Source organism: Photobacterium arenosum (genome assembly GCF_014841115.1).
GTDB lineage: Bacteria > Pseudomonadota > Gammaproteobacteria > Enterobacterales > Vibrionaceae > Photobacterium > Photobacterium arenosum.
Genome location: NZ_JACYTP010000001.1, coordinates 573530 through 631200 on the forward strand (window position 1 = coordinate 573530; position 57671 = coordinate 631200).

The 57671-nt window shown below is 48.3% G+C and carries 52 protein-coding genes and 1 tRNA gene (2 of these 53 running past the window's edge); 28 read left to right on the forward strand and 25 right to left on the reverse strand.

All coding sequences use genetic code 11. The features are described from left to right. Both IFO68_RS02695 and IFO68_RS02700 read right to left on the reverse strand, forming a co-directional pair. Positions 1-643: the 5' portion of an SDR family oxidoreductase gene (locus tag IFO68_RS02695; RefSeq protein WP_192014411.1), read on the reverse strand. Its footprint begins 110 nt before the window's first position; the window shows 643 of its 753 coding nt (coding positions 1-643); it begins with the start codon at positions 641-643; the stop codon falls past the left edge of the window. A gap of 24 nt (positions 644-667) precedes the next feature. Beyond that, positions 668-1660: a D-2-hydroxyacid dehydrogenase family protein gene (locus IFO68_RS02700; protein ID WP_192014413.1), complete on the reverse strand. Its 993-nt coding sequence runs from the start codon at positions 1658-1660 to the stop codon at positions 668-670. 242 nt (positions 1661-1902) lie between these two features. Here IFO68_RS02700 and IFO68_RS02705 point away from each other — a divergent pair, with 242 nt between their 5' ends. From IFO68_RS02705 to arsJ, 9 genes are all read left to right on the forward strand, one after another. Further along, entirely contained in the window at positions 1903-2301 is a 399-nt protein-coding gene (locus tag IFO68_RS02705; protein ID WP_192014415.1) for a hypothetical protein, read from the forward strand. Between the two features lie 35 nt (positions 2302-2336). Then, positions 2337-2828: a copper chaperone PCu(A)C gene (locus tag IFO68_RS02710; protein WP_192014417.1), complete on the forward strand. Its 492-nt coding sequence runs from the start codon at positions 2337-2339 to the stop codon at positions 2826-2828. 335 nt (positions 2829-3163) lie between these two features. Further along, the gene (locus tag IFO68_RS02715) at positions 3164-4204 is read left to right on the forward strand and encodes an OmpA family protein (RefSeq protein ID WP_192014419.1); all 1041 of its coding nucleotides are present in this window, start codon (positions 3164-3166) and stop codon (positions 4202-4204) included. Next, positions 4201-6534, forward strand: a complete 2334-nt coding sequence (locus IFO68_RS02720) for an Ig-like domain-containing protein (protein ID WP_192014421.1) — start codon at positions 4201-4203, stop codon at positions 6532-6534. The genes IFO68_RS02715 and IFO68_RS02720 overlap by 4 nt, the downstream gene beginning before the upstream one ends. Positions 6535-7157: 623 nt before the next feature. Further along, positions 7158-9497 (forward strand): Ig-like domain-containing protein, encoded by a 2340-nt coding sequence (locus IFO68_RS02725; RefSeq protein ID WP_192014423.1) that lies wholly within the window; start codon positions 7158-7160, stop codon positions 9495-9497. Between the two features lie 193 nt (positions 9498-9690). Then, complete coding sequence (locus IFO68_RS02730; protein ID WP_192014425.1) at positions 9691-10032, forward strand: ArsR/SmtB family transcription factor; 342 nt, start codon at positions 9691-9693, stop codon at positions 10030-10032. A gap of 17 nt (positions 10033-10049) precedes the next feature. After that, a complete protein-coding gene (locus IFO68_RS02735; protein ID WP_192014427.1) occupies positions 10050-11051 on the forward strand; it encodes an ArsJ-associated glyceraldehyde-3-phosphate dehydrogenase in 1002 nt (333 codons plus the stop codon). A 13-nt stretch (positions 11052-11064) separates the two neighbouring features. Continuing rightward, a complete protein-coding gene (locus tag IFO68_RS02740) occupies positions 11065-11562 on the forward strand; it encodes a cyclin-dependent kinase inhibitor 3 family protein (RefSeq protein ID WP_192014429.1) in 498 nt (165 codons plus the stop codon). 81 nt (positions 11563-11643) lie between these two features. After that, positions 11644-12879 carry an organoarsenical effux MFS transporter ArsJ gene (arsJ, locus tag IFO68_RS02745; protein WP_192014431.1) on the forward strand — a complete coding sequence of 412 codons (1236 nt, stop codon included), beginning with the start codon at positions 11644-11646 and terminating at the stop codon, positions 12877-12879. 29 nt (positions 12880-12908) lie between these two features. Here arsJ and IFO68_RS02750 read toward each other — a convergent pair whose 3' ends face one another. Together IFO68_RS02750 and IFO68_RS02755 are read right to left on the reverse strand one after the other, a co-directional pair. Next, complete coding sequence (locus tag IFO68_RS02750) at positions 12909-13736, reverse strand: sulfurtransferase (protein ID WP_192014433.1); 828 nt, start codon at positions 13734-13736, stop codon at positions 12909-12911. Between the two features lie 123 nt (positions 13737-13859). Then, complete coding sequence (locus tag IFO68_RS02755) at positions 13860-14735, reverse strand: patatin-like phospholipase family protein (RefSeq protein WP_192014435.1); 876 nt, start codon at positions 14733-14735, stop codon at positions 13860-13862. A gap of 245 nt (positions 14736-14980) precedes the next feature. On the opposite strand from IFO68_RS02755, the gene IFO68_RS02760 reads away from it, so the two are divergent. The 8 genes from IFO68_RS02760 (at position 14981) to IFO68_RS02795 (ending at position 19090) form a co-directional block, all read left to right on the forward strand. Further along, positions 14981-15289 (forward strand): DUF1330 domain-containing protein, encoded by a 309-nt coding sequence (locus IFO68_RS02760; RefSeq protein WP_192014437.1) that lies wholly within the window; start codon positions 14981-14983, stop codon positions 15287-15289. A gap of 103 nt (positions 15290-15392) precedes the next feature. After that, on the forward strand, positions 15393-15734 hold the full coding sequence (locus IFO68_RS02765; protein WP_192014439.1) for a Fis family transcriptional regulator: 342 nt from the start codon (positions 15393-15395) through the stop codon (positions 15732-15734). A gap of 206 nt (positions 15735-15940) precedes the next feature. Then, positions 15941-16276: a hypothetical protein gene (locus IFO68_RS02770; protein WP_192014441.1), complete on the forward strand. Its 336-nt coding sequence runs from the start codon at positions 15941-15943 to the stop codon at positions 16274-16276. Positions 16277-16323: 47 nt separating this feature from the next. Then, positions 16324-16731, forward strand: coding sequence for a GFA family protein (locus tag IFO68_RS02775; RefSeq protein WP_192014443.1), 408 nt, complete (start codon positions 16324-16326; stop codon positions 16729-16731). 56 nt (positions 16732-16787) lie between these two features. Next, a complete protein-coding gene (locus IFO68_RS02780; protein ID WP_192014445.1) occupies positions 16788-17174 on the forward strand; it encodes a hypothetical protein in 387 nt (128 codons plus the stop codon). A 162-nt stretch (positions 17175-17336) separates the two neighbouring features. Then, entirely contained in the window at positions 17337-17921 is a 585-nt protein-coding gene (locus IFO68_RS02785; RefSeq protein ID WP_192014447.1) for a nucleoside deaminase, read from the forward strand. Positions 17922-17968: 47 nt separating this feature from the next. After that, on the forward strand, positions 17969-18430 hold the full coding sequence (locus IFO68_RS02790) for a GNAT family N-acetyltransferase (RefSeq protein ID WP_192014449.1): 462 nt from the start codon (positions 17969-17971) through the stop codon (positions 18428-18430). A 135-nt stretch (positions 18431-18565) separates the two neighbouring features. Continuing rightward, positions 18566-19090, forward strand: coding sequence for a DUF2937 family protein (locus IFO68_RS02795; RefSeq protein ID WP_192014451.1), 525 nt, complete (start codon positions 18566-18568; stop codon positions 19088-19090). A 125-nt stretch (positions 19091-19215) separates the two neighbouring features. Here IFO68_RS02795 and icmH read toward each other — a convergent pair whose 3' ends face one another. The 5 genes from icmH to IFO68_RS02820 are packed head-to-tail and all read right to left on the reverse strand — an operon-like array spanning position 19216 to position 23780. Then, the gene (gene icmH / locus IFO68_RS02800; protein WP_192014453.1) at positions 19216-19998 is read right to left on the reverse strand and encodes a type IVB secretion system protein IcmH/DotU; all 783 of its coding nucleotides are present in this window, start codon (positions 19996-19998) and stop codon (positions 19216-19218) included. Next, positions 19995-21320, reverse strand: a complete 1326-nt coding sequence (tssK, locus tag IFO68_RS02805) for a type VI secretion system baseplate subunit TssK (RefSeq protein WP_192014458.1) — start codon at positions 21318-21320, stop codon at positions 19995-19997. Before tssK ends, icmH begins: the two co-directional genes overlap by 4 nt. Positions 21321-21329: 9 nt before the next feature. After that, complete coding sequence (gene tssJ / locus IFO68_RS02810; protein WP_192014460.1) at positions 21330-21833, reverse strand: type VI secretion system lipoprotein TssJ; 504 nt, start codon at positions 21831-21833, stop codon at positions 21330-21332. Beyond that, positions 21826-23175: a type VI secretion system-associated FHA domain protein gene (locus IFO68_RS02815; protein WP_192014462.1), complete on the reverse strand. Its 1350-nt coding sequence runs from the start codon at positions 23173-23175 to the stop codon at positions 21826-21828. Before IFO68_RS02815 ends, tssJ begins: the two co-directional genes overlap by 8 nt. Before the next feature lie 8 nt (positions 23176-23183). Continuing rightward, entirely contained in the window at positions 23184-23780 is a 597-nt protein-coding gene (locus IFO68_RS02820) for a hypothetical protein (RefSeq protein WP_192014464.1), read from the reverse strand. Between the two features lie 593 nt (positions 23781-24373). Between IFO68_RS02820 and IFO68_RS02825 the strand changes: the two genes are divergently transcribed. The 3 genes from IFO68_RS02825 to IFO68_RS02835 are packed head-to-tail and all read left to right on the forward strand — an operon-like array spanning position 24374 to position 29712. Then, positions 24374-25804: a type VI secretion system ImpA family N-terminal domain-containing protein gene (locus IFO68_RS02825; RefSeq protein WP_192014466.1), complete on the forward strand. Its 1431-nt coding sequence runs from the start codon at positions 24374-24376 to the stop codon at positions 25802-25804. A gap of 23 nt (positions 25805-25827) precedes the next feature. Beyond that, positions 25828-29223: a type VI secretion system membrane subunit TssM gene (gene tssM, locus IFO68_RS02830; RefSeq protein WP_192014469.1), complete on the forward strand. Its 3396-nt coding sequence runs from the start codon at positions 25828-25830 to the stop codon at positions 29221-29223. A 36-nt stretch (positions 29224-29259) separates the two neighbouring features. Beyond that, positions 29260-29712: an Lrp/AsnC family transcriptional regulator gene (locus tag IFO68_RS02835; protein ID WP_370630713.1), complete on the forward strand. Its 453-nt coding sequence runs from the start codon at positions 29260-29262 to the stop codon at positions 29710-29712. Between the two features lie 97 nt (positions 29713-29809). On the opposite strand, the gene tssG is transcribed toward IFO68_RS02835, so the two are convergent. The 9 genes from tssG to IFO68_RS02880 form a co-directional block, all read right to left on the reverse strand. Beyond that, positions 29810-30808: a type VI secretion system baseplate subunit TssG gene (tssG, locus tag IFO68_RS02840; protein WP_192014472.1), complete on the reverse strand. Its 999-nt coding sequence runs from the start codon at positions 30806-30808 to the stop codon at positions 29810-29812. Continuing rightward, positions 30805-32553 carry a type VI secretion system baseplate subunit TssF gene (tssF, locus tag IFO68_RS02845; RefSeq protein ID WP_192014473.1) on the reverse strand — a complete coding sequence of 583 codons (1749 nt, stop codon included), beginning with the start codon at positions 32551-32553 and terminating at the stop codon, positions 30805-30807. Before tssF ends, tssG begins: the two co-directional genes overlap by 4 nt. Positions 32554-32564: 11 nt before the next feature. Continuing rightward, positions 32565-32975, reverse strand: a complete 411-nt coding sequence (tssE, locus tag IFO68_RS02850; protein ID WP_192014474.1) for a type VI secretion system baseplate subunit TssE — start codon at positions 32973-32975, stop codon at positions 32565-32567. A gap of 68 nt (positions 32976-33043) precedes the next feature. Next, positions 33044-34522: a type VI secretion system contractile sheath large subunit gene (tssC, locus tag IFO68_RS02855; protein WP_192014475.1), complete on the reverse strand. Its 1479-nt coding sequence runs from the start codon at positions 34520-34522 to the stop codon at positions 33044-33046. A gap of 11 nt (positions 34523-34533) precedes the next feature. Then, positions 34534-35031 carry a type VI secretion system contractile sheath small subunit gene (gene tssB / locus IFO68_RS02860; RefSeq protein ID WP_192014476.1) on the reverse strand — a complete coding sequence of 166 codons (498 nt, stop codon included), beginning with the start codon at positions 35029-35031 and terminating at the stop codon, positions 34534-34536. A gap of 26 nt (positions 35032-35057) precedes the next feature. After that, on the reverse strand, positions 35058-36602 hold the full coding sequence (gene tssA, locus IFO68_RS02865) for a type VI secretion system protein TssA (protein WP_192014477.1): 1545 nt from the start codon (positions 36600-36602) through the stop codon (positions 35058-35060). Continuing rightward, entirely contained in the window at positions 36599-38551 is a 1953-nt protein-coding gene (locus IFO68_RS02870) for a serine/threonine protein kinase (RefSeq protein WP_192014478.1), read from the reverse strand. The genes tssA and IFO68_RS02870 overlap by 4 nt, the downstream gene beginning before the upstream one ends. Before the next feature lie 548 nt (positions 38552-39099). Continuing rightward, a complete protein-coding gene (locus IFO68_RS02875) occupies positions 39100-39522 on the reverse strand; it encodes an organic hydroperoxide resistance protein (protein WP_192014479.1) in 423 nt (140 codons plus the stop codon). A 305-nt stretch (positions 39523-39827) separates the two neighbouring features. After that, entirely contained in the window at positions 39828-40040 is a 213-nt protein-coding gene (locus IFO68_RS02880; RefSeq protein ID WP_192014480.1) for a nucleoside deaminase, read from the reverse strand. 272 nt (positions 40041-40312) lie between these two features. Between IFO68_RS02880 and IFO68_RS02885 the strand changes: the two genes are divergently transcribed. Beyond that, on the forward strand, positions 40313-40759 hold the full coding sequence (locus IFO68_RS02885) for a DUF3429 domain-containing protein (protein ID WP_225445007.1): 447 nt from the start codon (positions 40313-40315) through the stop codon (positions 40757-40759). A 95-nt stretch (positions 40760-40854) separates the two neighbouring features. Here IFO68_RS02885 and IFO68_RS02890 read toward each other — a convergent pair whose 3' ends face one another. The 3 genes from IFO68_RS02890 to IFO68_RS02900 all read right to left on the reverse strand — a co-directional run bounded on the left by IFO68_RS02890 (position 40855) and on the right by IFO68_RS02900 (position 43399). Then, entirely contained in the window at positions 40855-42240 is a 1386-nt protein-coding gene (locus tag IFO68_RS02890; RefSeq protein WP_192014481.1) for an FAD-binding oxidoreductase, read from the reverse strand. 473 nt (positions 42241-42713) lie between these two features. Continuing rightward, positions 42714-42804 (reverse strand) — tRNA-Ser (locus tag IFO68_RS02895). Between the two features lie 127 nt (positions 42805-42931). After that, a complete protein-coding gene (locus tag IFO68_RS02900; RefSeq protein WP_192014482.1) occupies positions 42932-43399 on the reverse strand; it encodes an NUDIX domain-containing protein in 468 nt (155 codons plus the stop codon). A gap of 105 nt (positions 43400-43504) precedes the next feature. Between IFO68_RS02900 and IFO68_RS02905 the strand changes: the two genes are divergently transcribed. From IFO68_RS02905 to IFO68_RS02920, 4 genes are all read left to right on the forward strand, one after another. Next, positions 43505-44632, forward strand: coding sequence for a M14 family metallopeptidase (locus IFO68_RS02905; protein WP_192014483.1), 1128 nt, complete (start codon positions 43505-43507; stop codon positions 44630-44632). A 270-nt stretch (positions 44633-44902) separates the two neighbouring features. Further along, on the forward strand, positions 44903-45106 hold the full coding sequence (locus IFO68_RS02910; protein ID WP_192014484.1) for a hypothetical protein: 204 nt from the start codon (positions 44903-44905) through the stop codon (positions 45104-45106). Between the two features lie 177 nt (positions 45107-45283). Then, on the forward strand, positions 45284-45718 hold the full coding sequence (gene trxC, locus IFO68_RS02915; protein ID WP_192014485.1) for a thioredoxin TrxC: 435 nt from the start codon (positions 45284-45286) through the stop codon (positions 45716-45718). A 154-nt stretch (positions 45719-45872) separates the two neighbouring features. After that, complete coding sequence (locus tag IFO68_RS02920; RefSeq protein WP_192014486.1) at positions 45873-46724, forward strand: hypothetical protein; 852 nt, start codon at positions 45873-45875, stop codon at positions 46722-46724. Between the two features lie 118 nt (positions 46725-46842). Here the strand turns inward: IFO68_RS02920 and IFO68_RS02925 are convergent, their stop codons facing one another. After that, a complete protein-coding gene (locus tag IFO68_RS02925) occupies positions 46843-48837 on the reverse strand; it encodes a methyl-accepting chemotaxis protein (protein WP_192014487.1) in 1995 nt (664 codons plus the stop codon). A gap of 386 nt (positions 48838-49223) precedes the next feature. Here IFO68_RS02925 and IFO68_RS02930 point away from each other — a divergent pair, with 386 nt between their 5' ends. The 3 genes from IFO68_RS02930 to IFO68_RS02940 all read left to right on the forward strand — a co-directional run bounded on the left by IFO68_RS02930 (position 49224) and on the right by IFO68_RS02940 (position 53205). Next, positions 49224-51359, forward strand: a complete 2136-nt coding sequence (locus IFO68_RS02930) for a TonB-dependent siderophore receptor (RefSeq protein WP_192014488.1) — start codon at positions 49224-49226, stop codon at positions 51357-51359. Positions 51360-51490: 131 nt separating this feature from the next. Continuing rightward, positions 51491-52399, forward strand: coding sequence for an SMP-30/gluconolactonase/LRE family protein (locus IFO68_RS02935; protein ID WP_192014489.1), 909 nt, complete (start codon positions 51491-51493; stop codon positions 52397-52399). 47 nt (positions 52400-52446) lie between these two features. Continuing rightward, complete coding sequence (locus tag IFO68_RS02940; RefSeq protein ID WP_192014490.1) at positions 52447-53205, forward strand: IclR family transcriptional regulator; 759 nt, start codon at positions 52447-52449, stop codon at positions 53203-53205. Between the two features lie 29 nt (positions 53206-53234). On the opposite strand, the gene IFO68_RS02945 is transcribed toward IFO68_RS02940, so the two are convergent. The 3 genes from IFO68_RS02945 to IFO68_RS02955 form a co-directional block, all read right to left on the reverse strand. Then, a complete protein-coding gene (locus IFO68_RS02945) occupies positions 53235-54008 on the reverse strand; it encodes an IclR family transcriptional regulator (RefSeq protein WP_225445008.1) in 774 nt (257 codons plus the stop codon). 1214 nt (positions 54009-55222) lie between these two features. Beyond that, a complete protein-coding gene (locus IFO68_RS02950) occupies positions 55223-56980 on the reverse strand; it encodes a UvrD-helicase domain-containing protein (protein ID WP_192014491.1) in 1758 nt (585 codons plus the stop codon). Next, positions 56980-57671, reverse strand: the end of a protein-coding gene (locus IFO68_RS02955; RefSeq protein WP_192014492.1) for an ATP-dependent nuclease. The gene runs 1255 nt beyond the window's last position; 692 of the gene's 1947 nt are visible here — the last part of the coding sequence; its start codon lies off the right edge, out of view; the stop codon is at positions 56980-56982. Before IFO68_RS02955 ends, IFO68_RS02950 begins: the two co-directional genes overlap by 1 nt.

Below are 57671 nucleotides of genomic sequence, written 5' to 3' on the forward strand. Positions count from 1 at the left end.
TAGGTATCGCTGATTTCAGCCGTTCAATCCGATTCGGTTCACCACCTGAGGCGTGCATGTCGGTATAAATGAAGCCGGGACGAACGCCGTTGACACGAATGCCTTCACTGGCCACTTCCAGTGACAGGCCGCGGGTCATGGTATCCATTGCCCCTTTCGAGGCTGCATAATCGACATATTCAAAGGGCGCGCCGGTGCGGGAAGCCGCCGAAGAGACATTGACAATCGAGCCGCCCTGGCCGCCTTGCGAATAAGCCATGCGCCGGATCGCTTCCCGGCAGCATAAAAAGCAACTGGTGACATTGGTGTGCATCACGGCATTGATTCGCTCTGCTGTCATGTGTAACACCGGCATCTGTTGCATCAAAATACCGGCGTTATTCACCAGTCCGGTTATCGGCCCCAGTTCATTATCCAGTGTGGCAAACAGCCGCAGCACCTCCTGTTCCTGAGACACATCCGCCTGTATAGCAATGGCGTTCACGCCATATTTACGCGCCCGATGCACAATCTGCTCTGCCGCTTCGTGCTCAGAACGATAATTCACGCAGACACTCACTCCCTGAGAGGCCAGCTGAATCGCTGTAGCCGCGCCAATTCCCCGGCTGGATCCGGTAATCAATACTACCCGCTCTTTTGGCATCTCCGATTCCTTTTCATTCCATAGTTATTGATGAGGTTCAGTGCTCAAGACCGCGGCATTCGCAAGACCGGCTGGCTGGCCTTTGCCGTAACTCACCACATTGGCCAGAGCCGTTTCAAAATACAGTGTGTAACTGTCCTGTTCGACAAACCCCAGGTGTGGCGAACATAACACGTTCGGCATGGTTAGCAGTGGCTCGTCAGCGGGTAAAGCAGGCTCTGTCTCGTAAACATCCACTGCCGCATAGCCAGGTTTCCCCCGCTCAAGGGCTGCCACCAGCGCGCCGGATTCCACCAGTTCAGCACGACTGATATTCACAAACAGTGCATCGGCTTTCATCAGTGCCAGATCGTCGGCCGTTACGCATCCGCGGGTGTGCACGTTGAGCCGTAAATGCAGCGACACAATGTCAGACTGAGCGAAAAACGCCGCTTTCGACGGCGCGGCCTGATACCCTTGCGTGACAGCCAGATCGCGGGAATGTTCACTGCCCCAGACCAGCACCTTCATATCAAACACGTCTGCGATCCGGGCAATACGCTGGCCGATTTTACCAAAGCCCCAGATCCCCAATGTTCTGCCACTCAGGCTACGGCCCAGCTGTGGCAATCCGGACTGCTGCCACTCTCCCACCTGCAGATGCTGGCAATAAGGCAGCAGTTGCCGGCTGGCCGCCATGATCAGCGCCCAGCATAATTCCGTAGGCGCGACAGGTGAGCCGACACCTTCCGCCACAGCAACCTGATGGCGAGTACAGGCGTCAAGATCCAAATGATTGCTGATCTTACCGGTCTGGCTGATCAGTTTAAGGCGGGGAAGATGGGCAAGTAAGGCGTCGTCAATGACAGTGCGTTCACGGATCAGCACCAGTACGTCTTTGTCTTTCAGTCTGTCGATAAGCTGAGACTGATCAGCAGGCGGCGATGTGTACACAGTCACATCGTATTCATTCAGAAGAGAGTAACAGGGCAAGGTACGGACAACATCCTGATAATCGTCCAGAATAGCAACCTTCATTCCTTTGCCTCCGGTGGGTAAGTGCCGATATTCAAGCACTCTTCTCATGAAAAAACAACCTGATACTCAAGACGCTGGCGGCCGGGTAATCACACAGAAAACCTGTGTTCAGTCTGATTTTTTCAAGCACTTACCGGTAATCTGTTACCGAATGTTATTCTCATCTGCTATGATTTCAGCTTCTCAGAATCAGACAAAACACCATGACCACAACTTTTACTTCAACCCGCAATCGCGCTGGAATGATAACTATCGTTCTGGCGTCATTGCTATGGCTGAATGTGTTGTCGGCTGTTGTGGTGATCAATCCGGCTTTTCATCAGGGTACTCCGAGCGGCTTGACCGGGGATAAAATCCTGATCTGTACAGTGCATGGCCTGCAATGGGTATCAGTCGCCGATCTGGTTAATCAGCATGACGGGTCGTCGCATGCACAATGGCAAAATCACTGCCCACTGCTCACGCCATTACAGCCCATCCATTACGACACCAGTTATATTCAACCGCTTATTCTGGCATCCGTTGCGATTTTTTCCGGCCTGCGCCGTATGTTCTGGCTCAGTGCTAACAACAAACTGTATGAACTGTTTGGGCCAAAACACTCTCCTCCGCCGATAAGCACATCATCACATCCCGTTTAACATTTTTGATTGCTTAATACCCATTGGAGAACACAATGAAACCATTACACGCTTTGCTGCTGGCCGCTTCTGTCTTCACCTCCGGCCTGGCAACGGCCCACGAATTCAAGTCTGGCGAGCTGCACATTGATCATCCCTGGTCTAAAGAAGTCCCGCCTATGTCTTCGGTTGCCGCCGCTTTTTTCTCAATTGATAACCACGGTGATCAGGCGGATGTCCTGTTGCGGGCGGAATCGCCCATTGCTGATAAAGTCGAACTTCATGAACATGCGCACGAAAACGGCATGATGAAGATGCGCAAAGTAGACGACATTCAGATCCCTGCCCATGACACTCAAATGCTAAAGCCCGGTGGCTACCACATTATGATGTTTAACCTGACATCAGTACCTAAGCTGGGGGATAGTTTCCCGCTGACACTTTATTTTCAGAACGCCGGTAAAGTGGAAGTGAAAGTGAAGGTAGAAAAAGCCGACTACATGATGAACACCGGACAAAACATGGATCACGGCAACATGGACCACTAAAGTTTGAACCACGACAGCATGCATTGATCTGTCATCAAACAACAAGACCGTCTACACCTCGCTGGTTTATCTGGCGGGGTGTTTTTGTTTCTGCGCCCGGACACGTTTCGGCACACACGCATAAATCATTCCAGAAGCCCGATTTGTCTCCTCTCCCAGCCAAAGTGAACAACTAAGACTAAAAAACCATCTCATCAAATAGAGTTAACTGTGCAACTTATTTCGCAAACCTGTGATCTTTGTACTAATTTGACTTTAAGCATACCTGGATGACAAGAAGTTCCTAAGCTGGGTAGCTCTTTATAGCGTTTTCAAGGATTGAGGATGGATCGGTAATGAATCAAAGCACAACGTTTTCCCTTTCATGTCTTGTACTAAGCACTTTATGTATCTCTCTCGCCAATGCCTCTGAGCACCGCGTCGGACTCCGCGCCAATTACACTTTTGCTGATGATGCCTGCGAAAGCCATAACATCAGCTGTGATGACGACGCGCCAGGCGCGGGAATTTTCTATAACTACGCCTGGACTCCGCGCTGGGAGCTGGAAGTTGCCTACGACTATTACGGCCAGTTTGATGCCACTTATCCGGCTCTGGATGACCCTTCCGTTGGCGCCGATTATGAAGGTGATGTGTTAGGGCTGTCAGCCTCTCTGGGCTATCGTTATCCGGTATCGGATGTGGTGTCTGTGGTGGGTAAAGCCGGCGTGATGGCCTGGCATGTTTCCAGCGATGGTAAAGAAATTGCCGGTACTGTATCTAACGACGAAGATGGATTCTCCCCCATAGTCGGTGTCGGCGTTGACTGGGACTTTACACCGCGCTGGCGAACCGGACTCAGCTATCAGTTTGCCAATGATGTCGGCGACGATGGTACGGCTGGTGCCGATCTCCATACCCTGATGCTGGGTATCAGCTACCGGTTTTCAGGTAATGACCCGCAACCTGTCGCAGTTGTTGAACCTGAGCCAGAACCCGCTCCGCCGCCTGCCACTCAGGAAGCCTTTACACTCCAGGTGGATGGTGCTCAGTCCAATGCGATCTTCGAATTCAATTCTGCCAAGCTTCGTCCTGATATGACTTCCGCGTTCCAACCGATGCTGAATCACCTGAATCAGTATCCGGAAGCCATGTTGCGCGTTGAAACCCATACCGACGATGTTGGCTCGGAAGACTACAACATGAAGTTGTCTGAACGCAGGGCGCAAAGTGTTGTGCAGTATTTTGAACAACAGGGTATTACCCCTGACCGTATCAGCTACGAAGCGTTTGGCGAAACCAAGCCGCTGGTCAGTAATGACACCCCGGCTAACCGTGCTATGAACCGACGCGTAGTGCTGACTTCTCCTCAGTTTACAAGGAAGGCAACCCAATGAAGAACAACATTAGCCGGTACTTAACACTATGGCTGGGTATTTTGCTCATGACGCTGACTCTGGCAGGTTGCGGCGGAGAAAGTAGCGGTCTGCCCAGCCAGAAAGACAACGACGGCAGCGCCGTAGATAAGGGCGGTAAAACCGTTCGTAATCTCGAAATCATCCCCAGCGCGAACACAGCAGAAGCTGGCAGTTCCCTTAGCTTTACCGTGAATGCCATTTACGCGAACAAAGATAAAAAAGATGTCACTCAGTACGCGCAATGTACCAGCAGCGATGAATCAGTTGCCACCGTCAGTGACAAAGGCGTGATCCAGGCCATTGCGGCAGGCGAAGCCACCATTTCCTGCAGCTATGCCGGTGTGAGTGGCGGCGGAGTTGTGATTACGGTAACAGGCGGCCATACGGTCAGCCAGTTGCAAATCACTCCCGGACAGGTGACAGCAGCCGCAGGAACACAGGTACAGTTTACCGCGCTGGCATACTATCACGATGGCAGCCGTGAAGATGTCACCAGCCAGACAATCTGGAATACGACAGATGCCAGTACCGTTGAGCTAAGCACCGACGGTATAGCCTCCGCCAAGGCACAAGGAACCGCCACTGTTACCGGGCAATTTGAAGGCGTCAGCAGTAATCAGGCGACGATAACAGTGACAGATGAGACATTGAGTTCAATTCATCTCTCACCCGCCACGGCGTCATTGGTCACTGGCACACAACAGCAGTTTACTGCCACTGGCCAGTTCTCCGATGGTTCGACACAAGACTTAACCCCTCAGGTCACCTGGGACAGCGACAATACCGCGGCGGCGACCATCTCAGCATCAGGGCTGGCGGAAGCCATTGCTGCAGGAACGGCCAACATTACCGCCAGTTTCAATGGCACAACCAGCGCTCCTGTAAATCTCACCGTTACGGATACGACAGTTAATTCAGTGCAAGTCACACCTGCTAACCTGAGTCTGGCCAAGGGCACCAGCCATGCCTATACGGCCATAGCGCATTTTAATAACAGCACCTCGCAGGATGTCAGTGCGCAAGCGACATGGAGCAGTACCGATACCGCTGTGGCGACCGTTTCCACTACGGGTGTGGTCAGTGCTCTCGCGACGGGGTCTGCCGCTATCTCTGCCAACTTTGGCGGAACAGACAGCAATAACGCGAGTCTGGAAGTGACGGCAGCAACCGTGTCGTCTATCTCAGTTGAACCAGAGACGGCCAGTATTGCTAAAGGCACCACCCAGCAATTTACCGCCACCGCCAAGTTCTCTGATGGCAGCACCCTGGATGTGACCGATCAGGTGAACTGGAAAAGCGGCGATACCAGTGTTGCGACCCTGTCTGCAACGGGTTTAGCCCACGGTCTGGGTGAAGGCAATACAGTCGTTACCGCCCATTATCAGGGGGTCAACAGTGCCGACATTCCACTCTCAGTCACGCCAGCGACCGTCAGCGCCATTGCTGTGACTCCCAACGCTCCAAGCATAGCCAATGGTACAACGCAGCAGTTCACTGCCACGGCAACCTTTTCCGATACCAGCACGCAGGATGTCACCCATCTGGTCAGTTGGGTCAGCTCGGACACGGGTGTCGCCAGCATCAATACCTCAGGTCTGGCGCAATCGCTGGCAATGGGGACGACAGAGATTACTGCTAGCTATCAGGGGCAAACCAGTCCGGGCGTGACCCTGAATGTCACCGCAGCAACGGTAACTTCACTCGCAATCACCCCGCTCAATGCGACTATCGCCAACGGCCTGACCCAGGAATTTACTGCTATTGCGAGCTTTACTAGTGGTCCAGATCAGGATGTCACTGATCTGGTGAGCTGGCAAAGTAGTGATACCAGTGTCGCGACTATCACAACAGGCGGTCTGGCACAGGGCGTATCCGTTGGGTCAGCAACCATTACTGCAAATTATGGGGGCAGTTCAGCGGACACAACCCTGACGATTGGTCCTGCTGTGCTGTCGCGGGTTCGGATAGAGTCGGATCACTCAGGCAGTCTGGCCGTTGAGTTGCTTGGTTCAGACATTTTCAATGTCTCAACCCACGCCTACTATTCTGACGGCTCCAAGGTACTGGTTGATAATAGCAGCGTGACCTATCACGTCTCCGCAGCGTCATTGCTGGCGGTCAGCACAGAGGGTGCCGTCAGATTACTGGCAGGCGTATTGTCTGATGTACTGATTACTTCCACCGCCGATATATCAGGCACCGATGTTGATAGTGAAAATGCCATCAATATCAGTTGCCTGGCAACCATACCCGGAGTGCTGTCTGTTTGCACCATCAACTCTGTCGAGAAAAGCGATTTAGAAATGTAACACCACTGCAACCATTAGCCCGCTGGCCACAGCGGGCTTTTTCTTCAACTGCACCTTCTCATCTGAATCATCAAGAGCAGCAACGGCTGCCCCACTTTTGACACTCAGGGTTTCCTGCTAATTCGTCACTTCCCGCGAAAAGCAGCCAGACCAGTGTAAATTACCACCGATAGAATTCCCCATGAGAATACATGCCCCCCTAAAGAAGCAAAAAATATATGCAACTAATTTAGCAAGATTATCATCCTTGTACTAATTTGGCTTTAAACAGCTTTGAATAAAAAAATCACCCATAAAAGTAATTATCTCAAGGATTGATGAAGTTGATTGTTCACTGATTGTCGTGAGCAGCCAGGCAAAAACAATGCTGCCAGAATCCGGAATTCTTGCTCTGCGGTGACAGTTGTATCGCGATGTCGGAGCGGATACATGCAACAGACAGCTCTCATGACATAGAGCCAAAAGTGTTGTGCAACACATTGAAAAATAGGGAAACCCCCTGAAAAAGTCAGCTACAAAGCGATTGGGGAAGCGATGTCTCTGGCCGGAAATCGTCCAGGGCGCGTGCTATGAACCCTCGTGTAGTAACTGACACTACCCACAATTACAAGGAAGGCAATCTAATGCGAAACGACATTTGCCAATACGTCAAAAAATGGCTGGGATATTTACTCATGGCACTGGTACTCGCCTTAGCCGGCTGTGGCGGTGATGAAAGCGGTACATCCGGTCAGGAAAGCAGAACGGCCAAACACAGTGTTGAAAACGGAAAAAATGATTTCAGCACATTAGCTATTATCCCCAGCGCTGATTCAGTAGAAGTAGGCCACTCACTGAGTTTTATGGTCAAAGCGACTAACAGTTCTGGTGTGGCACACGATGTCACGACTCAGGCAACCTGCGTCAGTAGCCAAACTGCAGTAGCGACAATTAGCACCAGCGGTGTTATCCAGGCAGTTGCAACGGGAGAAACATCGATATCCTGTGATGTCGGCGAGTTAAGTGCAGGAGGCATCGTAATTCGTGTGTCCGGTAAACACTCTGTCAGCCAGCTCCAAATTACACCAGGGGTGACATCGGTAGCGAAAGGGACTCACGTTCAATACACCGCATTAGCTTTCTATCATGACGGGACCCGAAAGGATGTCACTGATCAGGTCGTATGGAGCAGTAGTGCATCAGGTACCGCCAGTGTTGACAGCAACGGACTGGTTATCGCGCAAGCTGCAGGGAATACGGTAATTACCGGTGTATTTGATGGTATCACCAGCAACAGCGCTGATCTGACAGTCACCGATGCATCTTTGGTCTCCCTCGACATCACAACTTCTGGCCTTTCTCTGGCAATCGGTACAGAGCAGCAACTGACCGTTATTGGTCACTACACGGACGGAACAACGCAAAACCTGACGGCTCAGGTGGCTTGGAATAGTGATGACCTGCTTCTGGCGACAGTCTCAGATACCGGTCTGCTCATTACCCTGTTAAACGGTACAGTGACGATTTCAGCGAGCCTGGGTGACGTAACCAGTGACGGCATACTGGTTACCATTAAACCTGCAGTTATGAACGGTTTGCAAATCACCCCGGGAAACATCAACCTGCCGGAAGGCACATCACATCCTCTGACTGCCATTGCTTCTTTCTCTGATGGTACAACACAGAATGTGACGAATCTGGTGAACTGGGCCAGCAGTGATACCGCCGTCGCCAGTGTTATGCTTACTGGCTCAGTCCATGCTTTGGCAGAAGGTACTGCCGTTATTTCTGCCAACCTGCAAGGTATAGAGAGTAACCACGCCAGCGTTACTGTTTCTGCGGCAAGCGTATTATCGATCTCGGTTGATCCGCTGCTGACCACGATTGCAAACGGAACCACTCAACAGTTAAAAGCCACGGCGTTATTCTCAGATGGCAGTCTGGTCGACATCACCGCGCAGGCCAACTGGCTCAGTGGTGACACGAGCATAGCAACTGTTTCTACCGACGGTCTTGTTCAGGGGATCGCTGAAGGAAGTACTGTGATTTCAGCACACCTGCAAGGTACAGTAAGCAACGAGCACTCATTAACTGTCACTTCAGCACTCCTTACTGAGCTGAGCATTACACCAGTGACAACGAGCATTGCCAAAGGTACAGCTCAGTTATTCAATGCCATTGCGACCTTCTCTGACGGTACAACACAAGATGTCACGAACCTGGTCAGCTGGGCCAGTAGCAATACTCAGGTCGCTATCATTGATGCCAAAGGCCGTGCTCAAGCACTGTCTCAAGGGGCAACCAACATAGTGGCTCAATACCTGGCAACCCAAAGCCTCTCGGTTACTCTGACAGTAACAGCAGAAACCATGACTTCCCTGAACATCACGCCTGCGATACTCAATCTGGCAAACGGTTTGGATCAACAGTTACAAGCTGTCGCTACCTTTACTGATGGATCCACCCAGGATGTGACAGATTTGGTCAGTTGGCTCAGTAGCAACACTGCTGTTGCAACTGTCAATTCAGGCATGGTGCAAGGTATTTCTGAAGGTGCTGCGACAGTTTCAGGACGATATGAAGGCTTCGAAGGCACCGCAGATCTCAATGTAACCGCGGCTGCACTGGATCGCGTTCGGGTGGAATCTGATCACATGGGTGAGCTGGCCATTCAATTACTCGGTTCGAGTATCTTTAATGTGACTACCAACGCTTACTATACCGACGGTACCCGTATAGTTATTGATAACAGCCTGGTGACTTATCACTCAACTGAAACATCATTGCTTACGGTTAACACTGAAGGTCTAGTGACATTGAAAGCTGGTGTGCTTACCAATGAGCGCATTTCCTCAGTGGTGAATTTCTCCGGTACAATGGTCAACAGTGAAAATACTATCAATGTGAACTGTCTGGCAGCATTGCCACCTCTGGCATCGATTTGTACGATTGGCTCAATCGAGCAGCCTGCTTCAGGTCACTAAGCCTGCATGCGGCCCATTGATACTGGGCCGCATTCTTTCCCTTCATCTCCTGCCTTCAGGGCATTGCAAACTCAATTCAGAACGGCAACTGCGTTTTCTTCCAATATGAAAATTTTATGACAATGACGTCACAGGGATTGACCAAACACTTCAGCAGACTAATATATATGGAAATTCGAATATGGTTATAAGCATGCTACCACATCAATTTTTTAAACTGCTGGCAGATGAAACCCGTGTGCGTTGCTTACGGTTAATCGTGAAAGAGCAATGTCTGTGTGTGGCCGAGCTGACCGAAGCACTGCAGGTCAGCCAGCCGAAAATGTCTCGCCATCTGGCTGTGATGCGCGCCAGCGGGCTATTGGTTGATGTCCGGCAGGGGCAATGGGTGTTCTACCGGTTAACCGAAGAACTGCCCGGCTGGATGCGTAAGCAAATTTACGGACTGGTGGATTCGAACTGCTTAGAGCAGGAATACCAACAGGACAGTGAACGACTCATGGTAATGAAACAACGACCCGTTTGTTGCCAATAATGTAGGAAGAGTTAACTATGACAATCAAAGTAGGTATCAATGGTTTTGGCCGCATTGGCCGTCTGGCACTGCGCGCAGCGTTTGACTGGCCAGAACTGGAGTTTGTGCAGATTAACGATGTTGCCGGTGATGCCGCAACGCTGGCTCACCTGCTGGAATTCGATTCCGTGCAGGGACGCTGGCACCATGAAGTGAAAGCGGAAGGCAGCCACATTGTCATCAATGGCAAAGCCATTCTTACCACACAAGAAAAAGACATTAATGCCGTTGACTGGTCAGGTTGTGACGTGGTGATTGAAGCCACAGGCAAACATCGCAAAACCGAGTTCCTGAATCAATATCTGGCGCAGGGTGTGCAGCGTGTTGTCGTGTCAGCACCGGTGAAAGAAGAAGGCATCGCCAATATCGTGGTGGGCGTTAACGATTATATCTTTAATCCTGAGCAGCACCGTATTGTCACGGCAGCGTCCTGCACCACCAACTGTATTGCGCCTGTGGTCAAAGTGATCCATGAAAAACTGGGTATTGAGCAGTCTGCATTTACCACCATTCATGATTTAACCAATACGCAAACCATTCTGGATGCACCGCATAAAGATCTTCGCCGCGCCCGTGCCTGCGGTATGAGCCTTATCCCTACCACCACAGGTTCAGCCTCGGCTATCGTGGAGATCTTCCCGGAACTGAAAGGCAAAATTAACGGCCATGCAGTGCGTGTCCCGCTGGCAAACGCGTCTTTAACTGACATCATTTTCGACGTCAAACGTGACACCACAGCCGAAGAAGTCAACCAACTGCTGAAAGAGGCTTCACAGGGTGAACTGCAAGGCATTTTGGGTTACGAAGATCGCCCGCTGGTTTCTATCGACTATAAAGGCGATCAGCGCTCAACCATAGTGGATGCTTTATCAACCATGGTAGTGGGTAAGCGCATGGTGAAAATCTATGCCTGGTATGACAACGAAATGGGTTATGCCACCCGCACTGCTGAACTGGTGCGTAAAGTGGGACAGGCTTAAGGGAGCAATGACAATGACACATCCAACCTGGACTTTACCCGTAACCGATACCAGCGCACTGGTACTGACTCCCTGCCCCGGCACCAAAGGCGTTGCTCTGTCAGACAGCCTGACCCAGCTGAAAGCACAAGGGGTACGCGCTGTCGTCACCGCCATCAATAAACAGGAAATGGCTGACAAAGAGGTTGCTGACTTGGGCCAGTTAGTTGAACAAGCTGGCATGCTGTGGGCATATACCCCGATCGAAGACGATGCCGCGCCTGATAGCGAATTTGCGGCACAATGGCAGGCAGTCAGCCCGCAATTGCATAAAATTATTGCAGAAGGCGGCAACATTGCTTTGCACTGTATGGGTGGCTCAGGCCGCACCGGTTTACTCGCCGCGCACCTGCTGCTGGAAATGGGCTGGCCGTTGTCACGCATTATTGAAGACGTCCAGGCGTTACGCCCGGGAGCCTTTACCAAATCGGTACAGGTCGATTACATCCGTCAGGTAGCGTCACAACCATAAACAGTGTTTCGCCGTTTCGCGCCTGTCTGTTTTGCATCGCAGCCAGCAGCCGAAACGGCGAACAATACGAGTGTCGTGTCTATGTTTGCTAAATATTTCTCACAATTCAGCCAGCCGGTTCGCCAGTATATGCTGGTGACCTTTAACTACTGGAATTTCACTGTCACTGACGGCGCGTTGCGCATGTTAGTCGTACTCTACTTTTACGAGCTGGGTTACTCCACCCTCGCCATCGCCTCCCTCTTTCTGTTCTATGAATTTTTCGGCGTAGTCACCAACCTGGTCGGGGGCTGGCTGGGTGCCAGACTGGGTCTGAACCGAACCATGAACATTGGCCTTGGCATGCAAATTGTTGCCCTGCTGATGCTGGCTGTACCCAATCCCATGCTGACGATTCCCTGGGTAATGGCCGCACAGGCAATGTCCGGGATCGCCAAAGATCTCAACAAAATGAGTGCCAAGAGCGCGATCAAAACCCTGGTGCCTGACAACAAACAAAGTGCTCTGTACCAGTGGGTTGCGCTGATGACGGGGTCAAAAAACACCCTGAAGGGCGCTGGCTTCTTCCTCGGCGGTCTGCTACTCAGCGTAATAGGGTTCCAGAATGCGGTGCTGACAATGGCGGGTGTGCTGACGCTGGTATTCGTCAGCAGTATCCTGACGCTGAAAGCCGACATGGGCAAAGCGAAAAATAAGCCCAAATTTGCCGAGATGTTCTCCAAATCCGAAAGCGTCAATATCCTTTCTGCTGCGCGTATGTTCCTGTTCGGGGCGCGAGACGTCTGGTTTGTGGTTGCGCTGCCTGTGTATCTCGGTTCCGTCTTTGGCTGGAATCACAGTGCTGTCGGTGGCTTCATGGCGGCCTGGGTAATGGCTTATGGCTTTGTGCAGGGCTTTGCACCAAAACTGACAGGAAAAGCACAAGGTAAAGTGCCAGACGGGCAAGCCGCCACACGCTGGGCACTGCTGCTGGCCATCATTACCGCAGGTATCGCTTACGGGGTGCAGATTCAATGGCAGCCGGAACTGGTGATCGTCGGTGGACTGATGCTCTTTGGCGCCATCTTTGCAATTAACTCGTCGCTGCACTCGTATCTGATTGTCAGCTATGCCAAAGACGATGGCGTATCACTGGATGTCGGCTTCTACTACATGGCCAATGCTATGGGTAGACTGATAGGCACAGTGCTGTCAGGCTGGATCTTCCAGATTGCAGGGCTGTCCGCCTGCCTGTGGGTCTCTTTCATCTTTTTGGTCCTCACCACCCTGATCTCCCTGAAACTGCCTAAGATTCAGGCTTACCAGATAGTGCCATAACCACCATAATCAGCAGCGAGCCGGCGACTTCAAACTACGGGTAAGTCGGCTCGCTGTCCCCACTCCGCCCAGGAGCCATCATAAACCGACAAGTTTCTGTACCCGCACTGATAAGCCGCCAGTAATCCAATGCAGGCGGTTACGCCTGAGCCGCAGCTGAAATACAGTTTTTCGTCGCCGAACACCTGCTGTTGTGCGAACAACGCCTGCAGTTTGTCTGGGTCTTTATACTGGCCGTCTTCAATAAAAGAGGCGAAGGGAAGGTTTATCGCATGGGGAATATGCCCGCTTCTCAGCTCTGGTCGTGGTTCTGGCTGTTGACCAGAAAACCGCCCAGCGGCACGTACATCAATAATATGATGTTTCGGCAGACCCGCTTTTTCTGCCAGTTCTCGCCAGTCAGAAATCCACCCTGTGCGATACTCACCCTGCCACCCGTTGCCGCTCTCAGGAATGACGGGAGAAGCAACGACAGCCCGGCCTTCTGCGATCCATTTGGGCAAACCGCCATCCAGCACATAAACCTGTTCGTGCCCCATCAGTTTAAACAGCCACCAGACGCGCGGCGCTGAGTAGATACCTTTTGCATCGTAAATGACAATCACAGAATCCGTCTCAATGCCCAGTCTGGAGACTTCTCGCTGAAATGCTTCATATTCCGGTGCGGTGTGAGGCAACGAAGAAGAAGCAGAAAACTGCCGCTCAAGATCAAACACAAGAGCACCGGGGATATACTGCCGTGTGTCTAGGTCGGAATTATCGCCAGTCACACTTTGCATGGTGGCATCGAAGATAACCACTTCCGGCGATCTGCTCTTCCTTTCCAGCCAATATGTTGAAACTAACGCGTTCATCATTCTCCCTCAGGTAAACCCTGCATTGAGTAATTTGCACTCAATTTGAAATCATCAAGCTGAAAAAGGCGATAAATATATAACAGTTACACTAATTTTTAGCCCTTGTTGTGAGGAAACAGTTTCTCACAGACAAAACTGGCAGTTTTCATCATGGGAGCCATTCAGAGACTTTCGGCGATGTATATGCAGCATGCCTTCTTTCAGGCCCATCTTGTAACCTTCATCCAGAGTAGATTTTCGCATTGTTAAACGCTTCACGCTGAAGCTCTCTGGCGGGGCGATGACCCGGATTATGGCATCTTGCGGCGGTTGACGGATGAACTCCAGCGACGCGTTATAGTTATCAGCACGTTTGATCATAGCACTGGCGATCTGGGGTTGACGGACGAAGACTTTTTTCATCATCCAGGGATATTTTGCCGGTTTCATCTGATAGCTCAGTGGATGTGACAAAATCACTGTGATGTCTCTAGCTCCGCGACGGTAGGCTTCCCGCACCGGAATCGAGTCGGCCACGCCGCCATCGGTATAACAGCCACCAGCAAAACAGGGTGTCGCTTTATAAGCAATCGGGAGCGCACTGGTCGCTTCCATGACATCGCTGACATTTAATGGGCTCACGTTGTAATAATCAGCGGTGCCAGTATTAACATTGGTTGCTGCGGCAATCAGTGCGGTTTTCCCGAACAGTTTATGCTGATCCAGCGGATAGAGCCGCAATGATTCATCAATCAGCCACTTCACATCAACCAGGTTGCCTCCTTTCAGGAAGCGAGCGGGATTGTAAAATCGTTTATCCGTCGCTAACTGCGTGATAACGCGATAACTCCGTTTAGGCTGATTCGCCAGATACCCCAATAAGTTGGATGCGCCTGCTGAAACGCCGATGGCCAAATCAAAAGGGTTATAGCTATCGTCCATAAAAGCATCCAGTACCCCGCTGGCAAAAATACCGCGCATCGCACCGCCTTCCACCACTAATGCTGCTTTCTTATTCATAATTTGCTAACCAACTGATTTAAATTAAATAAAGAGTACCTAAAGTTACTCAGGCTGGGTAATTGAAATCACGGATTGTTCAGATAGGAGCAAGCTATGGAAGCACAGCAAGGGCTTGGCCTGATAACATTCTGGATAAATATTAACGTATCCCTTGAGCAAACTCTGAATCTTCACTCAACAGGCTAGGTTTTCCCGAAGGATTACTCTACGATTTCAGACAAACACAGAATAGGGAAGTAACTATGTCTTTTGAAATGCTGGTCGCGCTTGATGTCGCGGACGATGAAATATACGCACAGTACAGACGCGAAATGACCCCCATTTTATCCCGCTATAACGGCAGCTATGGGTATGATTTCAAAGTCTCTGAGGTGTTAATTTCACAGGTGTCTGCACCCATCAACCGTGTGTTCTCTATTTGCTTTCCCAGTGAAGAAATGAAAAATCAATTCTTTAACGACAAAGAGTATATGGCGATAAAGCAGCATTATTTTACGCCATCAGTTCGGGCCACAACCCTCATCGCCAGCTACGAGAAACCAGACAACTGAAACAGGCACTTTTATTGTGCTGTCCAAAACGTTACCGTATCGCCCTTCCGGCAAACAGTGCGGTAAGCAAAACATCAAGCTTGCCGCTCTCAACGAGACAAACATGCGTAAGACCGATAAAAAAACGGACAATCAAATCAGAATATTACTGACAGAAGTGTGTAACCATGCGCTGGAGGCTTACCCCGGCTTTCAGTGGCTGACCCACCTGGTCGATTACTCACACTTTCCTGACAGCCTGAAAGTGGTTTGTGTGTTCGATACCAATGTGAATCTGTCACACTTTTATGATGCTGCGGGAAAGCCTGTACTTGAAGCCTTGATAGTCAAAAAACTGGCAGCAGTTGATATCCGCCTGAACAGGCCGTCTGCCCATATCGCGTATGACACAGAAGAAAATTGCGAACGAGAGAACCAGGGCAAATGGGCGCACCGTTTGGGGTAAGTTGAAAGTCGTTTCTCTATTCGAGCACTGATATCAGGGCTGTGGCATGCAGGGAAGAGCGCCGACCTGAATTGGCAACATGTTGCGTAAGCGCACAAAACTGAAACCACACAGCACGAAATACATGAAAAGTTGCAGTAAATCAGGATAATACGGCCAAATTATTGGTTCTTTATTCGAGTTGACATCCATTGCACGGGAAACAGATGTTTATTAAACAAGCCTGGAACGGTCAGATTGCTGTCTGGAAAGCCGTCGTTTTGGTCAGTTTAGGCGGGCTTGTCTTAACACTTCTGGTCAGTATCGGGGTAAGCCTGGTGCTGCTTTTTCTGGTTAAGTCGGGTGTGATGCATTTCAATCATGTTGCCATCCACACGGTCTTCTTTTCTTTTATTCTTTCCGCATTTGGCGTATTTGCCGTACGTTCACTATGGCTATGTGCAGCAAACCCGAAAGGGAAGATCAGCCATGCACTCGTCAGACTCTGGGCCATCATACTGAGTGCTTACATTATTGCGGTCCTCGCGCACGTTAATACCTAAATTCGTGCGGATGCTGTAAGTGCCATAACTACTACCAGGAGTGCTTCATGTATACAGGCAGTTGTTTATGCGGCGGCGTACAGCTGGCCATTACTGGCAAAATCAGTGATATCATTCACTGTCATTGCTCTTTATGCCGAAAATCGACAGGCTCTGCTTTTGCCACAAACGGGTTTGTAAATACATCAGATTTTACTGTTACCCAGGGGCAGGAATTACTGAATCACTTTGCATTACGGTCTGGCAGACAACGCCATTTCTGCCGTATCTGCGCGTCGCCGGTATACAGTTCCAATACGGCAGATCCCGCCCGCATTCGAATCAGGCTCGGCATTATTGACTCAGAGATCGCCGAAAAACCCATATCGCATAACTTTGTCACGTCGAAAGCCAGCTGGGATAGCCTGGATATCAATCTGCCCCAGTATGAAGCACACGAACCAGGCAGAAAATAACCGGACTCTTCAATGTCCATAAAGAAAGCACCATACAGGCAGGAAAAGTAACGACTATGGCCTCCGCCCAAGATTTTTCAATCAGTCGCCAGTATTTCATCTACAAAGCCGATGAATACACATTATCAAGAATTAAAAATGCGAGAGTAAAAGTAAATACGCTGAAAGATCATCTGTTCAGAGTGATTATTATCGGCATGATCGTTTCCAGCGTCATAGGGCTCATGGAGCCTGCAGGAATCGCTTGGATATTCATGCCGTTCGGGTTTATCACTGGCGCGCTGAGCGCTTTAGCCACTGCACGTAAATATGAACTGCAGATTGAGTTCGAGCATACTGACGAAACCGGGCTTCAGTGGATTAGCGTTGTAAAAGGTCATAAACAAACCGACATGGCGATCTTTTCAGAGCAGGCAGATCAACTCAAGCAACAGATTGCCTGATGGGTAATCGATAAAGCTGGCAGAGGGCTTTTTCTTCACCATTTGCATTGTTTTCGGGCAAGAATGTGAGCCATGACAGATGGCAATCTGCTGAAGTAAAATGATCAACAAAATCAGGCGTTATACTTCTGTTACTGATTTCCCGGGAACAGAGAGAACCTTATGACGCCCCTGCTGGATACACATTCAGACATCAATGAAGCCGCCCTTCGCGCTATTGCCCATATGCCAACGACCAGCTTGCCGGTATTGATGGGCCATGACTTCACAAGCAAATTATCCGATGCTGATTACATGCACATTGCTGCTCTGCTGGCGCAAAAAAGTTACGACGAAGGCGGTTGTCCGATTGGTGCGGTGATCATCAATAACCAAACCGGACAAATAGTTGGCAAAGGCCACAATACGCTGGTTCAGGAAGATCACCCGTACAACCACGGTGAGACCTCTGCCATTCGCGATGCAGGCAGGATAGATTTCAGCCAGACCACCTTGTTTACCAGCCTGAGTCCTTGCGATGTCTGCGCGACGCTCCTGTACATGCGCGGATTCAAGCGGGTTGTCGTCGGCGATATTACCAATGCCTCAGGAAACGAAGATTTGCTGCGGGAAAAAGGGATTCAGGTCGATATTCTGGAAGATAAACAAGGCATTGCACTTTACGCACAATTCCGAAAAGAAAAACCAGAGCAAGATCTTGAAGACTGGAAAGGACTGTGTGCGGTGCATTCGCATTGTGCCTCCTAGCTGACAGATAACCTCATCAATCATCTTTCTGACACAGGAGAACTTCAGTGGACATCATCCGGTGCTGCCAGGCCAGCGATTTAGCAGGTGTATGCGAACTCTACGCAGAACTGCGCCCTCATGACCCCGTATTATCGGAGCCACAGGCCATGAAATGCTGGCAGGATTTACTCAACAGCCCGCACACAAAAATCATTGTTGCTGATATTGATGGCGTGCTGGCATCCACCTGCCAGCTTGGCCTGGTGCCTACCATGACAAACGGGGGTCAGCCTTTTGCCATCATCGAGCATGTCATTACTTCGGCCCAATACAGGCGGCAAGGACTGAGCCAGAAAGTCATCGAGAAAGCCCTCTCACTCGCCTGGGACATGGGATGCTATAAAGTCATGCTGCTATCAGGGGAAAACCGGCCAGAGGCGCATCACCTTTATGAGAAAGTCGGATTTCAGTCAGGTATTGAGCGCGGGTTTGTGATTAAAAATCCTCACATACCTACCCCAGATTGACCTGTGACGATGAGCACAGCGCACGCTTTACTTTCAACAATCCCGCCTGGTTATCAGCTATAACATACGAGGCTGAAACAGGTTACGTTATCTGGATGTCGCTTTGCGCTATTTTAACCGAAAAAGGAAAGTCTCTTGGTAGGAAGAATTGTTGATAAATTGCTGTTTGGCGTCATGCTCATCGCGGCGCTTCAGGTTCCGTTACTGGCCGCTCACTATCAGCAATATCTGGCAGGATTATTTGAAGCCACACAATGGCAAGTCAAGGGCTACGAAAACACCGCCAGACAATACGGTTACCCTGATGTACATGCGATGATTGAGCAACACCTGAACAATCAGGAAGCCAGTGTCAGGGCGGACGCCTTACAGAAACAAGCGACCCTGAGCCACTATCAGGACCTGAAATCCGGCATTGTCGTTTTTGAACAAGGGTCACTGATTGAGAAATCAGTGTACATGTTCACACCTGCACGCTTTGACTCGTTAGAAAAAACCATCACCCATTTCAAACCCGGCATTCCACTCTCGCTCAACGGTCTGATGTTTGGTGCCATCCTGGGATTAGCAGCCAATATCCTGCTTACCCTGCCTTTTAGCTTATTGTTCAGGCGTAAACGTCGGGCAAAGTTCGCCGCCAGACGGTCAGTGATATCGTGATTACATGTGGCAGAAAACGCCAGTTTAGAGTGTCTCAGCACCGAAAAAATGGACAGATAGAGATCAAAAAAGCGCGAGTTCATCGCGCTAGAATCATTTAATGAGAACAAAATGAACTTAACGACTCAACCAATCAGTTGATTAAACTTAAAGTCTATAACCCAATAAGTCGCTGAATACATGGCTGCCAGTAGTGCGGCTGTAAAGCCAATGATCAGTTTTGGCGAAATCACACGCCTCAATGGCCGGCTAATAACAGCAGCCTTCAAATTCACTAACTGTAGCTTCTCCTGATCCTGCAGCCTGTCTTCTTTTATCAGCTGGTAAATGGTCTCTGCAATGTCAGCGATTTTTTCGTTACCACGCTCGACACGACCGAATTTCCCCTTAAAACCAACCTGCAACAGAAAGTATAAAAATTCAATAAGTTGCCTGTAACGTTTGGGATCTTGTCTGAGCCTGTCCAGAATTGTATAGAATTTATCACCACCTGACGTTTCATTATGAAACTCAGCAAGCAGGCTGTGTGTACTCCAATTACTTTTCTCTCCCCACTCCTGGCTGTAAACCGCTTCGTCAACAGCGGCACAGACACAATAACGCATCACCAGCAGCGATGCTCTGTCTGTGTTTGCGAGTAGCAGCCGCTTCTCGGCGTCTTGAATCTCCCTGCTGATTTTCTCACGCAGCAAGGTAGGATCATCTAACCAGGGAATAGATGGAATACAAGTCAGACAGGCCAGTACCCAGGTAAACTCATCAACCAACTGGTTAATACCCAGTTTTTTGATTTCCAACTGTTTTACCGCAATATTGCGTGGTACTTCCGGAGCCGGCATAACCTCCATTGGTTGGCCGGGCTCAGGCTGAAACAGAACGACTGTTATGTCATCATCGAACTGACTCATAATCTGACAGCCCACATTTGCAATTCAATATTCGGGAAATCGCCGGACACATGCATGGCAATGCCGGATGAAGAAGACAATGCCTTCCACTCATCAGACGCCTTATCCAGCTCAAAATACGTAAAGCCGGCATGGTAAGGCAGCTGACGAGGCACCACTGGCATTGCTTTAATGGCGATACCTGGTAACTGGAAGTTTACCAGATCACGAATATTTTCCAGGCTACCCACTTTGACCTGAGAGACAAAGCGAGTATGAAGTACATCCAGTGTAACATCAGCTTTCACGGCAAGGATAAAGGTCGTGGTCTGGATAATCTCACGATCAGCAATATTGGCAACACGCACACCATAGCCTTGCTCTTTCAACACCAGCGGGATTGCCCGCTGCTCTGACATTACAGTCAGGCTGTTGCGGTTCCGGCTGATCAAAGACCACATACAGTCGGTTAGATCTCCATGATTATAAGGCGAGAAAGTCTCAGGACGGCGGGATGAGGTACATAATGTCGCCAGTTCCCCTTCGGCCTGCAGCAACACACGGTACAGCGCTTCAGGATGAACACCTTCCAAACCCGCTAGATGCCAGAAAACCGGCTCCAGCTTGTTCACCACCTGCAGTAGCATAAAATCTGCCACCGAGGATACGCCTTGCTGATCAACCACACCCAGCCGGCTGACTATCGATTCAGCGCGATGTTTTAGCAGAGAAGCAAATTCGGTAACAAACTTTGTCAGTACAGCGGAGGCTTTAATATCAAGGCAAGTGGGAATGAACTTGTCATCAAGTAATACAGTGCCATCACTTTTGACTTCCGAAATTTTCAGAATAGGGATCGACGTGAAAGCCGAACGGTCTTCCGTCTCTAGCATCAAACGGAAATTCAGGCTGCCAACATGAATGGTTGTGGTATCTTCACTGTCGTATAAACAGTCGACCACTTGCTGCTCCTGAAGGCGATAGCGCGCTCCGTCGCCCGCATTGGTATACAGCTCACCCTGCTCAGACGGTAAAGGACAACATAAATACACCACCTTATCTACCGTCGATGTGTCCACTTCCAACATTGCCGGCGCCAAGGCTTCAGAAGGAAAAGCAAACGGTGTACGGTCCTGCAATATCCCTTCCGCAACCGTGACGCCAATTTTGCCCATTTTCAGCAGTTCAGCATTAATTTCTAATCGGCTAATCCCCCAATTTAATGGCGAGCTGAAAGCTGTATACAGACTCACTTGCTGAGAGTGAAAACGGTCCAACTGCTGAAAATGCTGTGGTTTCATGAACATGCCGTCTTGCCAGACAACCGGGTTATGCAATGACATAATGCTTCCTTAGAAATAAATCTGTTCTACGCCTTGTGTACGCTCGACAGACAACACATTATTCACCAGATTCACGTCCAGATAATAACTCTCCCGTTCTTCAATGGTGTGTATAGTCCGCCAACTTGTCCCGTTAATATCCCGGAAAGCGACTGCAAATCCGACGGCACGTGTTTCAGGCTGAAGTTTCAAAAATTCCGTGAGTTCCTGGTCTGGCTCAAGCTGGTACTCATACCGCTTAATATATTCATCACCTAGTGCCGCTTTGTCGTTTTCAAATAATGAAAAGAAATCCAAGCTGCGAAACAGCACAGGTGAAGACAGCTCATAGATGCGTAGAATGGCCGGTGATGATGACCCGTTAGGACGTAAGTTCAGGCTCTTATCGGTCATAATATGCACTTCTACTTCTGCGGTTTCAGGGATAAGCCCGGTGGTGTCCTTAAACTGCTCCCATACTGCGCACCCTGACAGTGACAGTGCGGCAATCAATCCCAAAAAGTAATTACGCATTTTGCTCCTGTAACAATTCTCTGTACTTTGATTCTAAGCTTGCATCAAAGTTATGTTGTTCCTCAGTCCGCCAATTTGACTGTTGTTCCGAAAAGTACGCCTGATACGCTTTCCAGTTCCTTTGGCTTTTCAGCCATCCCCCGCCGGTTATTTGCCTGGCTTCAAATGACGACGGTGACAAAGCTTCCAACTGTTGCTGGAAAATGCTTTCACGCGCCTGAAGTAATCGGGAGCGGTGTGCATCCAGCTCTTCCTGGATATGTTCTATCAACTCATAAGGCTCAAGTATCGACTGCTGGTAAAGCGACATCATACTGTCCAGTAAATGCGGTTTTTCTGCCTCGGATTCACCAGCCATCACCAAAGAACGGTGCAGCTCTGCGTTCAGTGAATCAAGGCACCCTTTTAAACTCAGACCCATTTGACGAAACCAGTTCTCATCACACAGATGTTGCAACTCCGGCGGGATACCTAAACCTTGCAAAAACGCCTGTTCCGGTTGTATATCTGATGTTTCAGATCGCTTTGCGATGGCACCCGCTGATTTGGATTGAGTGGGTTCTTCTGTTACTGAAGGCTGGGTGTATGATGTTAAACGCCCGGCAGGCACAGCTTGTGGGGTAAATTTATCCCCTGGTGATGAAAAGGTCTTCGCTTTTTCTGAAGCCGGAAAACTGCCATCTTCAACATTCCAGTTTTCCGGAATCAGGCTGGGAACATCCATTTCAGAGTGAATGCTCTCACTGTCGTCAAGAATTTGTCGTTGTGTTGCGCTGTAATCAACAAACTGTTTGGGTTCGTCATCTTCAATCAGAGACTCAGCTTCTTCATTCACTTCCTGAAGATAAGAAAGCGGTTCGGTAGAATCCGCTTTATCATCTTGGGGCAGGAACAGCTCTTCTATCGTTCCCTCTCCTAACATTTCAGATTCAGGAGGGAGGATCAGATTTAGACTGTCGACAGGATCATTGCTTTTCATGTCCGGCATAATATCTTCTGCCAGATTAATGTGATGCACCTCATTCTCAAATCCGGCACTGAATTCATAGCGTCCCATCGAAATAGAATCGCCTTCCTGCAGGACTGTCGGCTGACTTTTCAGCGCACGCTTACCATTGATAAAAGTACCATTAGTGCTGATATCATTGAGATAATATTCACCGTTATAACAGGTGATCAGGGCATGAGTCGCCGATAGATATTTATTATGATCATCAAGATGGAAAACACTCTGAGCACTACGGCCGATTGTTCCGCCCTGACTGTCAAATTCCATTTGCTTTGCCCCGACATATTCTTCCGGGGCACTGTTCACTTTGAGAATGAGGGTTTTGTGCGTCATAAACGATCTTAGAATAGAAACGATAAGGAAAATTCTACGCCGCCAAGACCATCATTGACCGGCACGATCAGCGTCGCCTGAGGAGCAATCTGCAAATGCGCATCAGGGTTACTGCCCATTTTTATCACCATTCCGGCATTAAGCAGTAAGCTGGCTTCGAACGCATTATTATCAGGTAGCTGAGTACCGTACTTGAATTCATCAGCATCGACATGCCAACGTTCACTGTACTCGCTATAGGCCAGTGATATACCCGCGCCAAGGTAAGGCGTCAGCCAGCTCGCCAAGGGAATAGCGTACTGAGGCAGTACACGAAACTCATAATTGGTGACTTCCTGATAAACACCATTCTGGGGTGCAGGAATACTGTCCGCGAAATAATTCAGGCCAAACCACCAGCGCCAGCGGGCACTGTTATCATCGATAGGCCGTGTATGTACCAGTCCCCAGCGAAGACTTTGGTTCTCACCCGACTCACCTTCCTCGGCAGTCGACGTAAAATCATAGTATGCGCCAGTGACACCAAAGCGTTCACCTTTGGCAGAGGCGAAGGAAGTATGAATTAAACAATAAGCTATACAGGCTACTGTAAGAAGACGAGGCATAATGTTCGCTTTCTCTAATTTAAAAACACCTGAAAGATAAACGCATAAAAATATGAATTCAAGGCTTGATTGACGCTATCTTTAAATAAGTCATTTTTCCTATTAGATCTGTCATTTTCACTGTATGAGATTGCGAATTGACAGAAAAATACAGACGTGACCGGTCTGCAAAGGCCTCTCACTAAAACGCCAAACAAATCAATAAAAATTGTGAGATACTCCTCCAAAAAAATACAAACAGAAGAAAATTAAGCACAACTCTAATATATTGAATGGAAGTCACAAAAAAGAAGATGAATGATAAATAAACCTCCCCACACTCATGTTAATAAGACTCAATAACTCATCACTTAACTATAAAAGATATTAAAAAACATAATCTTATCCATAAAAATGAACACAAATTCGTGAGCAGATATTTATCTGTGATCTTTATCCAGCAAAGTCGGCATTCATTTAGTTTAGTATAATTCTTCCGATTACAATGCATTGCACATGAATGTCATAACCGTGTTAAACACACCTAATTTGTGGCAACTAACTGCAGGAAACGACACATTACCTGGCGCCTGACTACATCATGGCGAAAGCACATGAAGGAGTTAATAAAGCTTAAAATTAGTCCGCCTTATTTTTTAGCATCTACTAATAAACTAAACATTAAGTTAGCGAGCAAGAATGCACTTCATGCCGCAGTAACTCCTTTACTCATAATTACAAGTTTCGAAGTTGGCTATAAAACAATGAAATTCACTGATATTGCACTCAGACCAATATCGGCACAATTGCCTGTTGGTCATGACCCGAAAGAGCTCGATCTCTTTTCTGACTTAAAAAGAAACGTAAATCGATTAAGCAGTTTTGTCTCTCCAGCACCATGGAAAGAGATTTATACCGCTTCCGAATTGCTTCTGACCCAGCACAGCAAGGACTTTCGCTGTGCCAGTTACTACTGCGTCTCTGCCTGCCGTATTGACGGATTAATGGGAGCGGTTAATGGACTCAATGTTCTCAATGATCTGTCCATCGTCTACTGGCACACTGCTTTTCCTGCAGTCAATAAACCGAATGCACGCATCCAGTCTTTTGACTGGGTGGCAGAGCAAATGCCATTGGCACTGAGCAAAATTAAAGTATCACTGAAGGATCTCCCCTTAGTGGAAGCCGGCCACCACCTTGCTCTGAATATTGAGCAGGAACTTCAGCGTCAATTGGGGAAACAAGCCCCATCGCTGGGTCCGGTTCGCAGACAGTTTACTGAATGGAAAGATCAACTTGATGAACAGGCCGAAAAAGAATTAGCCAAACAAAAACAGCGTCAATTGCCAACGCCAGCCCCAGCACCAGAAGTGACAAGTCAACCAGCTGCTGAGCAGCCACCTGTCAAAAAACAGGCGGCAATACGCACTCTGCCGGCCTGGTGTTACTGGTTGGCCACAGTGTTTACACTGGGTTGCCTGGTATTTTCTATTGTCGCAGTCCGGCAATACCTGTACCAGCGTGATATTAAAACTGCAACTGCAGAGCAACTGGAAAGTATTACATCAAGGCTTATCCAGGCGGAGCCCTATTTCAAGCACAGGCTCAAAGAAGAGGTTCTGACCAGAACCCATGATCTGCTGATGGACTGGACAGCTTTTCCTGGACGTGTCTATGAGCACCAGACACTGGAAGAGCTGGCAAATAACGTCAATACACTCTATCCAGACTCCATTGCAGCCAAAGAGTCTGTGAGCCAGTATCGGGCAGGTAAAGCGGCGCTGGCTCAGGATTATTTGCTCATCAACGACCAGTTCAAACGAGCCAGAACTATCATAGCTAACGCAGCACTAGTCGATGACAGTGAGAATATTTCAGCGGCCTACCGATTTAGTAATACCCTTTTTCCATTCCTTGGTCGCCTTGATTATTTGGAGAAAGGTCACATAAACCATGACGATATTTTAAAAGCACAAAAAACCTTGAGTGCCTATCAATATCGCCTTATGGAACTCACACATAATTTCGAAAATAAAAACCAATAAAAATTATTCAGGCAGGTTATATCTTGATTAGTAAACTCAAAACGCCAAGAGTATTTATCATACTCTCAGCAGTGCTGCTTTCGGTGATGTATGGCTTATTCTCATATTTCATTATGGCTTTTCCTGTCAGTCATTACCTGACATGGGGGCCAGTGGTCTTCATCTTTAGTGTAGCAATCTTGCTTCTGATCGGTTACGAAGTAAAAAAACGCAAATCACGCTCTACCAGTGATATAGAAACAGAAGAAGAAACCTTGAAGGGGCTATTATCTTCTTTGCTGAAGAGTTCCAGTCATAAGCCTATTTACTTACTGTTGGGCAACAAAAAGTCAGGAAAGACATCGCTCCTGACCAGTTCTCATGCCATTAAACCCATAGATCAGAAAAATACGCTGCAAACTGATTACTTTGTCTGGCATGAGTCAGAAAAGGCGATATACATCAAACCGGCTCCACGTCTGATTTATCAAGATACATCGAATACAGATCAAACTCTCTGGAAAGCGTTTCTGGAGAAAATTGTCAGTGTTAAGCCCCGCAAACCATTTGCAGGAAGCCTGTATGTGGTGGATCTTGAATTTTTGATCACTCAAGAAGAGTCTCAGCGCGAGTATATCCTGGATATTATCAATACCCGCCTCAGCGACATCACAGGGATGACCCATACAGCCTTACCTGTGTATGTTTTCCTGTCGAAAATCGACAAACTGAAAGGCTTCAAAGAATTTGTTTCTCTCAGTCCGCTGAAAATGCAGCTTGAGCACCTTTCAATATCACTGAAAGATGCCAAAGGTACACTCAATGACGCCTTTGACAGCGGCTTTTACGCTATTCTGAGCAAGATGGAACAAAGCACGCTTGACTGTGCCGCGATGGAGCGCTCACTGGTCAACAACAGTGCACTGGTGACCTTTCCGAAACAGTTCGAGCTTTGTCATAGAATCATCAGGGATACCCTGAACAAAGTGCGGCTGGAAAAGGACGGATTTCACCTTGTTGACCTGCGGGGTCTTTACTTCACATCCAGCCATCAAGGTGGCCGAAAATACAACCTGCTCGCCAAAGGATGCAGTAATTATTTCAATGTTCCAATGATTGCGTCCGAACACGACCAGTTATCAGAGTCACCTCTGTTCACCCGCTTCATTATTGATGAGCAGGTGCTGCCAGAGGCAAACTTTGCCGGTGAAAACAAACGCCACCTGAGGCAACTCATACGCAGAAGCCATATGACGATGGCCGCTTGTGTCACTTTACTCAGTGTAAGTGGTTACTATTTCTTTACGACCACGCAAAGCAATATTTCCATTATCAACCAGCTTCTGGAAGTCGCTGATAATAAAAGTGATGATCACGAGTTCGCCAACCTGAAAAACCAGTTTGCCGTAACATCGAACGGTATTTTGCCTCTTTATCAGGCCTGGACCAACGCCAGTTATCTTCTGGACAAAAAGCTGATCGATATAAATGTCGATAAACTGGATCAGACGACACAGATTGCCTACCGGCATTTACTTGACAGCATTCACCTGCAGCTGTTGCCGCTGGTAGAAAAGCATATCCAACGGAAACTGGCCAACAGCAACCTTTCACATCAAGACAAGCTCCATTTACTGAAAATGTATCTGATGCTGAATGAAGCGGACAAACGCGATTACAGTTTCCTTCTGAAATCAATTTCGCGTCTGCTCACGGATGATTTCGGCTCAGAGGGTGCATACGCCAACATACCTCAATATCTGGCGGTGTACTTCAAAACCAACTTCCCGCCTATTGAGATCAACTGGGATCTGGTTCGTACTACACGGCGAGATCTGCTGTCCCAATCCAAAGTGGATATTGCCTACAGCCAGATTCTCAACAGTGGCAGAGATGCCGATCTCGGCCAGCTCAGCATTCCAAGAGCAATAGGTTTCAATTTTGGTGAAATTTTTGATAATGAAAAAAGCAATCTTAATGAACTGAACATCAACAAAATTTATACCGCAACCGGCTTTACCACTTTCTATCGCCCTTTATCGGAGTCTTTATCGCACGATTTGATTGCCGACAACTGGGTGCTGGGTTTGTCAAATAACACTCTGCCGTCGGACGAAGAGCTTAAAGCCTTTCAGGCCAAGGTGCGCCGCAAATATACTGACGACTATATCAATGTCTGGCGTACAGCCATTAGCGATTTACGCTTTAAGCAGTATGACAACATAGTTGAAATAACCAATGCGATTGACACTCTGTCAGGCCCGACATCGCCGTTAAGCACCATACTGAATCTGTTGTATACCAACACCAAATATTCGCCAGAAGCTGGTGCACTGGCTCAGATGACATTGAAGGATGAACGCCTCAACCAAGCGGTAGATCTGTTAAAAGACTCGGCAGAGAAAGTGATCGAGCCTGACTATGAGTTGATGAAAAGGGTCGAAAAAGCTTTTGCCGTTATCAATACCCTGCAAACCAGTGAAACAGAAAACTCACAAGCTCCGTGGGATCAGGTAATCAGTTCGCTCAGCAATCTGCGAGCCTATCTGAAACAGATCACCGATGCGCCAAATGTACAGCAAGCAGCCTTAATAGCCGCCAAAGCCAGAATGCGTGAAACCGCGGCGGATCCCATTGTTCGCTTGAAGCAGGTCGCTCAAAAAGCGCCCGAACCTGTAAAAAGCTGGCTGAATGAAATCGCCCATCAGGCGTGGGCTGTCTTGCTGGCTGAATCACAATTGGGTATTCAGGAGTTATGGACCAGTAATGTCTACAGTAAATTTGAACTTGTTGGTCAGAACAAATATCCGTTCACCAAACATGCTGAAACTGAGATTTCGCTGACCGATTTCGAAGAGTTTTTTGCTGCGCAAGGCACCCTGGACAGCTTCATTGATGACACGCTTTCGCCTTTCTATGACACAAATTTGTGGCAGGCCAAACGTGTTGATGGCGAAACATTGCAGCTATCGCAAGAAATGATCACCCAGATGAAGAACTACACCATGATCAAGAATGTGCTTTTCGATCCCACGTCGAACAAGTTCAACATCGATTTCAGTTCACGCTTTATCGATCTGGATTCCAGCGCAATACGGGCCAGCCTGAACTTCGGTGGTGAAAGTCTGGATTATTACCATGGCCCGGCAAAGAGTAAGCAGTTTGTGTGGCCACCGGAAAGTAACGAGTTTTTCGTGAACGTCAACATTCAGGACATCACGTCCAGCGGCGAGCAACACAGAAAAGCAAAGGAAGGGTTTTGGTCCATTTTCCGACTGTTAAATGAGTCGCAGCTCGAGCCTACATCGGATGGTGGATTCAACGCGGACATTCTTGTTTCAGGGCGACACATGACGGTAAAAATCAAACCGTCTAACTCTAATAATCCGTTCCTTTTACAAGAACTGTATAACTTCTCTGTTCCAAGAGATATCCAATAAGTTGGTAGCTTAGGTTAATCAAAGTCGAGAATAATGATAATGAATACTTTACACAGCAACAGCATTGACCGAATTGATAGGAAGATATTGTCAAACCTGCTGATTAACGGACGTGAATCGATCGCAAATATGGCCCGCAATGTGGGCCTTTCCAGAACCGCCGTCGCCGAGCGGATTACGCGAATGGAAAAGTCCGGCGTTATCGAAGGTTACACTGCCAAAATCGGGACCCAAAAAAGCGCAACTATGACCAGCTGTTACCTGCTGATCAAATGCGAAAATGGCTGGAAGAAAAAAGTGTGTGACAGCCTGAGAGAAATTCCGGAGATTAAATCCATCAGTGTCGTCGGTGGTGGGTTTGACATCATCACTTTACTGGAGGCTGCTTCATTACACCTGATGAATGAACTGTGTGATGAAGCAGAAAACATTGTCGGCATTAAGGAGCTGCATACCACAGTCGTATTCCACAGCCCTATTTGCCGCTAGGCGCCCGAATCACGCTTAGCCGCTTCATTACGGCATTACCCACCTGGCACTCTACCATGCAGTCAATACTGCAGGCAGCAGAGTGCCAGGTACTCATCTAGACAGCACCGATGATCACCACTGTCTGTTTATCACCTTGCACTTTACCCAACCAACTGACCTGTCCAAGCCGGTTCGCTTCCTTCGAACCCAAAATGCTGGCAGGTAATCCATCCGTTTTCACTTCCAGTTTCAGATCCCAGGCCATAGGGTCGCGCAATACAAAACGCATCAGCTCTTTGAGTAACCCGTAACCCTGTTCACCCGGCAAAAAATGACAGTATTGCTCATAATCCAATTCATGGAAGACCAGATTAAATTTACCCGTGATATCGGTAAGGTGATCACCCAAGTGATAATCCTGGCCCAGCACACAGTTAACATGCCCTAAGCGGTTAAGCTGTGAAGGGGCAATTTTCACCCTGCGGGGTACCCACTGTTCAATACTGACTTTTGCCAGATTAAAGCAGTGAGCCACAATACCTGACACCAGATTTGGAGAGCGCGTTCTTGAAGATAACTGGCCAATATAAGAGAGCAGTTTTGCCCTGTCGAAGTTAAAATCACTGTCTTCGCTGAGATCAGAAGAAATACCAACCAGGTTAAACAGATTACGGGACAGCGGGTCGACCGCCCCGGATTCGTACCGGACATGGTATCTGTATTTTTTCCATATCCGGTACAAGTGTGAGAGATACCTGTGATGAAAGAAATCGAAAAAATCTTTCACCGGATTATCTTCACCATCCCGGCCGGCCAGCTTTTCTGTATATGCGGTGGGTAAAGGTGAGCCAGTACCGTGCAGACCACCGAAATTCACCGTCAGGCTGGGAACATCTCTGTTATCCCATTGCACAGACTCAAACTGCGAAATATCAGAGCGGGGAAAACCCAGCTCAGGCGAAATGCGAAACCGCAGAAACTCCTGCTGCGGTGTTTTCGCCTGGCCTACAGAGGCAAATTGTACGGATGTTTTCTTTTTCTCAGCGGCCTCCAGTAAATAAACGGCCTGAAAAAAAGCATACTCATGGCTGGACTGATTGATCTTATCTATCATATCACCGCCTGTTTGCCCTGATTGCCATCCCACCGGTACACTTCGCCGGTTTTTACATCAATCACTTCCAGTTCAGAGAATGAGTTAATGCTGGAATACAAAGAGAAAAACTCATTCAGGATAGACACCAACAGGTACATATCCCCTTCATTGGCAAACATGGATGAATCCATTTGCAGTACAATCTGGTTACCCCGGATCGGCAAGCCACGGAATATACGTTCTATGGGTTTCATGTTAATGGCTTTAATGCCATTTAAGCGGTTAGCTGACGCGCGCTGAGACTGCCTGTCACTGCGTGAATGAAAATCGTAAATACTCAGCATCATTTTCAGCACATCAGTATCAATTAAAGACAGATAGTTAAGCGACATATTGGCAATCAATTGCCAATGAAGACTACTGTCAATTTGTGGACTGACAGAAACTGTCGGCTTGGTCAGATTGGTGAAATTGGCATAGTTAGGCGACTTATGGGTAGAAAATGTAATGTCTCCGGGGGCCAGCCGTTGCGGCAATTTACCGTTAGTGCAGGTTAACTTAATCAGTACGGTTTCAGTTTCAAGGTTAGCGACACCGGCATTGTGATCAAAAAAGGAAATATAGTGTGACAAGCCTTTCCCTGAAACATGTTCCGAGACTTTGACATTGTAGTAATGGCGATTGTTATCAATACCTAACTGATGCTCAAAGGACTCAAACGGCAAATAATCAACCTGACGACGGTTTTCATTACTCCAGCCTCGTACCTGATTAACAGAATACACTTCGAAGTTATTTTGCCGGGTTGTTTGCGGACGAACCCGGTATTCAGTGCGTTTATGATCCAAGCGGATCGGATCGGCATCCAGTTCAAACACATTGGCTATCGGTGTACAGAAAAGCCGCAAATTTTTCTCTCTTATTGTCACTTCAGACGGCAAAGAGCGTGAAAAATTAAACACCAGGCTCATGGTACTCTGGCTGGGTACACCTTTGAGCCATTCCAGACCATCGACATCAAAGAACATAAATTTGTCCGGCATCGAAAAATACTCCTGGATTAATCGATAACCGGAAAAAGAATTTGGCCCGTAGGGTAATAGGGCTTCATCTTCTGAAAAACCCACTTTCTTTATACAAGAAGCAGGTAAACGCTGACTTCCTCCTCCCGCAAGATTGACATCAACACTGTCTAAATAGCGAAATAACCACAGATACAGTATGCGGGAGATATGCAATTCACCGTGAATATGGAAACGCAATTTATCTAACCCAATGCGTGATAACTCTACCCCTGTGTCGGTTGATAAGGTGACATTGAGGTGGCTGTTCGAGCGGGTATTCTGCTGAGTCACGGAATTGATCGACAGTGGATACAAATCGACATCGTAACAGGTGCGAAACTGGCACTGAGTCTCATCGACCTTTTCACTGGCCATTTCATGGCCACGCGTCACTGTGCTTTTCTGCGACACACTCCCGGCATAGGGGATCATCTGCGCAATGCACATTGAAGGCACAGAACGTAAATAATGCGGCCACAACAGAGATATCAGGGATTGGGTCAGCTCAGGAAGCTCATCATCCAGCTTCTGACGTAATTTGCCGTTGAGAAATGCAAAGCCTTCCAATAAGCGCTCTACATCGGGATCATTGCTGCTTTCCGACAGAAACTTAGTCAGCTGAGGGTGGCTTTTCGAAAACTCAGAACCCGCTTCTTTAAGAAACGAGAGTTCATCCTGAAAATACTTGCTATAAGTCATGTTCGTCGTCTCTACACTGAAAACTTGCCGTCTACACCAACAGACAAATCAATGTTCATTCTGGTTTTCTTATTGTTATGAAAAACTTCACCATTAACGGCAAACCGGAGCTGGAGTGGATCATCGGTATGGGGAACATATCTCACCACTACGCCGGCTAATCTTGGCTCAAACTTTTCGATGGTGGCTTTCACACTGTTTCTGATTTCCCGGACGATATTGGATTTATCGGCCAAAACATCATTAAAATCAGGCAGACCATAATCTTTGGCTATCATTGCATTGCCCGAATGGGTATTGAGCAAATCCGCCAGATGATGATGAATCGACTCAATCAGAAACTGTGTCGACTCCACAGCATCATAGCTGTTCTTTGCTTCGCCCATTTCAATGCGCTCGAGTAATCGGTAACCTTTATCCATAGACAGATTTCGAACGGCAGACCACTTCAGAGTCACTCGACCCGACAATAGCTGCCGTTCGCCTTTACTTAGTTTTGATCCAGTTTACCGACCAGAGACAATTCAAAACTGGCGCCCATGTACTTGAAGTGCGGACGCACAGCAAGAGACACACGGTACCAGCCCGGATCGCCTTCAACATCTGATACTTCAACCCGCGCAGCACGCAACGGACGACGGCCACGTACTTCTGCCGGCGGATTTTCCTGATCAGAGACGTACTGACGAATCCACTTGTTCAGTTCAATTTCAAGATCAGTACGCTCTTTCCACGATCCGATCTGCTCGCGCTGCAGCACTTTCAGATAATGCGCCAGACGGTTGATAATGAACATATACGGCAGCTGAGTACCTAACTTGTAGTTAGTTTCAGCGGCTTTACCTTCTGGCGAGTTACCAAAGAATTTTGGCTTCTGTACAGAGTTTGCTGAGAAGAATGCCGCGTTGTCAGAGCCTTTACGCATCGTCAGTGCGATAAAACCTTCTTCAGCCAGTTCAAATTCACGACGATCAGACACCAGAACTTCTGTCGGAATTTTGGTTTCAATGCGACCCATCGACTCAAAGTTATGCACCGGCAGATCGTTCACCGTACCGCCGCTTTGAGGACCAATGATATTCGGACACCAGCGGAAATTCGCGAAAGAATCGGAAATACGGGAAGCCAGCGCGTAAGCAGAGTTACCCCACAGATAATGGTCATGGCTGCCTGATACCGTTTCGTTGTAGTCAAACGCCTTAATCGGGTTATCTGCAACAGAATACGGCGCACGCAGCATGAAACCTGTGGTACACAGGCCCAGATAGCGGGAATCTTCATGTTCACGCAGACCACGCCATTTAGTGTACTGAGGGCCTTCAAACACCGATTTCAAATCTTTCAGGTTTGGCAGCTCTTCATAGCTGTCGACACCAAAGAACTGTGGACCTGCAGAGGTAATGAAAGGTGCATGAGACATGGCACCCACATTCGCCATGTACTCCATCAGTTTGATGTCCGGTGAGGTTGACGACATCTTAAAGTCACAGATAACCGCGCCCACTGGCTTACCACCAAACTGGCCGTATTCACGGGTATAAATTTGCTTATACAGACCCGATTTCACCACTTCCGGGGCATCGTCAAAATCATCAAGGACTTCATTTTTCTTGGCCGAAATCACTTCGATCTGAATATTTTCACGAAAATCAGTCTGATCAACCAGATACTTCAGTCCGCGCCAGGAAGATTCAATGGCCTGAATTTCTGGCGAGTGCAAAATGGCATCGACCTGAGCAGACATTTTCTGATCGATTTCAGAAATCATCAGATCGACCAGCGACTGATCAACTTTATCGGATACATTTTTGCTCAGCAGTTCAGAAATGAATGCTTCAACGCCACGCTTTGCAACATCAAAACCTTCATCAGATGGCTTGAGCCGGGTTTCGTTCAAAATACTGTCTAACAGTGAACCGGATTCAGCCAATTGTGCATCCTGCTCCGGAGTCATAGCTTCAGTTGTCATGTGCCACCTGTTTATTCTTCGTTATTAGAATTGATGCTCAGTTCACTGAGCAGCTTGCTGCGCGCTTCATCATCCTGCAGCACCTGAGCGATACGTTTGCGGAATGCAGGCACGTTACCCAGAGGACCTTTCAGTGCAACCAGAGCTTCACGCAGTTCCAGCAGGCTGCTTAATTCAGGCACCTGGCGGGCAACGGATTCCGGTGAAAAGTCTTTGATATTTTTAAAGGTCAGATCAACGCCCATCTGAGCGCCTTCTTCGCCGCTCAAACGGTTATCAACGTTAACTTTGACATTCGGCGCATAGGCACTCAGCACATCATTAAAGTTTTCTTTATCAACGTTTATCGGATCACGATCCTCGATGGGAGTCTCGTCATCACGGCCGGTGAAATCACCAATCACCATCATGCTCAGGGGCAGTTCCACTTCTTCCTGAGCATCACCTGTAGCAGGAACATATCGGATATTAATTCGCTCTTTAGGAGCGACTGAACCATCTTTAGACATAACTTGTCCTTCTTAGCAGCTATATGTTAATGAACGGCCGCAAGCCATTCTCTGTACTTAGCGGGAAACGCATCTTCCCGTGAATAAATTTGAGTCAGCGTTAAAGACAGTAACTGCTCCAGTTCGGCATCCAGAGTCGGTTCCCAGTAACTCAAATTAATGCGTTCTCTTTCTGGCCAGATCACTTCCAGATGCGGCAGCGCAATACTGTGCAGCCCGTTGTGGTGCAGTAACCTGGCCAATTGCAGATGCAAGAGAAATCGTGAACGCCCTGACTGGGCGTCATCCAGTAATGAAGACGCTGAAACCAGGAGCTGTCCCAGTTCTGCACCTTCCAGAATGTCATCGCCTCTGTCGCTCAGCAGCTCAGCGAGTCCTTCATGGCCTGATGAGCCGGAAGTGACTGACTGTTCAGCCAGCCATTGGCGGGTAGCTTCATCAGCGAAAGGGGTGTCATCCTCAAACTTCAGCGCGTCGATACCGGCTAAACGTGTGATAAAACGCCGCGTCTCTTCGCGCACGGACTCCGCAGCCTGGGTAAATCCCAGTTGCTTGAGCATGTCGTGCATCAGGCGCTGACCGCTCAGCCAGAACGGGGTATTGCGCAGGCTTTTTTCAAGCCGGCGGTAATGTTCAGAAGCAGACTGATTTACCAGTGCCGACTCGTAATCGGACAAGGTATCTTTGTTCACCGGCAACCTGAGCGGTGTTTTTCCTTCTGCATCGTGAGGCGGTAATTCGTCAATTGCCATCCAGGTCACAAATCGTCCAACCTGATAGGCAAGCGGCATCTCAGGACTCTGATGCAGTAAGTGTTCTGCCATCTGATCCAGGGATTTTTTATCCGCCTCGCCGCTCAATACACTTGTCTTTTCAAGGGGAACTGGCGGGGTTACTTTAGGCGGGGTCGCCGCAGAGGCAGACACAGGTTCAGGGGGAGCAACCGCTTTAGGCTCAGTCACAAATGACTGCCCGCCTGCCATACGGCCTTTTTCTGGTTCCACTGCGGATTGTGGTGATGCAGGCACTTCCCCCAGAGAATTGCTGCTGGTAGTCAACGCATTGCGCGCATTGATTAAGGATGCCTCTGAGCCTTCAAAGACTTCGCCCATCGCAAAACTGATGTCCTGGCACAAGGCAGCACAGGCTTGCAGATCAGACTGAACAGGATTACTGAGTTTGGCTGCAATCAGTTCAATTTGATTATCCAGCCATTCTATCGCGCCATCCCGGCCACGCGCTCTTGCCGGATACAGTGAACTGCCATACTGTTCCAACGCCGATTTCAGCAAAGTGAGTCCGGTTTTCAGCCCGTCGCTACCGTAATGTTCTGCCCACGCACGCGTTATGTAAGCCATGGCTTTCAGATCTTTGCTGTGCTGTAACAGGACAGTTTCAGCCTGTAACTCAACAACTTGCCAATCCACCGTTTCACCAAATAATGAACCGAACTTTTTGACTTCAGCTTCCATTAGCTCATAGCAAAGTTCATAACGGGCATCTTCTCCAACCGGAAGCCCGGCACCTATCGGTGACAACAGCTCATCTAATCGGGTATTGAGCTCACTCATGTATCCCACTCCCAGTCAGGTAACACAACAGAGGTAACATTATTGGCATTGATACTGAGTGCCCCGGCTTTAAAACGGGTTGCCTGACTTGCTTCAATGTCCTGTTTAAGCAGAGCTTTGATGGTATCCACCCTGTCTGGCGCGAAGGTTTTCACATCCTGATAGGCCTGCTGAATGATATTTTTTTCGACCACCAGATCGGACTGCAGAGACTGACGGAGTATGTATTCACCGCGGCGTGCATAGAGTAAGGCTCCCATGCTTCGGATGTCCTTACTTTCAGGAAACACCTGCTGAGCACTTTCGATCAGCCCGGCTGCATCTTTAAATTGCGCTTTATCCATTAGCTGCGACACCCGGGAAAGAATTTTGGTAACAGTCTGATACCGGATTTCGTGAGAATAGTAATATGCGCTTGCCGTTGCTTTTTTCCATGAGGCTTCAAACGCTTTACGGGCAAACACCACATCGCCCAACTCCAGTAAATTCAAGGCTTCTTCTGGTGTCACTGCGTTTTCACTGTATAAACTTGCGTTTTGCAACAAGGCATTAATTCTCGCCTGCGCACTCGACAGCTGTTTCTCAATGTGAACTTTGTCGCTGTCTTTTCCGCCCTGCATTAACCGGCGCATCACAATTAATTCATTCTTTATGGCTTGCAACTGATCGCGGCGTTCTGCATTGGTTGCTCTTTCCTGCTCAAATACCGGACTCATCTGCTGATAAATCTGCTTTTCCTGCGCTGATTTTCTGCGGTCATACTCTTCAACCACAGATACCGCAGTCTTTGATAACTCAGGGGTTTCTGAGGTGAATTCATTCAGAAACTGGTAGCTGTACCACGAGGTATCATCAGGCTGAAAAACCTTGCCGTCATAAGCAAAACTGGCTGGCTGACTGGTTTGGTAGCTGTCCAGGGCAAAAAAATAAGCATGTCGGATCACCAGAAACGCCACCAGCACTAACGTGGCGCAAATCAGGGTAATCTCCAATGAACGCCAACCATCAATGGCATTTACCAGATCATGTTTTCTTCTGCTTAATACCAGATCGGCATTACGCATATTGTTAAAAATAGGTGCATTAGACAGCGGCGTATCTGTGTCAATCTGACCCAGTATCTGCGCAAAATGAATCGGTGAGAAACCATGACTGCGTGGTTTGCCTATCACGGTTTTAATGGCTTTCCAGGCATGTGGCGGAATGACCACAGGCCGTTTCTGACCGGTTATCACCACCCCAATATCCGGGCTTGCCGCTACGCCCAGAAACAGGCAATACGCCATGACAGCAAGGGAGTACACATCATCTTCAGGCTGACCGATTCCGCTGCGGATATAGTCTGGCGATGCGTAATTCAGGCTGGCTTCCGCATAGGTGTTAGCTTCACCGGTATATTGTGCGGCGCCAAAATCAACCAGACGAACGGCATCATCAGCGCCTATCAGCACATTTGAGGGTTTGACATCAAGGTGGCACACGCCTTGTGTGTGCGCATAGTCCAGCGCACCGGCCAGCTGGTAAATCAGCCAGGCAATGTGGTCGGCACGAAAACCTCCGTGATTATGGCGGCTGACTTTTTGCGCCAGATTCTCCCCGCTAACCCACTCCATGAAGAAGTAAGGCGTGGAAAACTCGTGCCCGACTTTTATGTACTTCACAACATTGGGATGCTGACAAACTTCGAGTTTTGTTGCCTCGCTCAGCAATGCATTTTCAGCTGTGTCATTGCCACGCTGTAATACCGACTTACAGCAAATAATTTTATTGGGTTCATCTTTATCGGCTAATTTATACAGCACAGTGCCACGACCCGGCTTGGTAATCGTGTCGAGAATATCGAACTTCGCCCGCAAGCTTTCTTCAAGAGAAGGTCTGCTCGCAAGATCCAATTCCTTTTGACGTTTCTTTTTCTTTATCAGCGCGCGATTAATGACATCGTCAATCACAGACACCTTTTGATTGCCAGATTCAGACAAAGGGAAAAACCAGCCATAAAACCAATAGATGGCGAGAGTTTAGAGTTGTCTTATTAAGCATTTCAATAGCCGAATAACATTCCGGCCTTTTGATGGTCAAGAAAGTCATTTTCACTATAAAAAAGCTCATAATGAAACAGGGTGATGAGTGGCTTTTGCGCAGAGATAATCGCCAGAAATAAAGGGATGTTGATATTGATCCCAATTATTTTTTTCAGACTATAAAACCATGACAGATGAAATAAACACTCAATATTGAGTGTCACTTAATTAAAGCCGAAACATGGCCGTTTATATTGGTGCCATTTTAATGTTCGTACCTGTCTGCTATCGCTTCTTTAACAGGTTTTCTGACTGAGTACAGCTTTCACTGACATAGTTTTTTATAGATGCCCCGATATAAACCTGACTCTGGTTTGCAGAGAAACAGCGCGTTAAAAGTGCAGTACCATGAAGACCAATGAAAATGAAAAAAGGGCCATTTAAGCCCTTTTAAATTCACATCAACAAGATGAATGTTATTCGACGACCAGCTCGACGCGTACGTTGCCGCGCGTTGCATTCGAATAAGGGCAAACCTGATGTGCTTTTTCAGCCAGTTGGGTGGCGGCTTCACGATCCATTCCCGGCAGCGAAATGTGCAGCTCAACATCAATTGCAAACCCGACACCGGCAGGATTTTCACCGATACCGACTTGCGCTGTCACACTCGGCTCGCCAGGCAGTTTGATACTGTCCTGCGCTGCAACGAATTTCATGGCACCGATAAAACAGGCGGAATAGCCTGCCGCAAATAACTGCTCCGGATTGGTGCCCTCTCCTCCCTGGCCCCCCAGCTCAGCTGGCGTGCTGAGCTTCACTTTCAGTTTACCGTCCGCTGACTCGGATGCTCCGTCACGACCGCCAGTAGATGTTGCTTTTGTTGAATACAGAACTTTCATTACTTTTCTCCATTTAGTGAATGCGATAGTTCAATGACGGTTGAACACATCCTTCTGGAAAGATATTCAGTGCCATAGCTGGCCTCTCTCCAATTGCTTAAACCGTCAAATTCTTCTGTAGAAATAACTGTAGCTGAGTCTCTGAGAAATGACGTTTCCTCAGCGACGTAATTACCGGTTTTACGCCTGGTTTAAGCACTGTGATCATCGGCTACTCACAGCCACGGGCTGCATCACCTGATCGCAGTCACGCGGATTGAATCGCCAGTAGAGACAGACAGGGATCACCACCAGGCCCAAATGCATCAGCCAGCCTGACGTGGGGATTTGAGCGCCTTACCGGCTTCACGTAATGCCAACAACTCTGCATGGGCCGTAGGATCACACTCAGCCTGCATCCGGTTAACCCCAGTCGCGATCACTGTATCGTCTTTCACAACCACGGCACCAAGCGGACGTCCACCTTGTTTCACGTTACTTTCGGCCAACGAGATAGCTTGCGATAAAAATGGATTCATACTGCGCCTTTTGCTTACGTGTGACTATTTCGGAATTCATGACTCAGGATAATCCGACACTATACGTTTTGTCCTGAGTACTCTGAAATTAAATGATTCACTGGCAGGTATTTGAAAATCAAATACTGGGCATTGTCTGGCTGGCTCTGGCGCCTGGCTTTGGCTCTCGCTACAGAAGACATAACAGCGTTTGGCGAGAAATATTTACAGAAGCTATAGTCAATACAACAAAGTAAGCGATTATTCCAATACTGGTTACACAGGATCTGCGCATGCAAGAACCCAACACCATAATGAAACAACTCGGGTATTTAGAGCTGGTCCCTTTTGTCATCACCGCCCTGCTTGCTGTTGCTGACATCAGCCTTTTTAACCTGTCCGGGCAACAAATGTTCATCGCTTACAGTGCGGTTATCCTGAGCTTTTTATCTGGGATCCTGTGGGGAAATGCCATTGACCATATTTCCCATAAACTCAGCCGCAATGCCCTTATATTAAGCAATCTGTTTGTGCTGCTTGCCTGGGCGGCCATACTGCAAGGCCATAAACATGACCTTATCGCGATAGGTTTACTGGCACTGGGTTATCTGGCCGTCTGGTTTACAGAGAAGCTCATCCGGCAAACAGAAGGTGAAGTGAACCCCAGAGGATATCAGACTTTACGAGGCAGACTGACTGCAGGCGTGATTATCCTGCATGGGGTGGTGATCTTGACTTAATTGACGCACAAGAGCCTGAGCCAACAAACCGAGACCGCTCCGCTGCGGACGGTCTCATTGATCAGCCCGATGTATACTCTTGCGGCAACGCTCGCTTACTCGGGTTTGATATTCTGATTCATCCTGAACAGATTGTGGGGATCGTATTTTTTCTTCAGTGCGACCAAGCGCGTGTATGCCTCCCCGTACGCGAAGGCCACACGATCACCTTCGTCCTGAGTCAGAAAATTAATGTATGCCCCGGCACTGGCGAATGGTTGTGACTTGGTGAAGAATTCCCGCGCCCAGGCGATGCAGGCTTCATCTTCCTCTGCATTGTCCCAGCGGCCATGTACATTCATGACATAGCGTGCATCACGGCTGGCGTATGCCATGGCATCCGGTGATACTTTTTCTGTCTGACCGCCAATGGTGCCAATAAATATCTCACACTGAGGTGACGGCAATTTGCCGGCGAATTCGATCAGGATACCCAGTACTTCATCCGACAAATGGGTAAAGTTGTGCGACTTCCAGTAATTCCGGGCGCCTTGCGTCAATAAAGGATCAAATGCCTGCTGCCAGGCGACATAGGGTTGTACACCGACATGCTCACCGTACGGCGTACCGAAACTGCGCAGGGGTGCAATCAGTTTTTCACCTTCAGCAGGATCGCCAAAATAGCACAATGCCAGCGCGATCATTTCTTTGCCATGAACCGTTTCAGGCAAAAATGGTAAGGGCGGTGCTTTGCGCGCCACCATCCAGACATTCAGCGCTTCTGGCATGGATTCCGTAAAGCGGGCAAATTGAGTCAAAACGGCTTTTGCCTGCTCAAACGGAAAGACGATCAGCCCGCTAAGCACATCCGGGCCCACAGGGTGCAGCTGAAACTCAAAGCTGGTTACAATACCGAAATTACCGCCGCCACCCCGTAATCCCCAGAATAAATCGGCATTTTCAGTGTCGCTGGCTTTTACCTGTGTGCCTTTGGCAGTGACTAGATGCGCTGAAAGTAAGTTATCGACTGTCATGCCATACAGACGGCTCAACCAGCCAAAGCCGCCTCCCAGAGTCAAACCTGCCACACCTGTGGTTGAGTTAATGCCGAAAGGAGTAGCAAGGCCGTATTTTTGTACCGCGGCATCCACATCGCCCAGCGTACACCCAGGTTCCACCATCACCTTGCGGGTATTCGGGTTCACATGCACCGCCTTCATCAATGACAGGTCAATCATGATCCCGCCATCACAAACCGCGTTACCGGCAATATTGTGTCCACCGCCGCGCACAGACAGCAGAAGGTCATGCTCACGGGCAAAATTCACCGCCTGGAGCACACATTCCGCCGAAGTACAACGAGCAATGAGAGCCGGTTTACGATCAATCATCGCGTTCCAGATCTGCCGGACCTCATCATATTCATCATCTTTGGGGACTATCACCTTCCCCTGAAAATGCACCCTGAATCTATCAATGGATGCAGCCTCTAGCTGGCTCATACCCGCCTCCGCGTCATTCATTGCCTGGACCACATGCACAGAGTGCTCGCTCAGCCAACTATGGTTTATGGCGCAGGCGCACCACGGCGACCCAGAACGGATCCCGTGTAATTAAATCAACCTATCAATAGAGTAAAACCCATTCATGGGTGGCGGTGTTGTCCCTTATTGAGACGAAGTACAGGATTGGAGAATTGACGATTTGCTTCTGGCTGAAGAAGTACTCGGCTGACTTGATTCAGGTTCTTCACCCTATCTCATTTTGCCAAGGTTCAAGCGAAAAAAAACCGCTGATAGTTCAGCGGTTTCTTCGAATGTGGCGGAGCCAGAACAAGGTATAGAGGGATTTTCAAATCCCGGAAAACATCATCTGAAACCCAATAAAAGCCCCGTCTAGGCTTCTTCACCCTATCTCATCTTGCCAAGGTTCAAGCGAAAAAAAACCGCTGATAGTTCAGCGGTTTCTTCGAATGTGGCGGAGAGATAGGGATTTGAACCCTAGATACGCTATTAACGTATGCCGGTTTTCAAGACCGGTGCTTTCAACCACTCAGCCATCTCTCCGTAAGTGCGGCGAATAATACGTGGTGATGGTGGTGCTGTAAAGTAAAAAAAGTTCAAGTGCTCAATAAGCCGCCAGGCGGAAAGTTAACTGATGACTTTAGTCTCAGCCTGCAATAAAAAACACCACCTAAGCTAAGTCTGACGCCACAAATCCCTGATACTGACCAGTGTCATTACGGACAATATCGCGCAAAGCAACAGGGTGAAGATGATGTGTGTCCAGTTGTAACTTGTCTGCCCAGATAAATTCAAGGTGGGGTTCTTTTGAAACAACAGCTGCCGGCACATCAATTCCTGCAAGACGGGCGCGAAACACCAGCGCGACTTCCGTTTGATGCTGCCCGTTTTGCTGCCAGTCATTTTCAGCGATACCGATCAGATCCCCGATCTCTGCTGTGAGTCCCGTTTCTTCGCGGATTTCTCTTGCGACAGCCTGCACTGCCGCTTCTCCGGCATCAACATGACCGCCAGGGAGAAACGTGAATGCCTCCCCAACCCGTTTTACCAGAAGTACTTTTCCCTGCACTTCTATCAGTGCCCGGGATGCATAGTGTAATCCCAACCTTGCCACCTCTGTGGTTACTTTACTGTGCATATAGCTTAACGGCTTGAGGATACCGCGGCAAACAGCACTCAGGTTATGCTCTTGCTATAGTTGTGCTAACCTTCTGCCTTCATTTACCTTACAAGGTTTAAAGAGATGAACATTTTCAGTAACTTCGAAAGCGGCAATATTGATGTTGTAAAAGCCGACCAGCCTGGTGATATTCAACTGCGAATTAAAAAAGACAACCAGTCTGATTTCTACCAATGGTTTCACTTTCGTCTGGAAACTCAGGCTCAGGTTGAACATGGCTTCGAATTACAGGATTTAGTGAAATCTGCCTACCCGGAAGGCTGGAAAGATTACGATGTTGTAGCATCTTATGACCGTGAAGAATGGTTTCGCATCCCGGCTGAATTTGACGGCGACACCCTGCGCTTTAAGGTGATTCCTGAACAGCGCTCCATGTATTTCGCCTACTTTGCCCCCTACAGCTACGACAGACACCTGGATTTGCTGCATCAGGCCCAGATGAACTTCAACTGTGAACTGGAAACCCTGGGCAGCACGCTCGATAACAATGACATCAGCCTGCTGACAATTGGCGAGCCAGGCGAAGGTAAGAAGAAGATCTGGATTATTGCCCGCCAGCATCCGGGCGAAACCATGGCAGAATGGTTCATGGAAGGCCTGCTGCAGCGCTTACTTGATGAAACCGACACTGTCGGCCGTGCGCTGCTTGACCGTGCCGTCTTTTACATCGTGCCGAACATGAACCCGGACGGCAGCATCAGAGGCCATCTGCGGACCAATGCGGCAGGAATCAACCTCAACCGTGAATGGCTGACACCCAGCATGGAGAAAAGTCCGGAGGTCTTCCTGGTACGGGAGCGTATGCTGAAAACCGGCGTCGACCTGTTTCTCGACATTCATGGTGATGAAGCCATCCCATACAATTTTGTCGCTGGCTGTGAAGGCATACCCTCTTATGATGAGCGCCACGCCACGCTGGAAAACAACTTTAAACAAGCCTTGCTGACGATTACGCCGGAATTTCAGGATGAACATGGCTATGACAAAGATGCACCGGGCGAAGCCAATCTGAACATGGGTACCGCTTGGGTTGGTGAGCAATTTAAGTGTCTGGCGTATACCGTTGAAATGCCATTTAAAGATCACAACCTACAACCGGATGCCTTTTACGGCTGGTCGCCGGAGCGCAGTCTGGCTTTCGGTCAGGACATGTTAGCCGCAGTACGTGTGGTCGTTGACCAACTGCGTTGATTATTGCGGCCTGAGAAATGCAAAAGCCAGTCTTCGGACTGGCTTTTTAGCACTTGGATGGCGCATTATTCAGCCCGCATTTTCTCAGGCTGGAACGGCGAAAGATACTCTGAAAACGGTTTGTGTCAAAGTAGAATTTTATCCCGCCAGCGACTTCATCTCACAAATACGCCATTGGTCACAAAGCACGATTTCTTTGCTTTGACGCTGTCTGAAAGCTCTGATAAAGATATGCCTGATCTCGACGCATAGTGCTTTCAGGAGGTAATTGTGTCTATCAACTCACTTGAATATCTGGAAATGGCTGATGCCGCTAACAAGTGGGATCAGCAAGACGAAACAGCATCATCTGCTAAAGTCTCTGCTAATAAACGTCAACAAGCTGCTGCACGCCGCCGTATCGAAATGCTGCGTGACATCCGTGAATGCGGATTAACCATTGAGGAAGCCAAAGAGCTGGGTTTATTACACTGAAAACCCACAGTGAACTCTACCGATCTCGTCATGGCTAATGTGCTCTCTTGCATTAGCCATGAATTGTCACCACCTCATCATCGTTTTTTTCTATTGCAATAATTGCCCGATCCCCTCTTTTCTGAGCGACATAAAATCAGTACATTGAGCCCATAATGAGACAGATGGAAATTGATTATGTCGACTATCACTACCCGATGCCCGCATTGCCAGGGCCTGAACCGTATTCCCGTTGAACGTATTAATGACAAAGCCGTATGCGGCGCATGTAAAGAAGCACTGCTCGACGGAAAACCATTAGAAGGCACCACAGATAACTTCCAGGCTGTGCTGCAAAGTGAACAAGCCGTTGTGGTCGACTTCTGGGCACCCTGGTGCAACCCTTGCGTGGGTTTTGCCCCTGTTTTCGAAGATGTCGCAGCTGAGAGAGCCGGACAGGTGCGCTTCGTAAAAATTGATACCGAAGCTCAGCAGGCGCTGGCGGCGCAATACCGTATCCGCAGTATTCCTACCATTATGGTCTTCAGACAGGGCAAGCTGGTCGATACCATCAATGGCGCACTGCCAAAATCTCACTTCGACCAGTGGCTGAATCAGGCACTGGCAAAATAACCCTTTCCGCATATATAACGTGATAAATGACGCAGTATCTTTCTTATTAAAGATACCGCGTCATTGTTAGCCTCTGTATTCCTTCACTTTTTCGAGTACTTACCTATACTTAACGTCATAAAAATTATGTGTTTGGGTAATAGGTGTTGATGATATGCAAAAGCACTTTTCTCGCGCGTGTCTGGCTTTTACAGTCCTGTTCTGGCTGTCGGGATGCAGCAGTTTATCCTCGCTGGGATTCAGCAGTGATTACAGTATGTATGACACTGCCCAGGAATTCATTGACGAAAATGAGGTTCGCTCCAACGGTGCCGTGGTTGACAAAGGGCAGTATTACCCGAAAAGCGCCTACTCTTATACCTACCGTTATTGCAGTAACGGCCCGGAGCAGGCCGCGGAAGATATCGCGCAGTTTCAGAATCTGGCCCGGCAGGTCTGCGATCTCAATAATGGCCAGCTCAATCACCAGGAGACAGGCACCTGGTGCGTAGTAAACACCAACACAGCCGAGGAATACCCTTTCTTCTCAGCCAGTATCAGCGGAACGGATCAATGGGCAGATCTTTGTCTCGACGGCCCATTCGTGACGCTGAAAGTGATCGAAAATGATGGCGCACCGGACGACGAATGGTACAGCTCGGCCATTGTACTGGGCTACCTGCCTTACACGGCTGAACGCAGGCTGCTGGATGCACCCGCAGCAGCAACCGCGCTGATTGAGCCAACCAGAGCACCGGCTGCGAATGGCGCCTGGACAGAAGAAAGCGAACACATTTATACCAGTGTCGGCGAAAATGTCTGTCTGTATGAAAGGCCGCGCAACAGCACGCTGGGATACACCTACCGTGGTACTGTCCGAAATGCCACCGATGGCAGAGTGAGGGTATTAGTCACCGAAAAATACAAAGGTGATATTCGGACAGCGCCAACCTTAGAGCGCTTAGACTGGCATGAAGAAGCCTATATTACGGCAAGTGCCAAGGCATGGTTTGTGTGCTCGTCGTGAATTGGCGACGACAGCCCCGATGGACTCCCCTTCGCAGAGAACGGCGTCAAGCCATTGATTTATAAGACACAAAAAACCCGGCCGTTGCCGGGTTTTGCTTTCGAGACAGTGAAAATCGCTAGACGACAAATTTCTTCATTGCACTGTTTAATTCATCCACCTGGGATTTAATGGACTGAGAAGTTTGGTTGGCATTGTCGCAATTGCCGGACACATCGTCGGCAGAAGATGACAGCTGGTGCACCAGCTCAGCAACAGACTGCGACACATTCGACTGTTGTTCTGTCGCAACCGCAATATCACTCACTTTCTGCGACACCACCTCCATGTAGCGAACCGTATCTTTGAGCATCTCATTGGCCGTCGCAGTATGCTCTGTACCTACCTGAACCAGAGACTGGCTCTGTTCGATAACCTGCACGACCTGATGTGTTGACGCCTGAAGTGCTTCAACAATGGCGTTGATCTCTGTCGTAGATTCTGTTGTGCGCTGAGCCAGCAGGCGGACTTCATCAGCAACAACCGCAAAACCGCGGCCTAAATCGCCGGCACGGGCCGCTTCTATCGCCGCATTTAACGCCAGCAGATTAGTCTGCTCTGCGACCCCCTGAATCACTTCCGTGACATGTTCGATACGATCACTGTCAGCCCTGAGTTGCTGAACCATGTCACTGGCCTGCGCTACCAGCGTATTCAGCTCTGTCACTGTCTGCTGGTTCTGATCCAACGCCTGCTCGCCATTCACCAACAGGGAAGCCGAGTGGGCAAGATCGTCAGATGCCGCCTGGGTATTTTGTGCCGTTTCATGGGCCGTAGCGGACATTTCTTCTATTGCTGTCGCCACAGAGTTGATCCGCGACGCCTGATCGTTCACTTCACCTGCCGTGTCAGCATTGGTGGCAAGCAGCTGATCCATGCTGGCATTCACCGCGTGCGCTTTGGTCGACACCCCGGTGACTAAGCCAGACAAAGCGACGGACATGCGGTTCACCGCATCGATCAGTGCCGCAATTTCATCAGAACCTTTGTTTGCCAGCGCTGTACCTGAGAAATTACCGTGCGATATTTCTTCAGCACGAGTTACCACACGGCTTAAACGCGAACCGATATCCCGCCCCAGCCAGGTTGCGATAAACAAAGAACATAAACTGGCAATCACACTGGTGGCAATCAGCAGAGCCACCACTTTCTGCACGCTGCTGCTAATGGCATCTCCACTTTCTGCAGCAATCACCTGCTGTTCGCTAACCACAGTTTCAATGGTTTGCGCCAGTTGTTCGACTGCAAGCAAGGTTTCTGTTTCCATCAGGTAAGTGGCTTTATTCCAGTCCTGTGCCTGACGGTGCATGACAACATCTGTCGCCATTGGCAAATACATATCCTGCATTTCTTTAAACAGCGACCAGAGACTTTTCTGGCTGTCACTCAGGCTGTCCTGCTTGCGGTTAATTTCAGACACCGCCCGATTATTATGCCGCAGGTACTCTTCGAACTTGTCCAGATTGTCCTGATTAGCGCTGATCAAAAATGCCCGCAATTCACCCAATCCGTTGGATAACGACGAATAAGCATCAGTCAGCAATTTCATCAGGCGCTTACGATCGTCACCAACTGGGTTACTTTCCTCTTCGTTAAGCATGCCCTGAAGCTGATCTAAAGCGACTTCAGCCAACGGCGCCGCTTCTGATTGCAATAACGTATGCGCGGGCAGGTTCTCCGGCGTGTGGCTCATAGCGGCCACCGCTTTTTCACTGGCTTTCAGTGCTTCCCAGTCAGCTTTCACTAACTTAAACTGCGCTTCACTCAGATGGTTTTGTAAACGGGCGACTTCTTCATCAACCTTGGTAAACGCATCGTCAAGTTGTTGGCGGTACCTTTCCTGGCGCGCTTCATCTGCCGCCAGCATATAAGCCCGGAGGCTGGATAATGAAAATTCGGCGTTTTGCTGTATGGATCGACTGGCATCCACTGTGGGAATATCCACACTCAATAGTGAATAAGCATGACTTTCCACTTTACTAATCTGGATATAAAGAATGATTGCGGCGGCTAAAAACAACGCAGTCAACAAGAAAAAGCTGACTCTGAGCTTCCTTGCAATAGATAAATTCATAACTGACAAGTCCGTTTACTTCGTATGTTGGACCAATATAATGATAGCGATGTGAATTGTGAACACTTTGTCATCAAAGTATGAATTTTTTCAGCATTACGTGTGGTAAACGCCTCAAAAAAGCACATCTTATTAAACAAATTGAATAATTATGTCGTTTAATAGCCCTAAGTATCTCGCCAACACACCCATAAACATTACTATGCACCAAGTCCAGTATTTTGTAGCAGAAATATGACATTAAGTGATTTTTTATTCTCACAAAGCGCCACACCACTTTAAAAAAGTGACAAAAGTCACACAACCTGGACGATCAGTCAGTATAATTGCAAATAACAATAATTATTACTTCGAATTTGTTTTACATTCGTTTGGGTATCCGCGTTATGACACAATTCTTCAAGCCGAGTCTAAGTACGCTTGGGCTGGCAATCAGAAAAATCTGCCACAAAAACATTCTGCCGATTTCCTTATTCGCTATCGCATTGCCTGCATTCGCAGATGAAGCAACGAACAGCGTACAGGATGCTGAGCCAGAGACTATCGTTGTGACTGCGTCAACATTGAAAGTGGAAGCACCACTGGCTGAAACGCCTCGTACCATGGCGGTTGTTGATCAGGATAATCTGGAAAAGAATCAATTCCAGAAACTGGACGAAGCGCTACGCTACCAGGCTGGTGTACTTTCAGCACCTTATGGTTCAGATACAGATACAGACTGGTTTAAAGTCCGCGGTTTTGATGCTGCAACTTACTTAGACGGTAATCGCCTTTTTACTACCGGATACTATGTATGGACACTGGAGCCATTCGGTCTTGAGCGCGTTGAAATTCTAAAAGGGCCTGCCTCTGTGCTTTATGGTGAAGCGCCTCCGGGAGGAGTTGTCAACGCCATCAGCAAACGCCCTACCGACACGCCTGAAGGTAACGTACAGCTGCAAACCGGTAATCGGAACCTGAAACGTATTGGTGTCGACATTTCCGACTACGCCAATGAAGATGGCGATGTTCGTTATCGTATTGTCGGCCTGGCGAGTGAGCGAGATGGCACATTGGACGGTACTTACAATAACCGTTATTACTTCGCACCAAGCCTGACCTGGGACATGTCTGACGACACCAGTATTACTTTCCTTGCCAGCTATAAAGAAGATGAGGGTGTTCCGACAAACGGTTTTTTCCCTGCTTACGGTACATTAATCGATACCCCACAAGGTAAAATCGACCCGTCAACAAATTTGGGTGAGCCAGATTATGACATCAATAACAATAAGCAAATTTCATTGGGTTATGAGCTGAGCCATACATTTAATGACGTTTGGAGCCTGAAACAAAATGCTCGTTACGCTTATACAGACCTTCTACTGCGCAGCACTTACGCCTTTGGCAGTGAAACATCTGCCGACCTGTTCCGTGGTTTAATTTATCGTGATGGCACAACAGACACATACAGCCTAGACAATCAGGTCACAGGACATTGGTATGGTGATCGCACGGAAAACACCTTATTGGTTGGTCTTGATTTACAGTATTACAAGAACGACAGCAAAGAAAATCCATGGCCCAACACCATGGGTTCAAACATGGGAACCATCAATGCTTTCGATCCTGAGTACGGCAACTTCACTCCGGCAGATCCGAGTTTGGCAACACATGCGCTGATCACCAAAAAGCAAGCTGGGTTATATGCCAAAAACCAGTTCAAGTTTGACGGCAAATGGATCGCGACAATAGGCGCCCGCTTCGACGAAGTTGATGTGGATAATGAAAACAAGACGGCAAATACTGACGAAGATGTTTCAGACAACCATTTATCTATGAGCGGTGGTTTGATGTATTTGTCCGAATCAGGTCTGTCTCCATACATCAGTTATGCTGAATCTTTCGAAGTGATTGCCTCTATCGATCCGCTAACCAATAAGGTTTATAAACCTTTGGAAGGTGAGCAGATTGAAGCCGGTGTGAAATACACACCAGAGTTCATTGACGGCTATATAAATCTGGCCTGGTTTAATATCGATCAAAATAATGGCTTGGTTTCATCGATTGACGGCGGATCCCAGACTCAGGCCGGTAAAGTCACTTCACGCGGCGTAGAAGTAGATGCTGTCGCCAAACCAATGGAAAACGTCAGCGTCGCGTTCAATTACACCTACAACGACAGTCAGTACAAACCTTCTGAAGGTGCTGAAATGACACGTTCCCCGCTCATTCCACGTCACATGGCTTCAGCTCAGGCAGATTACAACTTTGCCAGCTTAGGCACTGAAGACTTAACGGTTGGCGGTGCTGTCCGATACATTGGTTCTTCTGTCGGTCACACGTCAACAGGCGCAGCAATGCTGAATATTCCGTCTTATACCGTTTGGGATATGCGTGCTCAATACAACATCAACAACCAATGGCAGGCTCAGCTGAACGTCAACAACCTGTTTGACGAAACCTATGTGTCGAGCTGTGACTACTACTGTTACTACGGTGAAGAACGCAGTGTGATAGCCACACTGAATTACCGCTGGTAAACCCTTCACACGCGAAAAGACGACCTGAACCCTGCTCTGTGAGCAGGGTTTGTTTTTTACACACCGCCAGCTCACCTTTGCCATAGTTAATCTATATTGATACTTTAAATATCATTATATGGACATTAATTATGAACAACCCCTTGGCTCAACCCCTGACTGATATCACGTGCGAAATTGGCGAGTCGCCGATCTGGCTGGCCTCAGCGCAGACCCTGTTCTGGGTCGATACTGAGCACAACTGCATCCACCAGTATTCCCTGAAAACAAAAACCCATAGCGCCACCGACGTACCGGTCGCGGTCACGGCCATTGCGCCTGCCAGCTCTGGCTGGCTCGCCGCGACAAAAACGGGGTTGTATCGCTGCCATGCGGATTTCAGCGGCTTTGAGTTTATCGCCGACCCAACCGAAGGGCTGGCCGGAATACGGCTGAATGATGCGGTGAATTGCCCGAGTGGCGATCTCTGGTTTGGCTCCATGAATGAAAGCCACCTGGAGCAAGCCGATGGCTGTCTGTACCGCTACCGGGCTGACACCCACACCATCAGTCAGCTTGATTGCGGATATGCTGTTGCCAATGGTATTGCGTTTAACGCCAGGCTAAAGCGCGCCTACGTAGCCAATATGTTCCGGGGTCAGGTTATCGAGCTGCAAATGAATGATGACTGGACTGCCGTCCTCAATAAACGTGTCTTTATTCAGTTGCCGGAGCAAGAAGGCTTACCCGATGGGCTGACAACCGACGCGCTGGGAAATCTCTACGTGTGCCACTGGAATAAAGGCGCTGTCAGCATCTACAACCCGGAAGGTAAATGTATTCATCTAGAAGCGCTGCCGGTAAAGCACGCGACCCGGTGTACCTTTGGCGGCGACAAACTCGACATTCTGTTTGTTACCACGGGCTGGTATGGCATGTCGGAGCAAGAACGCAGTGAGTTGCCACTCTCTGGGCGCACCTTTGTCATGCCGTCCCTGTTTGAGGGAAATACCGACAGTATTTTCTGCGAATCGTTTCCACATCAACCTTTTAGGCAATAGGTATACCCGCTATAATCGCCGGACAACAGGAATTGCAGGATTCAGCTATGGAAAACAAAGCCAACGCCGTCAGTCGCATTGTGGAAATCATCACCCAAAGCGCCAGACAGGAGCAGCCGGTTCCGCTGCCGGATCTGATTTTTCATTCTGAGATCCCAAAACCGACCTATCATCGCCTGGTTCAGCAACTGGACGAAGAACAGTTTCTGACTGCCGACGAACGCGGCAACGTTTACCCCGGTGCTGAGCTCAAACGTATTGCCCTCAACCTGAACAGCAACAACGAGCGAAAAGCACAACTTCAGGCGATATTGCACGGATTGTCGCGACGGGTGAAAGAAACCTGTGGGATTGCGATTCCGGACGGCAATGAAATGGTGTACCACGAACGAATTCAGACCAACTGGCCGCTGCAGATTGTCTTACCCATAGGGATGAAAACCCCTGTCTGGGCAACCGCCAGCGGCAAGTTGTTTCTGAGCTCCCTGCCCAAGACGCAGCGGGAGCGGATCATAGGCCAGCTGGATATGACCAAACTGGCCAAAAATACCCATACCGACCCTGATACGCTGGAGCAGGAATTAAAGATCATCCGCGGACGTCAGGTGAGTGTGGATAACGAAGAATTCATCGACGGGCTGGTCGCTGTGGCTATTCCGGTCAAATCTTCCGACGGCAAATTTCTGGCATCCCTGTTTTGCCACTGCCCGAAAACACGCAAATCTCTGGATCAGTTACTGACTTATCTGCCCGATCTCGAACGTACCCGGGATCAGCTTCAGGGCTATATTCAAGAACTGACATAAACACGGCCCTTTGCTGTTGCCAGCTAATCTCAGCTCAGCATCATTGCCATAATTTCATCCGCGGCTTCTTGCATCAGCGGCACAAAAGTTTCCAGATCAAGCAACGGATGACGAACCACAGGGCTGTGACAGAACAGAAAACCCAGCAGCAAACCATCACGGGCTATCGGCACGGAAACCGCGGCCATACCATCAATGAATTCACCATTATCGCGGCCATAACCCAGTTCACGGATAGCGGTCAGCTCCTGCTCCAGTTTTGCCTTGTCTATCAGGGTATGCTCGGTGAAGACTTCCAGCGCAATATTATCCAGAATCACCCGGCGCACGCCGTCCGGCAAAGTCGCCAGATACAGTTTGCCTGACGCCGTCGCGGCCAGCGGCACTGAGCTGCCAACCGGCAGGCTGATCTGCAAAGGCCAGTTGGTCTGAACCCGCTCAAAGTACAGCATTTCGATGCCGTTCGGCACAGAGATGCCACAGGTTTCACCAATTTGCGCCGACAGTCTTTCCAGTACCGTCAGGCGCTGCGATTCAAAGACCTTATTGCGCAGCACGGCCAGCGCCATCTGGCGGAATTCAGGGCCGGCAATCACTTTTCTCAGCATGTTCTCGCGCAGAATGCCGAGCTCTTTCAACTGCACAAGGAGTTTTGCAGTAGCTGGTTTGGGAAGATCCATCGCCTCAGCCAGTTCATTCTGATCGTACTGACCTTCGTGCTCGGAAATAAAGGATAAAATCCGTAAGACACGCTCAATCGTCGAGCCTTTTTCTTTTCGGGTAATGGGCTTAGTTGTGTTCATGTTTATTCATATAGTGTTGTTTCAGGTCAGGTTATACGGTTCATTCTGGGTGATCAATATAAGGTTCGGGAAGTGGGGTGTGTTCCCTTTAAAGTCTGTCTGGTATGTCGCGCTTGGGTTCAGTGCATCCCTCGCCATGGTGTGACGCGCGCCAGACACTCTTTGCTGGCACAAAGAGTGCCCAGAAATGCCTGTTTGTCCGTTGGTGTTGTCCGGGCCGGTTGTAGGCGCTCCCGGCGCCGACAACCTAAAAATTCGTCCTGAATTTTTCCCTTGTTTTGTATTTCCTATTATATATCGTCAATGCTAAAAGCCGTCATTCCCGCGCAGGCGGGAATCCAGTTAGCGAGTACATTCATAAAGATTGAGTGAGTATGTCGCGCTTGAGTTCAGTGCTTCCCTCGCCATGGTGTGACGCGCGCCAGACACTCTTTGCTGGCACAAAGAGTGCCCAGAAATGCCGACTTGTTCGTTGGTGTTGTCCGGGCCGGTTGTAGGCGCTCCCGGCGCCGACAACCTGAAAATTCGTCCTGAATTTTTCCCTGGGGATGTGGTTTTTTTGTGATTTTTGGGGTGCTGTGGCTGGTGCTTTAAGTGAGACATGAAGGTATGTCGCGCTTGAGTTCAGTGCTTCCCTCGCCATGGTGTGGCGCGCGCCAGACACTCTTTGTTGGCCCAAGAGTGCCCAGAAATGCCTGTTTGTCCGTTGCTGTTTTCCGGGCCGGTTGTAGGCGCTCCCTGCGCCGACAACCTAAAAATTCATCCATGAATTTTTCCCTTGTTTTGTATTTCCTATTATATATCGTCAATGCTAAAAGCCGTCATTCCCGCGCAGGCGGGAATCCAGTTAGCGAGTACATTCCTAAAGATTGAGTGAGTATGTCGCGCTTGAGTTCAGTGCCTCCCTCGCCATGGTGTGACGCGCGCCAGACACTCTTTGCTGGCTCAAAGAGTGCCCAGAAATGCCTGTTTGTCCGTTGCTGTTGTCCGGGCCGGTTGTAGGCGCTCCCAGCGCCGACAACCTAAAAATTCATCCATGAATTTTTCCCTGGGGATGTGTGAAAATTTAGCAAACTCGCTTTTGGACAATTGTGACTTACGATCCATAAAGCATTCTAACTTTTCGGATTATTTCAAGTATTACAACCATACGCCCCCTTACATGTAGCTGGCCAAATTCCCTTTTCCACTACTCTATCCGATAGGATGAAATATCAAACAATAGTAAATCCAACCGACTCTAGTTGCTTCCTTTCTGGTAGCTTCAGAGTTTTTACAGCCCAAATCAGAAGCTCTCTTGGTCTTGATGATGCTACGTAAGCAAATCTAGCAGCCTCGCTCTCAGGGTCTTTGAGCCAATCTTTCCAATGAGAGTCACCTCCAGAGCGAGTAGAGGATATAACTATGGTGGCACCATGAGTTTCTCCTTTCGCCCCATGAATCGTTCTTTTTGCAAACTGGAACGATGGCTTATTAGTCACAGCCAATGACGAGGCAACTTCGAGTTTGGCAGAACCAGACGGCGATACTAAGTTTACACTTTCCAATGGAGTTAATATGCTTGTAATACCTTCAGAACAAAAGCTTTGCTTTGGGAGAGAGCGAATCAAAGTTTTTGCATCCTTTGTCCAATCTGACCATTGAACATCAACATTCTGTAAGCCATTGTTAATCAAGTAACTTAATGAATTATTTAAAAATTTTCGCCAAGAAAGGTTTGAAGCAATAGATTGAGGGCAGTTGAAGCTGTTTGGTTTGCAAGTTTCTTTTAAATGAAAACGAAGAAACTCTGAGAATTTCAATAAAGACTGATTGAGCCTTTCCATATCTTTTGGATTGTATAGCTTAATAGCTAGGGCCAGATTCTGAATGTGAGTTGGTTTGTCGACTGAAGTCTGGAATTTATTGAGTATAGAGTGCCCTCTAGATACGACTACAGTATTGTTAAAACCACTACATTTTTCATCAAAAGTTTCTATTAGTTCTGTAGGGCAATTATTGTACTGAAGTACCAAGCATCTTGGTTTAAGCCAGCTCATATTGCCAATTATATTCCCACGGCCAGTGAGCTTCCCACAAAGACTTACTATGTTTTGGCAACTTCTAAAATTACGTGTCAATTGCAAACAGGTAAAGTTATTATCCTTTACGAAATCTTTAACTTTAGCTGGATCAACATCTCTAAATCCATAGATTGCTTGGTGAAGATCTCCTACAAAATGAAGTTTTGCTCCATTATCAGCAAGCGATTGAAAGATAAGAAGTTGTGCTTCTGATAAATCCTGACATTCATCTATAATGAACAGTGGGTACCGCTTAACCAACAATTTGACGAAGTTCTGATATTTTTCATTTGTGAGCACTTCTAAAGCCAAGCACTCGATATCTCTATAGGTTGCAAATCCCCCCTGAAGCATTCTAACTTTGGCTTGAATGAAATCTTTAACCTGCCAATCACTTAGCGCTAGAGCGCCTAGCGTTTTATCTAAAACAGAATCGCCTGAATCAAATATCAGCTTATTATTCTTTAAGTCAAGCGAGTAGCGGTTTGCGTATATTCTTCCTCTTTTGGCGTATGAGTATGTAGTTCGATAGCCTATATGTGTTGTTGGCTCGATTATACGAATAGATGCATCACCTCCTTCCCCAACATAATTTGTTAGCTCTGTTGATAGAGGAGAAACGATGTTTTTGTAGATAAAGCTATCAAATGTGCCTAAGAAATGAGGAAAGATGCCTCGGCCAAAGGGAAGATACTTAGATACCCTGACTGTTAATTCATCAGTTGCACTGTTGGCAAATGAAAGTGCTGCGAGACCTCCGGGTCTCTTCTTCCAAGAACTGATTTCCTTAGCTACTTTCGCTGCAACCACTTCGGTTTTACCACTTCCGGGGCAAGCTTCTAAGAAAGTATGTTCTTCAACGCTTGAGTTTACATAATCAAGCTGCTCGTCGGTAAACTCTAGTTCCATCACTCTTCCTCTTCGAAGTCTACCGATGAAGCCCACATAATCGCTTTTTTGATATATTCAGGAACAGAAAAATCATATCCATTTAACTGGATTCTGTCGGTCAACACTTGGGCAAATAGCCCTTTTCCAATATTGTCGTCATCAATTTTCTTCAGGATTTTGTGAGCGGCCTCGGCAACCTCATGTGGTTGCTTTTTAGTCCAATCTTGCTTCGACATTTCCGTAAACTCTGTAATTACTGTGCTTTTCCTCTTGGGAGGCTCGGGCCACAGAGAAGCAATAATTTCGGACATTAAAGATGCATTGTTACCCTCCATGGCTAAGTCATATTCTAGTGTCTTATATTTGCTTACATAAAGGCGTGAATTAGTTGATTTGTTGATAGAGTTTACGAGATCAATGGCATGGTTGGTCCCAGAGTGCATATTCCCCTCGTAAGGAAGGAAATCTTCGCTTACCTCTTTATCCTCCCCGTCTTTTTCTGGGTCAGGTACTTTTTTCTTTATAGTTTTTGGTGGATCTCGGTCAGTTATTCCGGCACACCTGACCGGAATACTTTCTGCAAAAGCTGCTTCTTCGGTATCATCTGGCTTTGAAACGTTGCAATATAGCTGCATAAAATGCTTAAAGTAGATTCCATTAAGGTTAATCGTTGAGATCCCTAAGTCTTCAAGATTCTTGTGCCCTTCTT

Coding starts and splice junctions, on each gene's coding strand:
- IFO68_RS02700 (WP_192014413.1), bottom strand. CDS start 1,660: ATGAAGGTTGCTATTCTGGACGATTATCAGGATGTTGTCCGTACCTTG.
- IFO68_RS02705 (WP_192014415.1), top strand. CDS start 1,903: ATGATAACTATCGTTCTGGCGTCATTGCTATGGCTGAATGTGTTGTCG.
- IFO68_RS02710 (WP_192014417.1), top strand. CDS start 2,337: ATGAAACCATTACACGCTTTGCTGCTGGCCGCTTCTGTCTTCACCTCC.
- IFO68_RS02715 (WP_192014419.1), top strand. CDS start 3,164: ATGAATCAAAGCACAACGTTTTCCCTTTCATGTCTTGTACTAAGCACT.
- IFO68_RS02720 (WP_192014421.1), top strand. CDS start 4,201: ATGAAGAACAACATTAGCCGGTACTTAACACTATGGCTGGGTATTTTG.
- IFO68_RS02725 (WP_192014423.1), top strand. CDS start 7,158: ATGCGAAACGACATTTGCCAATACGTCAAAAAATGGCTGGGATATTTA.
- IFO68_RS02730 (WP_192014425.1), top strand. CDS start 9,691: ATGCTACCACATCAATTTTTTAAACTGCTGGCAGATGAAACCCGTGTG.
- IFO68_RS02735 (WP_192014427.1), top strand. CDS start 10,050: ATGACAATCAAAGTAGGTATCAATGGTTTTGGCCGCATTGGCCGTCTG.
- IFO68_RS02740 (WP_192014429.1), top strand. CDS start 11,065: ATGACACATCCAACCTGGACTTTACCCGTAACCGATACCAGCGCACTG.
- arsJ (WP_192014431.1), top strand. CDS start 11,644: ATGTTTGCTAAATATTTCTCACAATTCAGCCAGCCGGTTCGCCAGTAT.
- IFO68_RS02750 (WP_192014433.1), bottom strand. CDS start 13,736: ATGATGAACGCGTTAGTTTCAACATATTGGCTGGAAAGGAAGAGCAGA.
- IFO68_RS02755 (WP_192014435.1), bottom strand. CDS start 14,735: ATGAATAAGAAAGCAGCATTAGTGGTGGAAGGCGGTGCGATGCGCGGT.
- IFO68_RS02760 (WP_192014437.1), top strand. CDS start 14,981: ATGTCTTTTGAAATGCTGGTCGCGCTTGATGTCGCGGACGATGAAATA.
- IFO68_RS02765 (WP_192014439.1), top strand. CDS start 15,393: ATGCGTAAGACCGATAAAAAAACGGACAATCAAATCAGAATATTACTG.
- IFO68_RS02770 (WP_192014441.1), top strand. CDS start 15,941: ATGTTTATTAAACAAGCCTGGAACGGTCAGATTGCTGTCTGGAAAGCC.
- IFO68_RS02775 (WP_192014443.1), top strand. CDS start 16,324: ATGTATACAGGCAGTTGTTTATGCGGCGGCGTACAGCTGGCCATTACT.
- IFO68_RS02780 (WP_192014445.1), top strand. CDS start 16,788: ATGGCCTCCGCCCAAGATTTTTCAATCAGTCGCCAGTATTTCATCTAC.
- IFO68_RS02785 (WP_192014447.1), top strand. CDS start 17,337: ATGACGCCCCTGCTGGATACACATTCAGACATCAATGAAGCCGCCCTT.
- icmH (WP_192014453.1), bottom strand. CDS start 19,998: ATGAGTCAGTTCGATGATGACATAACAGTCGTTCTGTTTCAGCCTGAG.
- tssK (WP_192014458.1), bottom strand. CDS start 21,320: ATGTCATTGCATAACCCGGTTGTCTGGCAAGACGGCATGTTCATGAAA.
- tssJ (WP_192014460.1), bottom strand. CDS start 21,833: ATGCGTAATTACTTTTTGGGATTGATTGCCGCACTGTCACTGTCAGGG.
- IFO68_RS02815 (WP_192014462.1), bottom strand. CDS start 23,175: ATGACGCACAAAACCCTCATTCTCAAAGTGAACAGTGCCCCGGAAGAA.
- IFO68_RS02820 (WP_192014464.1), bottom strand. CDS start 23,780: ATGCCTCGTCTTCTTACAGTAGCCTGTATAGCTTATTGTTTAATTCAT.
- IFO68_RS02825 (WP_192014466.1), top strand. CDS start 24,374: ATGAAGGAGTTAATAAAGCTTAAAATTAGTCCGCCTTATTTTTTAGCA.
- tssG (WP_192014472.1), bottom strand. CDS start 30,808: ATGATAGATAAGATCAATCAGTCCAGCCATGAGTATGCTTTTTTTCAG.
- tssF (WP_192014473.1), bottom strand. CDS start 32,553: ATGACTTATAGCAAGTATTTTCAGGATGAACTCTCGTTTCTTAAAGAA.
- tssE (WP_192014474.1), bottom strand. CDS start 32,975: ATGGATAAAGGTTACCGATTACTCGAGCGCATTGAAATGGGCGAAGCA.
- tssC (WP_192014475.1), bottom strand. CDS start 34,522: ATGACAACTGAAGCTATGACTCCGGAGCAGGATGCACAATTGGCTGAA.
- tssB (WP_192014476.1), bottom strand. CDS start 35,031: ATGTCTAAAGATGGTTCAGTCGCTCCTAAAGAGCGAATTAATATCCGA.
- tssA (WP_192014477.1), bottom strand. CDS start 36,602: ATGAGTGAGCTCAATACCCGATTAGATGAGCTGTTGTCACCGATAGGT.
- IFO68_RS02875 (WP_192014479.1), bottom strand. CDS start 39,522: ATGAAAGTTCTGTATTCAACAAAAGCAACATCTACTGGCGGTCGTGAC.
- IFO68_RS02880 (WP_192014480.1), bottom strand. CDS start 40,040: ATGAATCCATTTTTATCGCAAGCTATCTCGTTGGCCGAAAGTAACGTG.
- IFO68_RS02885 (WP_225445007.1), top strand. CDS start 40,313: ATGCAAGAACCCAACACCATAATGAAACAACTCGGGTATTTAGAGCTG.
- IFO68_RS02890 (WP_192014481.1), bottom strand. CDS start 42,240: ATGAGCCAGCTAGAGGCTGCATCCATTGATAGATTCAGGGTGCATTTT.
- IFO68_RS02900 (WP_192014482.1), bottom strand. CDS start 43,399: ATGCACAGTAAAGTAACCACAGAGGTGGCAAGGTTGGGATTACACTAT.
- IFO68_RS02905 (WP_192014483.1), top strand. CDS start 43,505: ATGAACATTTTCAGTAACTTCGAAAGCGGCAATATTGATGTTGTAAAA.
- trxC (WP_192014485.1), top strand. CDS start 45,284: ATGTCGACTATCACTACCCGATGCCCGCATTGCCAGGGCCTGAACCGT.
- IFO68_RS02920 (WP_192014486.1), top strand. CDS start 45,873: ATGCAAAAGCACTTTTCTCGCGCGTGTCTGGCTTTTACAGTCCTGTTC.
- IFO68_RS02925 (WP_192014487.1), bottom strand. CDS start 48,837: ATGAATTTATCTATTGCAAGGAAGCTCAGAGTCAGCTTTTTCTTGTTG.
- IFO68_RS02930 (WP_192014488.1), top strand. CDS start 49,224: ATGACACAATTCTTCAAGCCGAGTCTAAGTACGCTTGGGCTGGCAATC.
- IFO68_RS02935 (WP_192014489.1), top strand. CDS start 51,491: ATGAACAACCCCTTGGCTCAACCCCTGACTGATATCACGTGCGAAATT.
- IFO68_RS02940 (WP_192014490.1), top strand. CDS start 52,447: ATGGAAAACAAAGCCAACGCCGTCAGTCGCATTGTGGAAATCATCACC.
- IFO68_RS02945 (WP_225445008.1), bottom strand. CDS start 54,008: ATGAACACAACTAAGCCCATTACCCGAAAAGAAAAAGGCTCGACGATT.
- IFO68_RS02950 (WP_192014491.1), bottom strand. CDS start 56,980: ATGGAACTAGAGTTTACCGACGAGCAGCTTGATTATGTAAACTCAAGC.